Origin of the sequence: Deinococcus puniceus (genome assembly GCF_001644565.1) — a bacterium.
In the GTDB taxonomy this organism is placed as follows: Bacteria; Deinococcota; Deinococci; order Deinococcales; family Deinococcaceae; genus Deinococcus; species Deinococcus puniceus.
The window spans coordinates 1,339,253-1,395,572 of the sequence record NZ_CP011387.1 but is presented as its reverse complement, the minus strand read 5'-3'; the positions used below and the strand labels follow the sequence as shown (position 1 = coordinate 1,395,572).

Annotated in this window: 52 protein-coding genes (1 of these 52 only partly in view); 28 read left to right on the top strand and 24 right to left on the bottom strand. The window is 64.0% G+C overall.

Annotation, left to right across the window (positions count from 1 at the left end; genetic code table 11):
• Positions 1 to 70: 70 nt before the first annotated feature.
• Complete coding sequence (locus tag SU48_RS06370) at positions 71 to 2,260, top strand: S8 family serine peptidase (RefSeq protein ID WP_064014521.1); 2,190 nt, start codon at positions 71 to 73, stop codon at positions 2,258 to 2,260.
• Between the two features lie 98 nt (positions 2,261 to 2,358).
• On the opposite strand, the gene SU48_RS06365 is transcribed toward SU48_RS06370, so the two are convergent.
• Positions 2,359 to 3,363 carry an MDR family oxidoreductase gene (locus tag SU48_RS06365; protein WP_064014520.1) on the bottom strand — a complete coding sequence of 335 codons (1,005 nt, stop codon included), beginning with the start codon at positions 3,361 to 3,363 and terminating at the stop codon, positions 2,359 to 2,361.
• A gap of 214 nt (positions 3,364 to 3,577) precedes the next feature.
• Between SU48_RS06365 and SU48_RS06360 the strand changes: the two genes are divergently transcribed.
• On the top strand, positions 3,578 to 4,021 hold the full coding sequence (locus SU48_RS06360) for a transposase family protein (RefSeq protein ID WP_231881655.1): 444 nt from the start codon (positions 3,578 to 3,580) through the stop codon (positions 4,019 to 4,021).
• Positions 4,018 to 4,416, top strand: coding sequence for a transposase family protein (locus tag SU48_RS06355; protein WP_082869599.1), 399 nt, complete (start codon positions 4,018 to 4,020; stop codon positions 4,414 to 4,416). The genes SU48_RS06360 and SU48_RS06355 overlap by 4 nt, the downstream gene beginning before the upstream one ends.
• Before the next feature lie 87 nt (positions 4,417 to 4,503).
• On the opposite strand, the gene SU48_RS06350 is transcribed toward SU48_RS06355, so the two are convergent.
• Positions 4,504 to 5,655: an ATP-binding protein gene (locus SU48_RS06350; RefSeq protein WP_064014519.1), complete on the bottom strand. Its 1,152-nt coding sequence runs from the start codon at positions 5,653 to 5,655 to the stop codon at positions 4,504 to 4,506.
• A 197-nt stretch (positions 5,656 to 5,852) separates the two neighbouring features.
• Between SU48_RS06350 and SU48_RS06345 the strand changes: the two genes are divergently transcribed.
• Positions 5,853 to 6,425, top strand: coding sequence for a hypothetical protein (locus SU48_RS06345; RefSeq protein WP_231881702.1), 573 nt, complete (start codon positions 5,853 to 5,855; stop codon positions 6,423 to 6,425).
• 82 nt (positions 6,426 to 6,507) lie between these two features.
• Here the strand turns inward: SU48_RS06345 and SU48_RS06340 are convergent, their stop codons facing one another.
• Both SU48_RS06340 and SU48_RS06335 read right to left on the bottom strand, forming a co-directional pair.
• Positions 6,508 to 7,458, bottom strand: coding sequence for a ring-cleaving dioxygenase (locus tag SU48_RS06340; RefSeq protein WP_064014518.1), 951 nt, complete (start codon positions 7,456 to 7,458; stop codon positions 6,508 to 6,510).
• Between the two features lie 186 nt (positions 7,459 to 7,644).
• Complete coding sequence (locus tag SU48_RS06335; RefSeq protein ID WP_064014517.1) at positions 7,645 to 8,826, bottom strand: acetyl-CoA C-acyltransferase; 1,182 nt, start codon at positions 8,824 to 8,826, stop codon at positions 7,645 to 7,647.
• 319 nt (positions 8,827 to 9,145) lie between these two features.
• On the opposite strand from SU48_RS06335, the gene SU48_RS06330 reads away from it, so the two are divergent.
• The gene (locus SU48_RS06330; protein WP_064014516.1) at positions 9,146 to 10,501 is read left to right on the top strand and encodes a glycosyltransferase family 2 protein; all 1,356 of its coding nucleotides are present in this window, start codon (positions 9,146 to 9,148) and stop codon (positions 10,499 to 10,501) included.
• Between the two features lie 222 nt (positions 10,502 to 10,723).
• Here SU48_RS06330 and glgP read toward each other — a convergent pair whose 3' ends face one another.
• Positions 10,724 to 13,240: an alpha-glucan family phosphorylase gene (gene glgP, locus SU48_RS06325; RefSeq protein ID WP_064014515.1), complete on the bottom strand. Its 2,517-nt coding sequence runs from the start codon at positions 13,238 to 13,240 to the stop codon at positions 10,724 to 10,726.
• A 286-nt stretch (positions 13,241 to 13,526) separates the two neighbouring features.
• On the opposite strand from glgP, the gene SU48_RS06320 reads away from it, so the two are divergent.
• Positions 13,527 to 13,985 carry a hypothetical protein gene (locus tag SU48_RS06320; protein WP_064014514.1) on the top strand — a complete coding sequence of 153 codons (459 nt, stop codon included), beginning with the start codon at positions 13,527 to 13,529 and terminating at the stop codon, positions 13,983 to 13,985.
• Between the two features lie 127 nt (positions 13,986 to 14,112).
• On the opposite strand, the gene SU48_RS06315 is transcribed toward SU48_RS06320, so the two are convergent.
• The 6 genes from SU48_RS06315 to SU48_RS06290 form a co-directional block, all read right to left on the bottom strand.
• Positions 14,113 to 15,801, bottom strand: a complete 1,689-nt coding sequence (locus tag SU48_RS06315) for a bifunctional metallophosphatase/5'-nucleotidase (RefSeq protein WP_064014513.1) — start codon at positions 15,799 to 15,801, stop codon at positions 14,113 to 14,115.
• Between the two features lie 167 nt (positions 15,802 to 15,968).
• Positions 15,969 to 16,514 (bottom strand): endonuclease dU, encoded by a 546-nt coding sequence (locus tag SU48_RS06310; protein ID WP_064015886.1) that lies wholly within the window; start codon positions 16,512 to 16,514, stop codon positions 15,969 to 15,971.
• 32 nt (positions 16,515 to 16,546) lie between these two features.
• Positions 16,547 to 17,755 (bottom strand): trans-sulfuration enzyme family protein, encoded by a 1,209-nt coding sequence (locus SU48_RS06305; RefSeq protein ID WP_064014512.1) that lies wholly within the window; start codon positions 17,753 to 17,755, stop codon positions 16,547 to 16,549.
• A 191-nt stretch (positions 17,756 to 17,946) separates the two neighbouring features.
• On the bottom strand, positions 17,947 to 19,041 hold the full coding sequence (locus SU48_RS06300) for a M23 family metallopeptidase (RefSeq protein ID WP_064014511.1): 1,095 nt from the start codon (positions 19,039 to 19,041) through the stop codon (positions 17,947 to 17,949).
• 65 nt (positions 19,042 to 19,106) lie between these two features.
• A complete protein-coding gene (dtd, locus tag SU48_RS06295; RefSeq protein WP_064014510.1) occupies positions 19,107 to 19,574 on the bottom strand; it encodes a D-aminoacyl-tRNA deacylase in 468 nt (155 codons plus the stop codon).
• The gene (locus SU48_RS06290; RefSeq protein ID WP_064014509.1) at positions 19,574 to 19,885 is read right to left on the bottom strand and encodes a DUF1844 domain-containing protein; all 312 of its coding nucleotides are present in this window, start codon (positions 19,883 to 19,885) and stop codon (positions 19,574 to 19,576) included. The genes dtd and SU48_RS06290 overlap by 1 nt, the downstream gene beginning before the upstream one ends.
• 334 nt (positions 19,886 to 20,219) lie before the next feature.
• On the opposite strand from SU48_RS06290, the gene SU48_RS06285 reads away from it, so the two are divergent.
• From SU48_RS06285 to SU48_RS06260, 6 genes are all read left to right on the top strand, one after another.
• Positions 20,220 to 21,017: a MogA/MoaB family molybdenum cofactor biosynthesis protein gene (locus tag SU48_RS06285; RefSeq protein WP_231881700.1), complete on the top strand. Its 798-nt coding sequence runs from the start codon at positions 20,220 to 20,222 to the stop codon at positions 21,015 to 21,017.
• Positions 21,007 to 21,807 (top strand): hypothetical protein, encoded by an 801-nt coding sequence (locus SU48_RS06280; RefSeq protein WP_064014508.1) that lies wholly within the window; start codon positions 21,007 to 21,009, stop codon positions 21,805 to 21,807. Before SU48_RS06285 ends, SU48_RS06280 begins: the two co-directional genes overlap by 11 nt.
• Before the next feature lie 172 nt (positions 21,808 to 21,979).
• Entirely contained in the window at positions 21,980 to 23,074 is a 1,095-nt protein-coding gene (gene truD, locus SU48_RS06275) for a tRNA pseudouridine(13) synthase TruD (RefSeq protein ID WP_064014507.1), read from the top strand.
• Entirely contained in the window at positions 23,071 to 23,439 is a 369-nt protein-coding gene (locus tag SU48_RS06270) for a hypothetical protein (protein ID WP_064014506.1), read from the top strand. Before truD ends, SU48_RS06270 begins: the two co-directional genes overlap by 4 nt.
• On the top strand, positions 23,436 to 23,987 hold the full coding sequence (locus SU48_RS06265) for a DUF3293 domain-containing protein (protein ID WP_064014505.1): 552 nt from the start codon (positions 23,436 to 23,438) through the stop codon (positions 23,985 to 23,987). The genes SU48_RS06270 and SU48_RS06265 overlap by 4 nt, the downstream gene beginning before the upstream one ends.
• Before the next feature lie 61 nt (positions 23,988 to 24,048).
• Positions 24,049 to 25,881 carry an AlbA family DNA-binding domain-containing protein gene (locus SU48_RS06260; protein WP_064014504.1) on the top strand — a complete coding sequence of 611 codons (1,833 nt, stop codon included), beginning with the start codon at positions 24,049 to 24,051 and terminating at the stop codon, positions 25,879 to 25,881.
• An 8-nt stretch (positions 25,882 to 25,889) separates the two neighbouring features.
• On the opposite strand, the gene SU48_RS06255 is transcribed toward SU48_RS06260, so the two are convergent.
• On the bottom strand, positions 25,890 to 26,669 hold the full coding sequence (locus SU48_RS06255; RefSeq protein ID WP_064014503.1) for a methyltransferase domain-containing protein: 780 nt from the start codon (positions 26,667 to 26,669) through the stop codon (positions 25,890 to 25,892).
• 144 nt (positions 26,670 to 26,813) lie between these two features.
• Between SU48_RS06255 and SU48_RS06250 the strand changes: the two genes are divergently transcribed.
• The 8 genes from SU48_RS06250 (at position 26,814) to SU48_RS06215 (ending at position 34,024) form a co-directional block, all read left to right on the top strand.
• Entirely contained in the window at positions 26,814 to 27,746 is a 933-nt protein-coding gene (locus tag SU48_RS06250) for an HpcH/HpaI aldolase/citrate lyase family protein (protein ID WP_064014502.1), read from the top strand.
• A complete protein-coding gene (locus tag SU48_RS06245; RefSeq protein ID WP_064014501.1) occupies positions 27,739 to 28,212 on the top strand; it encodes a MaoC family dehydratase in 474 nt (157 codons plus the stop codon). Before SU48_RS06250 ends, SU48_RS06245 begins: the two co-directional genes overlap by 8 nt.
• Before the next feature lie 400 nt (positions 28,213 to 28,612).
• Complete coding sequence (locus SU48_RS06240) at positions 28,613 to 29,224, top strand: NADPH-dependent FMN reductase (protein WP_064014500.1); 612 nt, start codon at positions 28,613 to 28,615, stop codon at positions 29,222 to 29,224.
• Positions 29,221 to 29,991 carry an RluA family pseudouridine synthase gene (locus SU48_RS06235; RefSeq protein ID WP_064014499.1) on the top strand — a complete coding sequence of 257 codons (771 nt, stop codon included), beginning with the start codon at positions 29,221 to 29,223 and terminating at the stop codon, positions 29,989 to 29,991. The genes SU48_RS06240 and SU48_RS06235 overlap by 4 nt, the downstream gene beginning before the upstream one ends.
• 133 nt (positions 29,992 to 30,124) lie before the next feature.
• Positions 30,125 to 31,003, top strand: a complete 879-nt coding sequence (locus SU48_RS06230) for an alpha/beta fold hydrolase (protein WP_064014498.1) — start codon at positions 30,125 to 30,127, stop codon at positions 31,001 to 31,003.
• Between the two features lie 309 nt (positions 31,004 to 31,312).
• Positions 31,313 to 31,822 (top strand): SHOCT domain-containing protein, encoded by a 510-nt coding sequence (locus SU48_RS06225; protein WP_064014497.1) that lies wholly within the window; start codon positions 31,313 to 31,315, stop codon positions 31,820 to 31,822.
• A 209-nt stretch (positions 31,823 to 32,031) separates the two neighbouring features.
• Positions 32,032 to 32,709: a response regulator gene (locus SU48_RS06220; RefSeq protein WP_064014496.1), complete on the top strand. Its 678-nt coding sequence runs from the start codon at positions 32,032 to 32,034 to the stop codon at positions 32,707 to 32,709.
• A 7-nt stretch (positions 32,710 to 32,716) separates the two neighbouring features.
• The gene (locus SU48_RS06215) at positions 32,717 to 34,024 is read left to right on the top strand and encodes an ATP-binding protein (RefSeq protein ID WP_231881699.1); all 1,308 of its coding nucleotides are present in this window, start codon (positions 32,717 to 32,719) and stop codon (positions 34,022 to 34,024) included.
• Between the two features lie 10 nt (positions 34,025 to 34,034).
• Here SU48_RS06215 and SU48_RS06210 read toward each other — a convergent pair whose 3' ends face one another.
• Together SU48_RS06210 and SU48_RS06205 are read right to left on the bottom strand one after the other, a co-directional pair.
• A complete protein-coding gene (locus SU48_RS06210) occupies positions 34,035 to 35,618 on the bottom strand; it encodes an Rqc2 family fibronectin-binding protein (RefSeq protein ID WP_064014494.1) in 1,584 nt (527 codons plus the stop codon).
• Between the two features lie 311 nt (positions 35,619 to 35,929).
• Positions 35,930 to 38,524 carry a BamA/OMP85 family outer membrane protein gene (locus SU48_RS06205; RefSeq protein WP_064014493.1) on the bottom strand — a complete coding sequence of 865 codons (2,595 nt, stop codon included), beginning with the start codon at positions 38,522 to 38,524 and terminating at the stop codon, positions 35,930 to 35,932.
• Positions 38,525 to 38,814: 290 nt separating this feature from the next.
• Here SU48_RS06205 and SU48_RS06200 point away from each other — a divergent pair, with 290 nt between their 5' ends.
• The 3 genes from SU48_RS06200 (at position 38,815) to SU48_RS06190 (ending at position 41,681) form a co-directional block, all read left to right on the top strand.
• Positions 38,815 to 39,468, top strand: a complete 654-nt coding sequence (locus SU48_RS06200) for a YggS family pyridoxal phosphate-dependent enzyme (protein WP_064014492.1) — start codon at positions 38,815 to 38,817, stop codon at positions 39,466 to 39,468.
• Positions 39,469 to 39,499: 31 nt separating this feature from the next.
• A complete protein-coding gene (locus tag SU48_RS06195) occupies positions 39,500 to 40,276 on the top strand; it encodes a DivIVA domain-containing protein (protein ID WP_064014491.1) in 777 nt (258 codons plus the stop codon).
• A gap of 148 nt (positions 40,277 to 40,424) precedes the next feature.
• On the top strand, positions 40,425 to 41,681 hold the full coding sequence (locus SU48_RS06190) for a cytochrome P450 (RefSeq protein WP_082869694.1): 1,257 nt from the start codon (positions 40,425 to 40,427) through the stop codon (positions 41,679 to 41,681).
• Here SU48_RS06190 and SU48_RS06185 read toward each other — a convergent pair.
• The 3 genes from SU48_RS06185 to SU48_RS06175 form a co-directional block, all read right to left on the bottom strand.
• On the bottom strand, positions 41,641 to 42,369 hold the full coding sequence (locus SU48_RS06185) for a hypothetical protein (protein WP_064014490.1): 729 nt from the start codon (positions 42,367 to 42,369) through the stop codon (positions 41,641 to 41,643). The genes SU48_RS06190 and SU48_RS06185 overlap by 41 nt on opposite strands.
• Positions 42,366 to 43,151, bottom strand: coding sequence for an alpha/beta hydrolase (locus SU48_RS06180; protein WP_064014489.1), 786 nt, complete (start codon positions 43,149 to 43,151; stop codon positions 42,366 to 42,368). Before SU48_RS06180 ends, SU48_RS06185 begins: the two co-directional genes overlap by 4 nt.
• A gap of 121 nt (positions 43,152 to 43,272) precedes the next feature.
• On the bottom strand, positions 43,273 to 43,476 hold the full coding sequence (locus SU48_RS06175) for a helix-turn-helix domain-containing protein (protein ID WP_064014488.1): 204 nt from the start codon (positions 43,474 to 43,476) through the stop codon (positions 43,273 to 43,275).
• Between the two features lie 361 nt (positions 43,477 to 43,837).
• On the opposite strand from SU48_RS06175, the gene SU48_RS06170 reads away from it, so the two are divergent.
• A complete protein-coding gene (locus SU48_RS06170; protein WP_064014487.1) occupies positions 43,838 to 44,611 on the top strand; it encodes a DUF554 domain-containing protein in 774 nt (257 codons plus the stop codon).
• Between the two features lie 207 nt (positions 44,612 to 44,818).
• Here the strand turns inward: SU48_RS06170 and SU48_RS06165 are convergent, their stop codons facing one another.
• Positions 44,819 to 45,229: a hypothetical protein gene (locus tag SU48_RS06165; protein WP_064014486.1), complete on the bottom strand. Its 411-nt coding sequence runs from the start codon at positions 45,227 to 45,229 to the stop codon at positions 44,819 to 44,821.
• A 253-nt stretch (positions 45,230 to 45,482) separates the two neighbouring features.
• Here SU48_RS06165 and SU48_RS06160 point away from each other — a divergent pair, with 253 nt between their 5' ends.
• On the top strand, positions 45,483 to 46,757 hold the full coding sequence (locus SU48_RS06160; RefSeq protein ID WP_064014485.1) for a DUF4384 domain-containing protein: 1,275 nt from the start codon (positions 45,483 to 45,485) through the stop codon (positions 46,755 to 46,757).
• A gap of 412 nt (positions 46,758 to 47,169) precedes the next feature.
• Here SU48_RS06160 and nspC read toward each other — a convergent pair whose 3' ends face one another.
• The 4 genes from nspC to SU48_RS06140 form a co-directional block, all read right to left on the bottom strand.
• Complete coding sequence (gene nspC, locus SU48_RS06155) at positions 47,170 to 48,390, bottom strand: carboxynorspermidine decarboxylase (RefSeq protein ID WP_064014484.1); 1,221 nt, start codon at positions 48,388 to 48,390, stop codon at positions 47,170 to 47,172.
• An 81-nt stretch (positions 48,391 to 48,471) separates the two neighbouring features.
• On the bottom strand, positions 48,472 to 49,197 hold the full coding sequence (locus SU48_RS06150) for a 2-phosphosulfolactate phosphatase (protein WP_064014483.1): 726 nt from the start codon (positions 49,195 to 49,197) through the stop codon (positions 48,472 to 48,474).
• On the bottom strand, positions 49,194 to 49,886 hold the full coding sequence (gene rpe, locus SU48_RS06145) for a ribulose-phosphate 3-epimerase (protein ID WP_064014482.1): 693 nt from the start codon (positions 49,884 to 49,886) through the stop codon (positions 49,194 to 49,196). The genes SU48_RS06150 and rpe overlap by 4 nt, the downstream gene beginning before the upstream one ends.
• Before the next feature lie 126 nt (positions 49,887 to 50,012).
• Complete coding sequence (locus tag SU48_RS06140; protein ID WP_064014481.1) at positions 50,013 to 50,663, bottom strand: YbhB/YbcL family Raf kinase inhibitor-like protein; 651 nt, start codon at positions 50,661 to 50,663, stop codon at positions 50,013 to 50,015.
• A gap of 232 nt (positions 50,664 to 50,895) precedes the next feature.
• On the opposite strand from SU48_RS06140, the gene scpA reads away from it, so the two are divergent.
• From scpA to meaB, 3 genes are all read left to right on the top strand, one after another.
• A complete protein-coding gene (gene scpA, locus SU48_RS06135) occupies positions 50,896 to 53,061 on the top strand; it encodes a methylmalonyl-CoA mutase (RefSeq protein ID WP_064014480.1) in 2,166 nt (721 codons plus the stop codon).
• Between the two features lie 61 nt (positions 53,062 to 53,122).
• Positions 53,123 to 53,635 carry a hypothetical protein gene (locus SU48_RS06130; RefSeq protein WP_064014479.1) on the top strand — a complete coding sequence of 171 codons (513 nt, stop codon included), beginning with the start codon at positions 53,123 to 53,125 and terminating at the stop codon, positions 53,633 to 53,635.
• Positions 53,636 to 53,690: 55 nt separating this feature from the next.
• Positions 53,691 to 54,656: a methylmalonyl Co-A mutase-associated GTPase MeaB gene (gene meaB, locus SU48_RS06125; RefSeq protein WP_064014478.1), complete on the top strand. Its 966-nt coding sequence runs from the start codon at positions 53,691 to 53,693 to the stop codon at positions 54,654 to 54,656.
• Here the strand turns inward: meaB and SU48_RS06120 are convergent.
• Together SU48_RS06120 and SU48_RS06115 are read right to left on the bottom strand one after the other, a co-directional pair.
• Positions 54,619 to 55,569, bottom strand: coding sequence for an adenylyltransferase/cytidyltransferase family protein (locus SU48_RS06120; protein ID WP_064014477.1), 951 nt, complete (start codon positions 55,567 to 55,569; stop codon positions 54,619 to 54,621). The two genes, meaB and SU48_RS06120, sit on opposite strands and share 38 nt — an antisense overlap.
• Positions 55,566 to 56,320, bottom strand: the 3' portion of a protein-coding gene (locus SU48_RS06115; protein ID WP_064014476.1) for a nicotinate phosphoribosyltransferase. 688 nt of this gene lie beyond the right edge of the window; 755 of the gene's 1,443 nt are visible here — the last part of the coding sequence; its start codon lies off the right edge, out of view — the gene reads right to left on this strand; it ends in the stop codon at positions 55,566 to 55,568. Before SU48_RS06115 ends, SU48_RS06120 begins: the two co-directional genes overlap by 4 nt.

Genomic DNA, 56,320 nt, shown 5'->3' with positions numbered 1-56,320 from the left:
GGGACAAGGTGCAGGGATATGGTGCGAATTTGTCAGTCTGGCGTAACCCCGATGTGCGAATCTGGGGGCAATGAATCACTCTGCGCCTCTGCGTTTGCCTCTGGCTGCCCTGCTGACCCTGTCGCTGATGGCCTGCACGCCTGATCCGGCCCCGGTGGTGCCGCCTGTGGTGCCTCCGCCCGTGGTGATCGCGCCGCCCCAGCCGCCTGTCACTCCGGCTCCCGGCCCCAGCCGCCTCAGCAACCAGACCGTGAACCTCGGTACGGCGCTGTCGGGCACGGCCACGCAGAGCTTTAGCGGCACTTGGAATGTTCGGAACGTGCCCGATTGGCTGGCTGTCTCGGCAACGGCGGGCAGCGGAGACGTGAACCTGACGGTAACCGCAGACCGCGTGCAGATGGCGGCGCTGGCGGCCAATGTGCCCACCCTCAGCGGCGACCTGATCCTCAGCTGGGCGGCGGGTACGGCCAGCGGCACCGTGACTTGGCGGGTGACGGCAGACAACTACACCCTGACGGGCCGCGTGGTGGACGGCGCGGCGGCCCAAAGCCTGAGCGTCAGTGGAGCCGATCTTCAGGCCGGGGCCACAGCCGTAGAAAATCCAGCCGTCACAGAGGCGCGGGGCGTGATCGTGAAATACCGGGCCGCGACGGCCCACAACGCTGTGCTGGACGGCAAAACTCTGAATGCTCAGCCCCTCGGAGCGCAGCTGTCTACGGCCCAACTTCAGGGCTTGCAACGCTCTACCGACGTGCTGAACCAGTTGGGAATCTCGCCTGCCCAGCGCCGCAACTTGGGTGGCCGCGAAGTCCTGCTTCAGACCGAAAAGATTTCGCCTGCCCTCGCCGCACTGCGGGCCGACCCGAATGTGGAATACGCCGTGCCCAACGCCGTCTTGCGCCAACAGGCCACGCCCGTGATGCCCAGCGACCAATACGCGGGCCTTCAGTGGGCCTATCCGCTGATGGGCTACGGGGCCGTGTGGCGCGACATGGAAGGCGGCGCGTACACCCGGCCCGTGACGGTGGCGGTCATCGATTCCGGCGTGCGCTTCGACCATCCGGATTTGGCGGGGCAACTGTGGCAGCCGGGCGAAGGCGCGCTGGACGTGCTGAGCGACGCGGGCAACGGCGACGGCAACGGCGTGGACAGCGACCCGACCGACCCCAGCACGCCGGAGCGCGTCCAGAACCGGACAGTCGACAGCCACGGCACCCACGTGACCGGAATCATCGCTGCCCGCTGGGGTACGATTGCGCCGGTGGGCTGCCCCGCGTGCAGCACGAGCGGCGTGGTCGGTGCGTCGTATCTCGCGCCCATCAAGGTGCTGCCGATCCGGGCCATCGACGTGAACGGCGACATCACTTTGGCCGACGTGACCCTCTCGGTGCGCTATGCGGCGGGCCTGCGCGTGCCCGCCATCACCACCAATCCGCACCCGGCACAGGTCATCAACCTGAGTCTGGGCGGAGAAATCAGTGCTGACGACGCCGCGCCCATGTGTGACGCCATTGCCGAAGCCCGCACTGCCGGGGCGTTGGTGGTGGCCGCAGGCGGCAACGGCGGCAGCACCGTGCCTACCTATCCCGCCGCGTGTTCGGCAGCCGTTTCGGTGGCCAGCGTGTCGCTTTCGGGGGCCAGTGCGCCCACCCACGCGCCTTACAGCAGCGCCTACGACGCCGTGCAACTCAGTGCGCCCGGCGGCACCGATCCCAACAGCCCCACGGCGTTCAATGGCGGCACCTTCAACGGCGCGGCCTTCCCCGACATGATCTTGTCTACGGGTTGGGACTATGGGCGCAATCAGCCCGCCTACATGGCCGAAGTCGGTACGAGTCAGGCCGCGCCGCAAGTGGCTGCCTTGGCCGCCCTACTGCTCAGCAAAGGCGTGACCAGCACGCCTGCCGATACCCTGGCCCGCCTGAACGCCACCGCCACCGACCTTGGCGCGGCAGGACGCGACCCCAAGTTCGGCTTCGGCATGATCAATGCTGCCGCTGCCCTGAACGCGCCCGCGACCAGTAGCGGCGTGGGCCTGCGCCTGCAAGATTCGCTGGGCAACTCCTATCAGCCTGTGCTGGACAGCTTGGGCCGCTTTACCGCCCTGCTCCCCAACGGCACGTTCCGGGTGGTGGCAGGCCGCGACCTGAACAGCAACGGCGTGTACGGTGAAGTGGACGAAGCCAAGCAGGAACGCAGCGTGAACCTTGGCCCCAGCACGCCCAGCACCGACGTGGGGACGCTGACGGTGGGGAACTGAGATTTGGGCGGGCGAGTTTGTAGGGTGGGGAGTCGGTGAGCGCCAGTGAATGCCCTCGCCCTTCTCTTCGACCCTTAGACCGCCCGCAACTCAGACGCTTAGCCCCCGACCTCGATGACCACGCGCCCGCGCACCTGTCCGGCCAGAATCTGCTGGGCAAGCGCGGGCACGTCCTCTAGCGGGTGAATCTGGGTCATGGCCTGCAACTGTTCGGCGGGCAGGTCGCGGGCCAAGCGTTCCCACGCAGCCTGGCGGCGGTGCATGGGGCAAGTCACCGAATCTATTCCGATCAGCATGACGCCGCGCAAGATGAAGGGAAACACGCTGGTGGGAAGGTCGCTGCCGCCCGCCAAACCACAGGCCGCCACCGCGCCGTGCGTGCGGGTCGAGGCGATGGCTCCGGCCAAGGTTGCGCCGCCTACGCTGTCGATTACGCCCCCCCAGCGTTCCTTTTCCAGCGGGCGCTTCAGGGCAGGCAAGTCCTCGCGCCCAATAACGTTGGCGGCCCCCAAGCTCCGCAAATAGTCGGCCTCGGCGGGGCGGCCTGTGCTGGCCGTGACCGTGAATCCTGCGGCAGCCAAGAGTGCGACGGCCACGCTGCCCACGCCACCCGCCGCACCCGTGACCAATACCTCTCCCCTGTCCGGCGTTACGCAATGATCTTCGAGGGCCAGGACCGCCAGCATGGCCGTAAATCCCGCCGTGCCCACGCTCATGGCCCACTGCGGCGTGCTTGGGGGCGGCAAGGGCACCAGCCATTCGGAACGCACCCGCGCCAGCCCGGCATACCCGCCGTCGGTGCGCTCGCCTATGCCCCAGCCCGTCAGAATCACGGCGTCTCCCGGTTGCCACTGGCCCGATTCGCAGGAGATGACTTTGCCGACCAGATCGATGCCCGGCGTCATGGGATAACCGCGCAGCACGCCGGGTTTGCCGGAGACCGCCAGTCCGTCTTTGTAGTTCAGACTGGAATACTGCACCTGCACCAACGTGTCCCCTTCGGGCAGAGCCGACAGCGGCAGGTCTTGAAACTCGGCCCGAATGCCCGCCTCATCTTTCACCATCCGCAGGGCGCGGAAGAATTCATTTGTCTCTCCGGTCATAAATTTGCCCTCCTTGGGGTAGAGGGCCAGCCTAACGCGCCGCCGCCCCACACAGGCAGAACCGTGTGGAGAAGGTAAAACGGAGCCGAACTGGAGCCGTCCTCTCCCCCGCCGCCCAAAGCCTTAGAGCATTTGTCCGAAGTACAACGTCAGAAAAAAAGCTCCTGACGCTTTCATTAGACCTCTTGCGAAAGTGGTGGTCTAAACTGGCAGCGTGGAGCGAGACCGTCTGACACGCACGCTGAAGATGAATCGCAAGCAGTTTCGTCGACGCACCGGGGTTTACCCGGAAACCTTTGCCGAGATGGAAACGGTGCTTGCACAACGGGAAGAACGGAAAAAGAAATCTGGCCGCCCAGCCGCGCTCAGCGTGGCTGAACAACTCCTGATGACGCTGGAATTCTGGCGTGAGTACCGTACCTTCGCACACCTGGGTGACGACTGGGGCGTGCATGAAACCACCGTGCACCGCACGGTGGAACGCGTGGAAGCGGCCTTGATTGGCAGTGCGCGGTTCCAGATGCCCAGGAAACGCGTATTTCAGGAAGCGCAGCTCGTCTACAGCATCGTCGCCGTCGATGCTTCTGAAGTGCCGTGTGAACGGCCCAAAAAAAACAGCGCCGCTGGTACAGCGGCAAGAAAAAACGCCATACCCTGAAATTTCAGCTGCTGATCTGCACCGTGACTCAGCGCATTCTGGGCACCGCCACGAGCGCGGGGGCCGTTCATGACCTGAAACTGTTCCGTCAGTCGGGCGTGCGACTGCCCAACGATACCGCCCTGATCGGGGATGCCGGGTACCAGGGACTCTGGCGGAGCCACGGGCAGGCCATCACCACCCATAAGGCGACGCGTGCGTCGCCCCTATCCGCGGATCAGCGCCAAGAAAACCGCGTGCTCGCCTATACCCGGCAGGGCATTGAGCATGTCATTCGCCGGATGAAAATCTTTCGTGTCCTGAAGGGCATCTATCGCCATCGGCGGCGTCGGTTTGCCCTTCGAGTTCAGCTGATCGCTGCGCTCTGCAACCTGACCCGCGCACGTCCCGCCTGACTTTCGCAAGAGGTCTATTCTCCCAAATACTCGTTAAATCCACTCACTCTGTTCGGTCAACAGCAAACAACTCTTTTGACAAATGCTCTAATTCAGCAATTCCGCGAAATCCTCGTCGTCGCCGTCTTGGGCGAGGGGCAGCGTAAAGGTAAAGGTCGCGCCCTTGCCCCGCTCGGATTCCACGAAAATCGTGCCGCCGTGTTCCTCGATGGCCAGCTTGCAAAAGGCCAGCCCCATCCCGGTATCGAAGCGCCCGTGCAGCGTCAGGCGGCTTTGCTCGAAGGCGGCGAACAGGTTGGGAATATCGTCGGCGGGAATGCCCTCGCCATCGTCACGGATCAGGAATTGCACGTCTTCTTTGCCCTGCCGCACGATCATCGTGATCACGCCGCCCGTCGTGGTGTGCTTCATGGCGTTGCTGATCAGGTTCGCCATCACCCGGCGCAAGATTTCGGGGTCGGCACTCGCGGGACTGAGACCGGGTTCTACCTCTACCCGCACATGGCGGTCACGTAGGCCGCTGCCCACATCGCCGCGAGAGAGTTCGATCACTTCCAGAAACATCGGGCTGAACATCAGTTCGCGGCGCAGATTCATCTTTCCGGCCTGAATCTTGCGGACATCCAGCATATTCACGGCCAGATGCAGCAAATGCTGGGTTTCGTCTCGGGCCACCTTGATCAGGTCGCGGGAATCGTCGGGTACACGGGTATCGTCTTCCACGACTTCCAGCAGGCCCATCACGGCGGCAATAGGGTTTTTCAGGTCGTGTACCAGCATATGCACCAGCTGATCCCGAATCCGTTCCTCGTGTTCCCAAGTGTCCATGCGGCGCTGCAACTGCGCCACGCGCTCTTGGGTGTCGTGGTATTGCTGCGCCCGCCCCAGCATCGTCTTCACCTGCGTCGCAATCGCATCTACGGGCGTGGTATCGCTGATCAGGGCGTCGGCTCCGGCCACCAGCAGCGCCCCCAGCCCCTGCGTACCCACCGCCAGCCAGTGCGTGCCCGCCAATTCCGCCCGTTGCCGCAGCAGCGGAAGCACCTGCGCCAGCGGCACACCGGGCGTATCGGTGTACAGGAGCGCCACTTGCGGCGGCCTCACATGCGCTTCTCGCAGGAGCGTCTCTGCGTCGCTGATGTAAATGACCTCGGCAAAAGGCAATGCAGGAGCGAGAAGTGACGCACGGGAACGATCCCGCGAGACGACGAATACCACTGGAGAATCAACGGAAGCCATGCTTAGGCGCAAGTGTAGCGCGGCTTTCCCTGATGTGGCGCATGAGGAAAGACTTAAGAGGCACTAAATGACGGCTTGTTCACCCATCGGGCAACAAAAGTCAGGATTGCTCACATATCCGGGCCGTCCGGTCTAAATCTCAAGACACCTTAAGGCCACATCACGTCCACATCAGCTTGATGGGTGACAGTAAGCGTATGAAGAAATTGTTGTTGGGACTGGTCGGATTGAGCGCAGCGTTGGCGAGTTGCGGTGTTGGCGTCGCGCCCGATGGCAGTGGCGATGGCCGCGTTTCTCAACTCCGCACGGAATACCGTTTGGGAGCCAGTGGGCCATTCATCGGGTGCGACAATGTGGACAATGCAATTGGGAGTACGCAAGTTTCGGTTTACTTCTCAGTCAGCGGCGGCGTGCAGTCTGTCAATGTAGGACTCCGTGGAAATACCAGCAATGCCTATGACGGCAACTACAACTCAACCGTTTCTGGGAGCCAGCTGGCCTCACTGGGAGGCAACAGCTTCCGACTTACCTTTGACGCCAATCCGGCAACCGGGGGCTTCCTGCCTCAGGCCATCGTAGTAACGCCAGTACGTGACCGGGTCAAGATCGTGACTGCGACCAACAAATCCGGCAGCTTCTACGCGGCCCTGTCGGTCAATACGGGATCGGCAAACTACAGCTTCAACAGCCGCTTCATTACACCCGGTCAGGGCAATGTCGATGTGTACACCAACTGCACCGTTCAGAGCGTCACCAACGAAGACGTCTAAACTCATCAGTTAAAGTCAATACAACTAAAATAATTCAAAGAGGCCGCCCGAACGATTGGGGCGGCCTTCCCCTATTCCCGCTTCACCCGATAGGCTTCAAGCCAGCTTCGATCTGCGCCCGCCTAGGCTCCAAAAAGGGGGCCAGCACCAGCTTTTCTCCCAGTTTATCGGCGTCTTCGTCCACGCCAAAGCCGGGGCCATCGGTGGCAAGCTCGATCAGAATGCCCTGCGGCTCGCGGTAGTAGATGGACTGGAACCAATGGCGGTCTACTTCCCCGCTGGTGCGGAGGCCCAAGCTGCCTAATTTAGCGTTCCAGTCGTGGTATTGGTCATCGTGCACACGCAGGGCGATATGATGCACGCCGCCTGCACCGGGCCGCGCCGGGGCCAAATCAGGGCGAATCCGCACATGCAGTTCGGCGTGTGGGCCACCGTCCCCCATCTGGTACACATGCACGGTATGTTCGGCACTGGCCGGGTCGGGATACGTGCCAGCAGCGGTCAGACCGTAGGCGCGGGTCAGCACGCGGTCGGTGGGAAACAGGCTGGGCAAGGTCAGTTCGCTGGGGCCAAGGCCGGAAATCTGGTGGGCGGCGGGAATGACGCTGGCGGCCCACGTTTGCCCGCCGGGGCCACCTTCGATCAGGCTGAGGCGCTGGCCTTCTGGGTCGGCAAAATCGAGGCTGGCACGGCCTGCGCGTTGGCTGTGGGTTGTGTGTATGCCCTGCGCGGCGAGGTAATCGGCCCACCAGCTCAGGCTCCCTTCCGGCACACGCAAACTGGTTCTGGAAATAGAGCGGTTGCCGGGTTCTTCGGGCGGTACAGGCCATTCGAAAAAGGTCAGGTCGCTGCCGGGATTGCCCGCACCATCGGCAAAAAACAGGTGATAGGCGGTAGGGTCGTCTTGGTTCACGGTCTTTTTGACCATCCGCATCCCCAGCACGCCCACGTAAAAAGCGTGATTGGCGGGCGCGTCGGCGGTCACGGCGGTGACGTGGTGCATCCCGTGTGGGATGAGGGGAGATAGAGTCATAGGGAGAGTATAAACCGTTTGATGTTAAGCGATTGTGGTGGGGCGAAGGACAGTCCAAGGGTCTAGGGTCTAAGGAAAAGCGGTGGAGCTTTCTCCTTGAGGGGATTCACCCGCCAAGCCAGACGCAAACCACACAGAAAAAGGCGGAAAGCACTCAGCCTCCCGCCCTCCTCTCCACAAAACTCTTTACAGCACTTCGAACAGACCTGCTGCCCCCATGCCGCCGCCCACGCACATCGTCACCACCACATGCTTCGCGCCTCGGCGTTTGCCTTCTATCAGGGCGTGCCCGGTCAGGCGTGCGCCGCTCATGCCGTAGGGGTGGCCCACGCTGATGCTGCCGCCATCCACGTTATAAATTTCGGGGTCGATGCCCAGTTGATCGCGGCAGTAGATGCCCTGCACCGCGAATGCTTCGTTCAGTTCCCACAGGTCGATGTCGCCAATGTTGAGGCCATGACGCTTGAGCAACTTGGGCACGGCGAACACGGGGCCGATGCCCATTTCGTCGGGTTCGCACCCATGCACCGCAAAGCCCTTGAACAGTCCCAGCGGTTGCAGACCACGTTCGCGGGCAAGGTCGCCGCTCATGACCACGCAGGCCGACGCGCCGTCGCTGAGTTGCGAGGCATTGCCCGCCGTGATCACGCCGCCCTCGATGACGGGTTTGAGCTTGGCAAGTCCTTCCAAGTTGGTGTCAGGGCGGTTGCCCTCATCCTGCGCCACGGTCACCTCACGGTTGGAAATCTCGCCGGTGGCCTTGTCCTGCACCTTCATCGAGGCAGTCATGGGCACGATTTCGGCGTCGAATCGGCCTTCACGCTGGGCGGCGGCGGTGCGCTGCTGGCTCAGCAGGCCGTATTCATCCTGCGCCTCGCGGGAAATGCCGTAACGCTTGGCCACCACTTCGGCGGTTTGCAGCATGGGCATATAAATGTCGGGCTTGTGCTCTTTCAGCCACTCCCCGATCAGGCGGTATTTGTTGGCGTGCTCGTTTTGCGTCAGGCTGATGCTTTCCATGCCGCCTGCCACGTACACGTCGCCCTGCCCCGCCATAATGTGATTGGCCGCCAGCGCGATGGTTTGCAGCCCGCTGGAGCAAAAGCGGTTGACCGTGACGCCCGATACACCCACCGGAAAGCCGCTTCTCAGCACGATCTGGCGGGCGATGTTGCTTCCGGTTGCGCCTTCGGGGTTGCCCACTCCAAAAATCAGGTCTTCGATTTCGGCGGGGTCTATTCCGGCCCGCGCTACAGCGTGCGTAACCGCGTGTGCGCCGATGTCGGAACCGTGAGTGTCGTTGAGGTAGCCCCGGTAAGCTTTGCCGATGGGCGTGCGGGCCGTAGAAACAATGACGGCTTCTGGCATGGTCAGACTCCTTGAAGTGAGGTCGGGCAAGCTGCCCGTGAGGGGCGGGAAATGGATTTGGACTGAGTACATTCTAGAGGATCGGCAGACCGGACGTGAGGGCTTCTGCGTGACTCCCGTCTCTCCGGCCTGTGGTTCTGATCGGCTGACCAAGCCGTTGGGGGTCAAGACTTGCAGCCACTCCTCATACATAGGCGGTACAACACGTGCCCAAGCTGCTTGCAGGCCCACACCCCCGCTTATGCCCTAGTCATCTCCCGGCAAACTTGAGATAGTAGGCCGTGCCCGCGATGTCTTGCCTCGCCCGGAGTTTGCCCTGATGAATCCTCTGTATTTGATCGATATTGCTGGTCTGTTGCTGTTTTTGATGTACGCGGTTCACCAGACCGCCAGTGCGCTGCGGCCCCGGCCCAAGCCCCCTGTGGCAGAACGCGGCGTCACGCTGACCTTTCTGATTCCGGCCATGAATGAGGAGGCCGTGATTGCCGCCACCCTGCAAAACCTGCGTTCTACCGTGCCCGAAGCGCGGGTGGTGGTCATCGACGATGCCAGTGTCGACGCGACTGCCGCCATCGTGGAGCAGTACAGCCGAACCGACCCGATGATTGCGCTGCTGCGGCGGGTGGCTCCCGAAGCGCAGGAAAACAAGGGCCGCGCCCTGAACTGGGCCGTAGCGCGGCTATTGCAAGCGCCTTGGCTGACGGGCCAAGACCTGAGTCAGCATGTGTTGGTGGTATTAGACGCCGATGGCCGCGTCAGCAGCGATTTTGCTCCCCAAGTGCGCGGGGCTTTTCAGAATCCCGACGTGATGGCCGGGCAAGGCTGGATGCGCTTCCGGCCCGTAGAAGTCAAAGACGGCGGCGTGCGTGGGCTGATTTCCAAAATGCTGATTTTTCAGCAAGACTTGGAAACGTTCATCGTGGGCCATATTCAGCGGTTGCGGGCCAGTGGCGGCGTGGCCTCGCTGACGGGCAACGGCCAGTGCATGCGCCTCAGCTACCTCAGCCATCAGCTTGGGCAGGGCAACACCCCTTGGCCCGACGTGCTGCTGGAAGACTTTGGCAGCGTCATGGAAATCGTGTTGGACAACCCCCGGCACAGGGTGGCGCTGTTGCCCGCCCACATCATGCAGCAGGGCATTCTCGATCCCCGCGCCTTTATCAAACAGCGTGCCCGCTGGACGCAGGGCGCGTTGCAATGTCTGCCGTACCTCACACGCCTCTGGAAGTCGGGCGCGAGTCCGCTCACGCGGCTGGATTTCACCTACTTCATCCTGTCGCCTTGGCTGAATATCATCTTGATTCTGAGTATCGTCAGTCAAATTCTTCGCCGCGTCTTCGGCTGGCAAGGGCTGATGCTGCCCGACTGGATGGGCCTTCTCTTGACTGTCGTGCCGTTGATGATTCAACTGAACTGGGCCGTGCGCTTCCGCAACGAAAAGGGACTGTCGTGGTGGAGCCTGCCCTACGCGCTGGTCAGCCTGCCGGTGTACGGCGCGGCCCTGCTGTGTAGCCTGCCGCTGGCCTACTCCAACTACCTGCGCCGCCAAAATACCTGGTTTAAAGGCACGCGCTATGTGGAGCAGGAGCCGACGCCGCATATCAGCAGCAGGCCACACTACCCAGCCCCCCACACGTCAGAGCAGCCCCAGCGGAGCCTGAGTTCCGGCGACTGACGGCAGATTGGGAAATGCGGAAGGCGGGCCGGAGTAGATTCTCTGGCCCGCCTTGAGTTTGCTCTGAACGCATACATATGACTGATCTTTGGGACGCTGAGAAGCTATCAGACAAACTCTGCCTCAGAACATGTCCGGGGAACTATCCCTCCAGCGCATAGAAACCGGAGCGGCAGGCCACCTCGCCCACCGCTCCAGATTATTACTGCTCTAGCTGCTAGCTCAGGCCCATTTAATCAGGCCCAGCTCCAGTTCGTTGCTCAGGCCCGCGATTTCGGGCACCATCCGCACGCCGATGGAATACAGGCCGCTGTCTTTCAGGGGCACCTGCGCCGTGTAGGTGTTGTTCTGGTTGTAGGTCAGCGGCACGCGAATGCGGTGTTCGCCCCGCGACAGCACGGCCTCTACCTTCAGTTCTTCGGGGTGAATGCCTGCCGGGTTCACGTGGGCCGTGACGGTCACGGCTTGGCCGGGCTGCGCGGTGGTGGGCAGGTCGGCGTTGGCCGTGATCTGGGTGTAGGGCCACTGCTGGCGCACCCATGTTTTCCATCCGGCGATCTGGCGGGCGCTGGCGCTGTCGTCAGCGGCCACGGCCTCGCCGCGCACGCTGAGGGGAATGTAGTATTGGCGCACATAATCGATGACCTGACGCTGCATAGAAAAGCGCGGGCTACAGGTTTCGATGGCGCGGCGAACGGTGTGCGCCCAGGAGTCGGCTCCGGCCAGCGTGCCGTAATAGCGGGGCACGATGTCGTGTTCCAAGTGGCTGTACAGGCTGTAGGCGTCGGCGTCGTCTTGCAGGTTCAGGTCGGCGTATTCGCGCTCGTCACCGATGGGCCAACCGTTGGTGTTGTCGTAGCCTTCGCGCCACCACCCGTCCAGCACACTGAAATTGGGGCTGCCGTTGAAGCTGGCCTTCATGCCGCTGGTGCCCGATGCTTCCAGAGGGCGGCGTGGATTGTTGAGCCAGATGTCTACGCCCTGTACCAGATGGCGGGCCACGTTCATGTCGTAGTTTTCCAGAATCACGATCTTGCCCCGGAATTCGGGTTCCTGCGACATGCGGTAGATTTCCTGAATAAAGGCCTTGCCAGGGTTGTCGGCGGGGTGCGCCTTGCCCGCGAACACGAACTGCACGGGCCGCTCCGGGTTGTTGATGATGGCGTTCAGGCGTGCGCGGTCACGGAACAGCAGCGTGGCCCGCTTGTAGGTGGCAAAGCGGCGGGCAAAGCCGATGGTCAGGGCGTTTTCGGAGAGCAGGGTGTCGGTGGCAGCCACGTCTGCGGCACTCGCCCCGTTCCTCAGCATCTGCTCGCGCTGGCTGCTCCGCACAAAATCGATCATTTCGCGCTTCATGGTGCGCTGCACGTCGCTGAGCTGGCCGTCGCTGAGCTTGTCTACGGGCTTCCACATCTCCTCGTCTTCCAGACGCTCCGTCCAGTCGGCAGGCAGCACTGTGCTCAGCAGGTCGCGCATGGCCTGAGAGGTGAAGGTCAAGTTGTGCGCCCCGTTGGTCACGTGGCCGATGGGCACTTCTTCGGGGGTGGCTCCCTCGTACAGGAAGTTCCACATCTTGCGGCTGACCTCGCCGTGCAGTTCCGAGACCCCGTTGGCGGCGCGGGTCATGTTCAGGGCAAACACGGTCATAGAGAAACTGGGCACCCAGTGGCCGTCCCAGAACTGATCGTGGCGGGCCAAGCCGTACAGGTCATCGCGGGTGGCATTCAACAGTGCGGGCCACTTGCTGATGTATTTGTCCATCAGTTCGTAGGTAAAGGCGTCGTTTCCGGCAGGCACGGGCGTATGCGTGGTAAACAGCGTGCTGCTGGCCACCGTCTCTACGGCGCTGCGGAAATCTAGACCACTGGCCACGTACTCGCGCACGCGCTCCAGACCCATCAGTGCGGCGTGGCCCTCGTTCATGTGGTACACGCTGCCGGGGATATTCAGTACGCGCAGGGCGCGGATTCCGGCTACGCCCAGCAACACGTACTGCTGCACGCGCAGTTCCTGATTGCCGCCGTACAGGCGGGCCGTCAGCTTGCGGTCTTCTTCGCTGTTGTCGGGCACGTTGGCGTCCAGCAAAATCACGCGGATTCGGCCAATTTGCAGGTTCCAGAGGCGCACATGCACGTCACGGGTGCCGATTCGCACCTTCACGCGGGCCTGTGTGCCGTCACTGCCCAGCGCGGGCGTGATGGGCAGCGTGGTCAGGTCAAGCTCGTCGTAGGCTTCTTCCTGCCAGCCGTCCTTATTGAAGAGTTGCCGGAAATAGCCCTGATGAAACAGCATGCCCACCGCCGTAAAGGGCAGGCCCAGATCGGAGGCACTCTTGCAGTGGTCGCCCGCCAGCACGCCCAGACCGCCCGAATAGATCGGCAGCGACTCGTGGTAGGCGTACTCCATGCTGAAGTAGGCTACAGGCTTCAGGTTCGTGGCATTCTTGCTGGCCCACGTGTCTTTTTTGTTCATGTAGGCATCGAAGTCGGCCATGACCTGCGTGTAGCGGGCCACGTAGGCGGGGTCGGCAGCCACCGCCAGCAGGCGCTCCTGCGGCACTTCCAGCAGGGTACGCACCGGGTTGCGTTGGAAGCGTTCCCAAGTGGGGGCGTCCAGTTCGGAATACAGGGCCTGAGCGTGCGGCGTCCATGACCAGTACAGGTTATAGGCGAGTTCTGAAAGCCGTGCGATGGCCTCCGGCAGTTGAGGCAAGACGGTCACTTTCCCGATAACGTTCATACCTTCTGAGCTTACACCATTCCCGCCCCTGCACCTGTTTGGACAAAGCCCGTTTCAGACGCATAAAATAGCCGCTGTCCAGACATCTTGGGCTACGTGAGCGACTCAAACGGGTGTGAATATTGTCACACGGGCGCGGTGGACTGTTCAGGCGGCTGATCAATCCAGCCCAGTGGTGTGCCCAACTGTAGGGGCAGCTTGCCTCTGCCAACCGCGACGGCCCACTTTGCTACGCTGAACAGAATGCCGCGTTTTGTGACCACCAAAGGCCAGAGCAGGACGGCGCATGGCTCCTGATCCACAGGCCGCCCTGATGCAGGAGGGTGACCGCTTGGCGCAGCACTTGGCGCAGACGCTGCGAATTCAGAACGGCGATCAGGAACGGGTGCTACTGCTGGGGCGCAGCATTGCGGTGAACCTGATTCAGTCTCTCATTCCGACCATCGAGCAGATTACGCGCCATGCGGGAAAGCCGCTGCACGCCGTACTGACCACCGATGAACGGGGCCGGGCGATAGTGCAGACCGTGACCCCCGACGGCGAAATCCGCGCCCGCTTGCCCGCCGAAGACCTCTTGGAAGACTTGCTGTACACGCGGGGCCGCCTGCATCCGGTGGTGCAGGCCCACCTGCAAGACGCCCTGACGGGGAGCGAGCATCACGCCACCCGCGCCCTTGCCGACGCCCTAAGGAGCAAAGTGGTGTTGGAGGCGCTTCGGCGCACCTTGACCCGGCTGATGCGGTGAGTGGAGCGGTCCAAGGGTCTAGGAGCTAGAGTCTAAAGGCAGATCGAGGGCGATGCCGTTGGCCCGGTTCTAACATGCCAAAAAGGGGGCGGAGGCCTAAGCCCCCGCCCCTTTCAACAAATAAAGCTCAGTTCAGGCGCGTAATACGGCCCACTGCCGGAGCGCTGATGGTGCTGCTCTGGAGGTAGGTGCGGAAGGCGTCGATGTCGAGGTCGCCGCCGATCAGGTCTTTGCCCTGACGGAAGGTGGTAAAGCCGTCGCCGCCATCGGCGAGGAAGTTGTTGACGGCGATGCGGTAGTTGGCGGCGGGGTCGATCGGCGTGCCGTTCAGCACCAACGCACTGACTTTTTCGCCCTTGGGCTTGCTGTTGTCCCACGTGTAGGTGAAGCCTTGGCTGACCTGCAAAATCCGGTTCTGTCCGGCGGCGGGGTTGTCGAACTGCTGCTCCAGCACGGCCTTAAGTTGCGCGCCCGTGAGGGTCAGCACCGACAGGATGTTGCCGAAGGGCTGCACCGTGAAGGCGTCGCCGTAGGTCACTTTCTTGTCGGGGTTGGGGACGTTCACAGGCAGGTCGGCGCGGATGCCGCCGGGGTTCATCAGAGCCAAGACGGCCCCGCCCTTGTCGGCGGCGCGGGTGGCGGCCAGTTGCGAATCGGCAATGACGTTACCCAGTGCGCTCTCTCCGGCGGTGTTCTGGACGCGCGTAATCTGCTCCACGCCCAAGGTGCCCACCGGCTGCTGCGCCAGCGGATCGGTCAGGGTCTTGGCCTTCTGCACGATGGCAGTCATGGCGGCGTCTTTGGGGGTGGTGGCGGCGTTGACCACCACGTTGCTGGATTTCAGGGCCAGCACTTTATTGGCACGGGTGTCGATGGTCAGGTCGAGGCGCTGCAGCAGGTGGCCGTAAGCGTCGCCCTGAATGACCGTGCGGTTGACACCGTCGGGGCCGGGAACGAGGCAGTTGTAACCCCGGTGGGTGTGTCCCGTCATGACGGCGGAAATCGAGGAATCCAGCTTCTTGGCAATGTCCACGATGGGGCCGGTCAGGGTCTTGCAGTCCACGATATCGAAGGCGTCGGGGCTGGCTCCGCCCTGATGAACAAGGGCGATGATGGCGTCGGCCCCAGCGCGCTTGATGGCCGGAATCGCGGCGTTGATGGACGCCACTTCATCTTCGAAACGCAGGCCCGCCACGCCTGCCGGAGTGACCACCGTGGGGGTTTCTTTGAGGACTGCGCCCACGAAGGCGATCTTCGCGCCGCCCACCGTGATCATCTTGTAGGCGGGCAATACGGTTTTGCCGGTCTTTTCGTCCACCACGTTGGCGGCGATGTACGTAAAGTTCGCGCCCGCGAAGGTGTTGTTGTATTTGCAGGCTTTGGCCGCGTCGTTGCTGTTGCAGCCGCCCTTCTGGTAGCGCTGCAATTCGGCGAAGCCGTAGTCGAACTCGTGGTTGCCCACCACGTTCACGGCCATGCCCAGTTTGTTCAGGGCGTCGATGGAAGGCTCGTCGCGCAGCAGGCCGCTGATGAGGGGGCTGGCTCCGGTCATGTCGCCCACACCCACGAATACGGTGTTGGGATTGGCCTTGCGGGCCTCGGTCAGCACGCCGCCGATGGACTCGATGCCGCCTGCCTGCACGGTCAGCGTCTTGGTGCGGTCAGCAGGGTCAGGTACACGGAAGCTGGTGGGCAAGATATTGCCGTGAAAGTCGTTCACGCCAATGATGGTCACACTGGTTTGGGCCGGGCCGGACAGCAAGGAACAGCTGCTCAGGGTGAGGGCTGCGCCGATCAACATCAGGTTCGTTTTCATTCGCTGCCCAGAATACCCCGTTTTGGGTCAGTGGGCGGTCAGGTTTCGGGAGCGTCCAGCCTCTCCGAACCCCGCAGCGGCCTTTCTCGGATAACCGGAACACTGAGGAGGCCTGCTCCTTGATCGGGTTGACCGCCAAAGCTTGCGGGGCCGAGTCTGAATCTCTACTACACCCGCTGCCCACCGCTGCTGCCCCGTGTCACGCCGCCCGCGATCAGGTGGGCGGCCCGCAAGGGTTCGGGAATGCAGCCTGTAAAGGTCAGTGCGCCCAGCGCGGCTTCGGCTTCCGGCAAGCTCAGGCCCACACGCTGCACCTGCACGCCCCGGCAAGGTTCCATCGGGCCGAGGGCGTCTATCAGCCGCCATTTGCGTGCGCCCCCCGGCACTTGGGTCAGCAGGGCGGCGCGAATGCGGGTCAAATCGGGCGGTTTGCGGGCCACGATCAGCACGGGCAACCCGGTGGCGGCGTGCAGGGCGGGTGCGTCTACCACGTTAAATCCGGCCAGTGCCACGCCTTGCAGCAAGATCAGGTGCAGATGTTCCGCAGCGCCGCTGACCGCCACCAACCGCGCCAGTTCGGAGGTGCTGTTGCGTCCATCGCGCCGCACCTGCCCACTGACTACCGCGTGCAAGTCACGGCGAGCGAACACCGTGCCGAACACGGCCACGTTTCCCCGGTGGCTCCGTTCAAAGGGAGCATCATCGAAGCCGATGGCGTGCGAGAACTGCCTTATGCCTGCGTCTCCTATGTCTGGCCCCCGTCCAGCGCGAATTCTAGGTCGCCCAACAAATCCCCGATGTCTTCTATGCCGATGCTCAGGCGCAGCAGATTGGGCGTAATCCCGAGGCGGCGGCGTTCGGGTTCGGGCAGGGCGCGGTGCGAGGTGCCCCAAGGCCAAGACAGGGTGGTGATCACGTCGGCCAAGCTGGGGGCCAGCGGAATCCGGCCCGCCAGCGAACGCACGAAGGCCGGGGCGTCGTCTATGTCGGCGCTGAGCATGCCGCCGAAGCCATCGGGGTACAAATCCATAGCCAAGTGAAACTGGGGGTGATCCGATAGGCCGGGATGATATACGGCCCGCACACGGGGATGATTGACCAGCACGTCGGCCACCGCCTGCGCGTTGCCGCTGTGGGCACGCATCCGCAGGCCCAAGGTTTTCAGGCCTTGCAGCGTCATCCACGCATCGAAGGCGCTCATGCTGCCGCCGTAGCGCAGCAACCGGGTGCGGGCGGCGGCCACCAAGTCGGCACGGCCACACACCACCCCGCCCATCGCGTTGCTGTGCCCACTCAGGTATTTGCTGACGCTGTGCGTGATCAGGTCTGCGCCGTGCTGGGCGGGCCGGAACACGGCGGGGCTGGCAAAGGTGTTGTCGACGCTGAGGAGTGCGCCGCGTGCGTGTGCGAGGCGTGCCAGTGCGGGCACATCAGGCACGGTCATCAGGGGATTGGTCAGGCTTTCTACGTGCAGCAGGCGTGTTTCGGGCCGGAAGGCGGCTTCCACTTCCTCCAGATTGCAGGCGTCCACGAACGAAACGGCAATGCCGAGGCGCGGGAATTCTTCGGCCAGCAGCGCGTAAGTAACGCCGTACACGCGAGAATCGGTGATCACATGGTCGCCCGTTTTCAGCACACCCAAGAATGCCGAGCTGATGGCCGCCATGCCGCTGGCCGCCACCAAGGCCGCTTCGGTGCCTTCCAGCATTGCCAAAGCCCGCTCCAGCGTGGCTCCGTTGGGCGTGCCGTTGCGGTAGTAGAACGCGCTGGGCTGTGCGCCGCTCATGGACGCTTCCAGCGCCTCTAGGTCGGGGTAGGCGTACACGGTGGACTGGTAGATGGGTTCCACCAGCGCCGTACTTCCGTTGGGCTGCGCCACCTCTCCCGCTCGGGCGGCCAGCGTGGTGGTGTCGTAGGTGGGATGCGGAGCTGGCGGCTGGGCGGGGTCGGTCATGGCAGTGAGGATAGGGGATTGTGGTGGGTGGATCGTAGAACGCGGGAAAAGCGCGTGCGGACATGGGGGCTGTCGGTTGTGGGGTGTGGGGAAACCCTAGAGTTCATTTCACATCGCCACGATCTACGATCCACGCGCTGTTGACCTTCCCACTGACTACTACCCACTCACCACTGACGGCGCGAAGTGCCCTATCTGGGCCACAGCCGGTTCATCCACCCCGACGGATTGGTCGCCTCGCCGCGCACCCGGACTTCAAGGTGTAGGTGCGGCCCGGCGCTAAGGCCTGTGGTTCCCACTTCGCCAATTTTCTGGCCTCGTGTGACTTTCTGGCCGACTTTTGCCAGCACCCGACTCTGGTGAAAGTACATGCTGACTACGCCCGCCCCGTGATCGATGACCACCAGACCACCCCGCACCGGATACTTTCCGGCCACGACGACTGTGCCGTCATTGACGGCCAGAATAGGAGTGCCGGTGGGAGCCGGGAAATCGGTGCCGTAATGGTAGGCCACCGGGCCGCCCGCCTTGTAGGTGCGCGGCTGCCCAAAGCCCGAACTCGTGCCGCGCGCCGCTGCCAAGGCCGGAGCGAAAGGCCGTGACCAGACTTGCGGCGTGCGCCGGGCATACGCCTTTTCTACGGCGGCTTCCTCTGCGGCGCGGGCGGGGTCTTGCAGCTTGTTGGTCACGCTGCCCGGCAAGTTCAGGTGCTGAATCGGCTGATCCAGAGCCGTGACCGGAATCTGCCCGCGCACGAGGTCGCCGCCTACGCTGACCTCATAGACCACAGGTGTGGTTTTGCCCAGCACCACGCGCCCCGGCACCACGAATTCACCCGCCGCCCCCACAGGTTTCAGCACCTCGGCAGGACGGCGCACATCTTCACCGAGTTCGCTGGGAAAGCGCACGGTGGCCTGCCCCGCCCGCGCCCCACTCAGCCGCAGCGTAAAGCCTTCGCCCATTTTCAGGTTGGCTGGAACCCGCACCGTGACCCCTTGCAGGCTGGATGTTCCGGTGCTGGGCACGGTGGGCGCAGGCGTGATCTGGGCAGGCGTGACGACTGCGGGCGCACTGGCCGCACTGCCCGGCAGCATCAGCACTTGCCCGACTTCCAGCGTGGTTCCGCTCAGGCGGTTTACGCGGGTCAGTTCGGCCACTGTGGTGGTGTTGGCGCGGGCCACCGAATACAGCGTATCGCCCGCTTTCACGGTGTAGGAGGCGGCCCCGGCAGCGCCGAGCAGCAGCAGGGAAACGAGGAGGGCGCGGCGAAACACACGGCGGGTCATGCCTGCATGTTAGGGGGCGAGGGTGAGTGCGGTGTGGAAAATGTGAGAGCCGTCAGAACCGGCGATCAACTCAGCCAATCTGCCGTATCCAGAATCAGGGTCACCGGGCCGTCGTTGGTCAGGTCAAGCACCATGTGCGCCCCGAAGACGCCCTCCTGCACGTCTACGCCGCAGCTGCGCAGAGCCGCGTTGAACTCGGCGTAGAGGGTGCGGGCGTGGTCAGGCGCGGCGGCCCCACTGAAGCCCGGACGGTTGCCCCGGCGTGTGTCGGCGTACAGCGTGAATTGACTGATACTCAGGACTGAACCCCCTCCACTGGGGCCGCCCGCATCGGCCAACGCCAGATTCATCTTGCCCGCCGCGTCGTTGAAGACCCGGAGTTTCACGATTTTCTGGGCCAACGCCGCCGCCGTAGCCGCCGTATCGCCGGGGGCCACGCCCAGCAGCACCATGAATCCGGCCCCGATGGCCCCCGTGATCTGGCCGTCTACCGTGCAGGTCGCCCGCGTGACCCGTTGCAGAACGGCCCGCATCAGTTCCCGCTATTCGGGCCGCCGAACATCGGCAATTCGGTGGGCGGCGCGGGTTGCTCATCCAATCGGGCGCGCAGGCTGCCAATCGCTCCAGTCAGCAGGTCTGCTTCGGTGAAATCCAGATTGCCACGGGTTTTTTCGGCCAGCATAGTCAGCAGTTTCAGGCTGCGTTCGGCGGTCTGTCGGGCGCGGCTCTGGTCAAGCAGGCCGTCGCGGGCGGCGCTGGCTGTGGCCGCATTCAGGTCGCCCAGCGCGGCTTCGGCGGTGGCCTGCAAGGTATTCACGAGACCGACAAATTCGGGGTGAGGCATAGCGGGCAGTGTAGAGCATGGGGGAAAGTGGGTTTTGGTCTGGAAGGTGGGTGGGGAGGGCCAGTAGAGCCGCGTGCGAACCCCTCCGTTGCTTTGCAACGCCCCCCTTAGAGGGGAGGACAAGTGCTGTTGCGCTCACCTCTCCTACGGAGCTTTGCAAGTCAAGGGGGGCTGGCTGCGGACTGGCACAGCTGCGGAGCAGAGCAGACTGGGGGGTTCACCTTCCAGCGCGAACTGCCCACCCCACCTCCCTCTCCCGACTAGGCAAAAAGACTGAACCAAGCGTAAGCCTGTGCCTGTGCGGGCGGGCGGGGCGAGAAGTATCGTAGGAGGTATGCCGGATACGAGCCGCCCTCCCACTTCTTCCTCGCTGACCGGATCGGCTGCCGACGTGTCCTCCAGTGAGGAGTCAACGCCGTTGGGAACGGTATCTATCGCCCCGGTGTCCATTGCCACGGTGTCTGTTGCCAAAACCGCCCACCACGTCGCGGCGGCGTCTGCGCCTGTGCGGGTGGCCCTCCTGATCATCAGCGATACGCGCACGCCCGACACCGACACCAGCGGTCAATACCTGCTGGCCGAGTTGCAGGCGCAGGGGCATCAGGTCACGTCGTACCGGATCGTGAAAGACGACGCCGTGGAAATCCGCGCCGCATTGGTGGCCTTTGTGCGCGAGGCAACCATCGTCATCAGCAGTGGCGGCACGGGCATCACCGGGCGCGACGTGACCATTCCGGTGGTGGAGTCGCTGATTACCAAGCCTATTCCGGGCTTCGGGGAACTGTTCCGGATGCTGTCTTATGCACAGGTGGGCGGCGCGGCCATGCTGTCGCGGGCGGTGGCGGGCCTGTGCCGGGGCGCGGTTATCTTCGCCCTGCCCGGCAGCCTGAACGCCGTGACCACCGCTTGGGAGGGCCTGCTGAAATCCGAACTCTCGCACCTCGCCTTCGAAGTGACGCGGCACGGGCAACCGGGCGTGGCCGATCTGGGCGGGGCGAGGCCTGCGGGCAATCTTTTCTCCCCTCCGGCGGCCACTCCCGCTGGAACCCTGAACAATCTGACGGGCAAACCCGCTGCGGCCAAAGCGCCCGAACTGGGCAGACACAAACCGGGGAGCGGCAATGGCAGCTGAATGGGGCGGATTTTTGACGGGCCTGACGCCTATTACGCGGGTATCCGGGGCGTTTGCGGTCATGATCGGGGTGCTGGCCGCCTACTGGCTGCTGCGGGTGGGACGAGAAGCACGGCTGGGCTGGGTGCCCCGCGTAGCGTGGTGGAGCGTGCCGGGGCTGGCGCTGCTGCTGTACGCGCCTGTGCTGGACGTACCCGCGCTGTTCGGCATAGGCGCGGCCCTGCTGCTGATTGCCGAATTCTGGCCCGGCGCGTTTGCCCCGGCCCGCCAGAAACCCAGCCCGGCTTGGCCGCTGGTGGGCGTGGCCCTCGGCGCGGTACTGACGGTGGGCGTCGTGCGTGCTGCGCCGGATGTGAGCAGCGTGGTGGTGGGCACGGCCCTGATCTTGCTGCTGCTGGGCACAGGCGGCCTGCTGGCTTCCGTTCTGTATCCGGTGGCCACGCGGCTTCCCGGCTTCGGCGTACGCTGGCAAACCGCGCAGTCGCCCGAACTGCCTGACCTGACCGTGACCCTCACCGAACACGGCGCACAGCTGAGAAACGTGTCGCGCCGCACGCTGAATCTGGCCGGATGGTCGCCCGCCAGCGTCAACGGATGGCTGCGCCTGCGCGACGAAACCGGGCAGCCCCTGAATACGCTGCGGGCAGGCCAGACCGCCTTCCTGCCGCTGGACGGGCAAGAGTCGGGGGTGCGGGTCTGGTATGTGGCGGGCAGCACCCCGGCCACACCCCTGCTGTTCCGCGCCGACTGGACCCCTAGGGTGCATGCCAATTACAGGGTGCTGAACTGAGGGTGTGGGCAGGGGGCGAATGGTGCAACCGAACCACCCGCATCAGGCCATCAAGCTCCGCCGTACAAAGCGTGCCAACCGGGATTTCTCACAGGGTGGCCCCCAGAATTCCCGGCCACTGCCCCCACCGTTCTCATAACTGCACGCGGGGTGGCGCGTATGGTGGCGTATCGTGAGTTTGGTGTTTGACTGGTCGGCGCTCGCTGCTTCTACGGCAGGGCAAGGCACGGGGGGGACGCTCCGCCGCGTGCCAGAGGACTTCCGTGTTGATGAAGTCCCCGCTTATCTGCCTTCGGGCGAGGGCGAGCATCTGTTTGTGAGGCTGGAAAAAACGGGCCACACCACCTCTCACATGCTGCGTGAGTTGACGGCCCATCTGGGCGTGCGTGACCGAGATGTGGGCGTGGCCGGACTTAAAGACCGCCACGCCGTGACCTCGCAGTGGATCAGCCTGCCGGGAAAAGTGGAGCGGCGGCTGGAATCGTTTGCGATGGACGGCGTGCGGGTGCTGGAAACGGCGCGGCACGGCAATAAACTGGCGATGGGCCATCTCCATGGCAACCGATTTGTGGTGCGGGTACGGGACGCAGTGGGCACGGCAGCCGAGGCCGAAGCCACGCTGAATCAGTTGGCGCGGGTAGGCGTGCCCAATTATTTTGGCCCGCAACGCTTTGGGCTGGGCGGCCTGAACGCGGAAGAAGGCTTATTGGTGCTGCGCGGTGAGTCCAAGATCAAAGACCCCCGCGTGCGCCGTTTTCTGACCACCAGCGTGCAGAGCATGGTCTTCAACCGTTTTCTGAGTTTGCGGTTGGAGCGTGGGCTGTTTGCGGCCCTGATCGCGGGCGATATGGCTAAAAAGCATGACACGGGCGGCGTGTTCTTGGTGGAAGACGCCGACGCCGAGAGGGGCCGTGCCGAGGCAGGCGAAGTGAGCGCCACCGGAACCCTGTTCGGCAAAAAAGTGAAACCGCTGACGCTCGCCGCCGGGGAATTGGAAGCCGAAGCCTTGGCCGCCTTCGCCCTCACGCCCGACGTGTTCGCCTCGCGCCGGGGAGACCGCCGCCTCACACGGATTTTTCTGCAAGAACCCCAACTGACTCCCGAAGATGACGGCTTCACGGTGTCGTTCACACTTCCCAAAGGCAGTTTTGCCACCAGTGTGCTGCGCGAAATGATGAAGGTGGACATCGATACGTCCGAGTTGCCTGAAGACACTCCGGACGAAGCGGGTTTAGAAAGTGGCCCGGCGCACGAGGGAGACGCATGAAACTTGCCCTGTGGATGTGGATGGTGTTGCTCGGCTCCGCGCTGGCCCTGCAACTGCCCAACGCCACCCTCGGCCTGCGCCCCTCGTTTGCTGGGGCAGTACTGGAAGGCCGGATCAACTCGGCCCGCGCTGATGAACTGCTGGGCGTGTGGAGCGGCGCAGGCCGGGGCCGACTGCTGAAATGCACCCCGCGCTGCATGGTTGTGACCACCATTCCGGTCAGCGGCACGGTCATCATGAACGCCGATTCTGCCTACCGGGTGGCCCTCGGCGGCTCCTTCAAGCCGGGGCAGAAACTCATTTTGGTACTCAAGTTCCGTGACCAAAAGATTCTGAATGTGAATGCCACCGTCGCGCGGCCATGAGCGAAAAATTCCGGCCCATCAAGTTCTTGGCCCCCGAACCAGATCAGGCGCTCAGGGCAGCTTTTTTGGGTACCACCTACGGCCCGGTCTGGCACAGGTTTCACCTCGGCACCGAGCTACAGCGCCGCCCCGAAGATGAGCCTTCGGAGGAGTTGGGGCCAGAGTGGGCCATCGGTCTGCGGTCTTGGGTCATCGTGACGGCGTGGAATCCGCGTGGGCAGCCTCAATCACAAGTGGACAACGCCGACGCCCACCAACGCTTGCTGGCCCGCGTGAGCCGCGCTGGGTTGGTGCCCACGTTGGCCCTGAACGGCGACGGCCAGTGGCGCGAAACGGCCCTGATCTTGCCGGGAGCCAGCCTGCGCGACGGCATCCGTCTGGGCCGCGAATTTGCTCAGGCGGCGGTGCTGTACGGCGTGGGCAGGCGCGTGGCGTTGGTGTGGCTGACTGTAGACCGCAGAAAAGTAGACCGGGGCGGCGTGGATAGGCGGAGTGGGGAACGCTGCCGGGTGGAGAGGTACTGGGTGCAGGACGTGAAGCAGGTCTGAACAGCCAGTGTCCTTAGCGTCGGCCTCAACCCTGCCCCGCCGCCGCGTATACTCTGCGTTTGTGACTGCCAACAGCGGGGCCGAGCAAGCCCAACATGCCATTTCTCCGCTTGGAGTGCTGCCCCCGCCGGGGCCGTCTTGCGTGCATCTGCCGCTGAATGTGACGCCGCAGGAGTTGGCGCGGTATGCGGTGGGCCTCGCCAATGCGCGGGGCGGCACGCTGCTGGTGGGCGTGGACGCGCTGAGTGGCGGAGAATCCGTTCGGGATGCGGGCGAACTGCACCCCCTGATGGTCACGCACGCGATTTTTGAACTGTCGGGCGGGCGGCTGACGGTGAACGTGCAGCATCACCGCTTGCCGGGTGGGGCGCGGGTGCTGGCCGTGTTCGTGCCGCAAGCGCCGTATGTGCTGGCCGCGCCCGATGGGGCCGTGATCGCGTGGGACGGCGCACATCTGGTGCCCGTGACCCCTGCCGAAGCCGAACCGGTGGCCGATCAGGATTACACCGCCACCGTGCCGCCCGATGCCAGCCTTGCAGACCTTGACCCGGCAGAAGTGGCCCGCCTGCGGGGGCTGGGACGGCGGGGCAGCGCCTCCAACCTGCCCGATCTGGACTTTTTGCAGGAGCTGGGTTTGCTGATTCCCAGCGGTGGAGCGCTGCGGCCCACGCTGGCCGGAATCCTGTTGGCAGGCACTCCGGCAGCGCTGCGGGCGCACATGCCGCAGGCCGAGGTGTGCTTTTACCATCACGCCACCACCGACGTCGAATTTCAGTTTCGGGAAGATTTGTTGCGGCCCATTCCATCTCTGCTGACCCGGCTGGCCGAGCTGATTCAGGCCCGCAACCGCTTTACGCCCGTGCAGGTGGGCTTGTTCCGAATAGAAGTGTGGGATCAGGACGAATCGGTGTACCGCGAGGCGCTGCTGAACGCCCTGACCCACCGCGACTACACCCTGCGCGACGCCGTGCATGTGCATCATTACCCAGACCGACTGGAGATCATGAATCCGGGCGGGCTGCCGGGGGGCATTACACCGGGCAATATCTTGCGACATCAGCCCAAGCGCCGCAATCCGCTGTTGGCCGAGGTCTTGGCGAAACTGGGCCTGGTGGAGCGGGCGGGCGTGGGCGTGGACAAGATGTACGGCCTGATGCTGCGGCACGGCAAAGAGCCGCCAGAGTTCACGACCTACCCCGATTCGGTCACGTTGGCGCTGCACTCACCGGGTTTCGACGCCGATTTTGTACGTTTTGTGGCCCGCAAGCAAGAAGACATGCAAACCCTGTCGCTGGATATGCTGATCGTGCTGAGCCTGCTGGCCCGCGAAGGCGAGGCGACCCGCGCCACACTGGCCCGCGCCCTGCAACTGGCCGAAGACCGCACGCCGAGGCTGCTGCGCGGCATGGAAGAACACACCCTGATCGAGCGGGCGGGCGTGGGGCGCGGCATCGCGTATACCCTGAGTGCCGAGGTGCGGGCGGCGCTGGGGAAGGCTGTGCTGGTTCAAACTGCACCCGGTAGAGAAGTCACCCAGCCTGAAGTGGCAACGGTTGAACCTCAAGTTGGGCAAGATGAGGCCTTGGCTGAGGCTCCAGCCCTACCTGTTCAACCACCAGAACGAGAAGGCCAGCCTCTCCCCCATTCTCCCGCTGCCACACGCCCACCCCGCGTACCCAAACCCGCCCAGACCGACGGCCCTTCCGCTGCCGAAGTGCGGGCCGTGGCCCTCGCGTTGGCCCGCGAACAGGGCAGCGTGCGAAATGCGGAACTCCGTGCTGCCTGCGCCCTGACGCCGCAGCAATCTTGGCGGGTGCTGCGGCGCTTGGTGCAAGACGGCCTCCTGCTGAAGCGCGGCGTGGGCAAGCGGGACGCGGCTTACGTGCTGGCCTGAAGTCAGGGTTAACCCGAACGCTGCGCCACCACGAAGACCCGCCGGAAGGGGAAAGGCGTGCCGTACTGCTGAGCCGGATAAGCCCGCGCCAGTTCCGCCCCGTATTCTGCCAAAAATTCAGCACTGTCAGCATCATCAAGCTGCGCCAGCACAGGCCGCAGCGCCGTTCCTTTCACCCATTCCAACACCGCGTTTCCGCCCTCTGTTGTGGGAAGGAGATGCAAATAGGTGGTCTCCCACGCATTGACCGAGAAGCCGAGCGGGGCCAGAAGCGCGGCGTATTCGGCAGGGCCAAACGCGCCCAAGGTGGCCTTGTCGCGGGATTCGGCCTGAAGCTTTGCCCAGCGCGGACGGGTCACTACTTCGGCCAGTAGGGTATGACTGGGCGCGTCGAAATTGCCCGGCACCTGAAAGGCGAACACACCGCCCGCCGCCACGAATCCGGCCAGACGCGGAATGAGTTGGGCGTGACCGTCCACCCATTGCAAGGCCGCGTTGCTGATCAGCAAATCCAGCGGCGCGGCGGGCTGCCACTGGCGCAAGTCGGCCTGCCGAAAGGTCAGATTCGAGCGAGCGTAAGCAGCGCCCTTGCTGAGCATTTCCGCGCTGCTGTCGAGGCCCAGCACGTCTGCTCCCGGCCAGCGTTCGGCCAAAGCAGCGGTCAGGTGGCCCGTACCGCAGCCCAAGTCGGCCACCGTGTTTGGCTGCCCCTGCACCTGTGCCAGCAGGTCAAAAAAGGGCCGATCCCGCTCCTGCTGAAACTGAAGGTATTGCTGCGGATTCCACATGGCCTGAGCTTAGGATTCTGGGCGAGAAGGCATGTGTACTACGCTGGAGACAACACAAGTCTGACCGCTGCCAGTTATCTTGCGCCGTAAACTATCCACCATGCTCAACTCAACGAACGTTTGTTCTTCTGTCGTGGAAATCCCATGAATCCGGCGCTGACCCGCCCCCGCAGCGTGCTGTTCGCGCCCGGCAACCGCGCCGATCTCATGGCGAAACTGCCCCGCAGCACCCCCGACGCCGTAGTGCTTGATCTTGAAGACGCCGTACCCAACACACCGGAAGCCAAGGCCGAGGCCCGGATTATCACGCGGGATGCGGCGCGGGAGTTGGTGGCGGCCCACCCCAAGCTGAATGTGTTCGTGCGGATCAACGCGCCCCACTCGCCTTATTTTGCCGATGACCTGCACGCTCTGACGCCCGAACTGGCAGGCGTGGTGGTGCCCAAACTGGAATCGGGAGCCGATACTCTGGCGGTGGCGGCGGCATTGGCGGGGCGCGGGCTGAGCTTGCCCATCATGGCGGGGCTGGAAACCGCTTTGGGCGTGTGGCACGCGCACGACATCATGGCCGTGCCTGCGGTGGCGTGGGCCTACTTCGGGGCGGAGGACTACACCACCGACTTAGGCGGCACGCGGCTGTCGGAGCCGTCTGGAACGCCCAATTTGGGAGTGCCTAATTTGGAAGTCTTGTATGCCCGCTCACGGGTGGCGCTGGCGGCACGGGTGGCAGGCGTTCCGGCGCTGGACATCGTGGTGACGCGCCTGAACGACGACGCGGCCTTTCTGGTGGACGCCGCGCAGGGCAGAGCATTGGGCTACGCGGGCAAACTGTGCATTCATCCGGCGCAAGTGGCCTTATCTCACAGCACTTTTGGCCCCACCCCAGCCGACACTGCCCGCGCCCGCCGCCTGCTGGACGCCGCCCACGCCGCTGCCGAAGCTGGACGGGGCGTCATAACCTTCGAGGGCCAGATGATCGACGAACCGATGCTGGCTAAAGCGAGGGCTTTAATCGCACAGGCCGACGCTGAGTCTGCGCAAGCGGAAGTTGGGGCAGAATCAGGCCACCATGAATGAAGACCTGAACCGTCCTCAAGGCCGATATTTCGAGGAACTGACCCCCGGCACCCTGATTCGGCACCGCGTCACGCGCACCATTACCGAGGCCGACAACGTGTTTTTTACGACGATGACGATGAATCCGCAGCCGCTCCACTTGGATCACGAGTACGCGGCGGGCACGGAATTCGGGCGGCCCCTCGTCAACAGCCTGCTGACGCTGAGCCTGCTGGTGGGCCTGAGCGTGCATGAGCTGACGCTGGGCACTTTGGTTGCCAATCTGGGCCTGACCGACGTGGTGTTTCCGCGTCCGGTGTTTCACGGAGACACCATCCACGCCGAGTCAGAGGTTCTGGAAGCCCGCGCCAGTGGCAGCCGCCCCGACGCCGGAATCGTGACGGTAGAACACCGGGCCATGAACCAGCGGGGCGAAGTGGTGGCGCGGTGCAAACGGACGGCGTTGATGCAGCGGAAGGGCGTTTGAGGGTTTAGGCCTACGAAGCTCAGCGACGTGTAAGGGCGTCTAAGGGTCTAGGGTCTGAGGGTCTCAGGAAGGGCAAAGGCAATCGCTGGCGCTCATTCACCCCCTCAGCTTCGCAGCTCTGCGAGTCCCCAGACCTCCCCCCTCTCCTGCGGAGCTGTACCAGCCAAAGCGGAGGGAGCCAAACCAAGCTCTTTTGTCTTGCCCTTCGCCCTCGCCCCTTGTGGGACTTGTAAAGCTCGAAGAGAGGGGCGCTACGCCAGTAGCGGGGTGAGGGGGACACCCAGTAACCGTCCCCGCCCCAACACCTTAGACCCTCGACCCTTAGACACAGCACCCGTAGACCCGCCCCCGCCACCCCAACCAACACGCCCGGACGCCGCCCCCTGCTACCCTGCCTCTAATGTCCGTCCCGTCTTTCCCCCCTTCCCGCCCGCTGAACTTCACGCTGATTTCCACCAGCCTTGACCCCGACAGCCGCAGTGCTTGGATGATCGGGCTGGCGGCGGCACAGCTTTGGCAGCAAGGCCACGCCGTCACGCAGCTCGATTTGCGCGAAACGCCCCTGCCGATGTTCGACAATGCCAGTAGTTACACGCATCCCAACGCGGCGCTGTATCACGCGGCCATTGCGGGGGCCGATGGCGTGCTGCTGGGCGTTCCCGTGTACAACTGGGGGATTGGGGCGGGGGCCAAATCATTGGTAGAGCTGACGGGCAGCACCGACGAAGCGCGTGGGCTGCACGGCGCGTGGTTCGACAAGCCCGTTACGTTTCTGGTGTCGGGCGGGCTGGCACACGGCTACCTCAGTCACGGCGCGTTTGCCTTTGGCCTGATGGTGGACTTCAAATGCGTGGTGAACCCGCATTTCGTGTATGCCACCGGCGCGGAGTGGGCCGCAGATGGCGCTCCCGGCGAATGGCTGGCAACGCGGCTGGCCCGCACGGTAGACCGGGCCGTGGATTTGTCGGCACGCTTAGCAGACCGTCCATACAAGAGCGTCTGGGAAGTATGACCGCGCCCCTGCTCACCTCCACCGAAAAGCCCCGCATCGTCGTCGAGCATCCTGATTTTTATGTGATTCACAAGCCCGCGCTGTGGCTGACGCATGCGGTGCGGGCGCGGGTAGAAGTGCCCGATGTGCTGACCTATATGCAGGCGGCCACTGGTGAAAGCATGCTCGCGCCGCCGCACCGCCTTGACCGCGAAACCAGCGGGGCGCAACTGCTGACCCGGGATACCGACGCTGCCCGCAAATTTTTTACGCTGTTCAAAACGCATCTGGTGGGCAAAACCTACCTTGCCATCGTACACGGCACGCCCGATTGGGAACGGCGAACGTTGGACGCCCCGCTGGGCGAACTGGGGCTGGGAGGCCGAAATAAAATCGTGATTCGGCAGGGGGTGATCCCCGACGGACGGCCCGCCATCACCGATTTCCGGGTGGTGGGGCAGCGCGGCGGCCACAGCCTGATCGAAGCCTATCCGCGTTCGGGGCGACTGCACCAGATCCGGGCGCACCTGTCCCATCTGGGCCTGCCGATGGTGGGCGACAAAATCTATGGCCGCGATCCAGACGCCTTTTTGGAGTTTATGGAAACCGGTCAAACGCCAGAGCTGACGGCACGGCTAGGGCTGGCCCGACAAGCCTTGCACGCAGCCCGCATCGCCTTTCCGTGGGATGGAGCGCAGTTCAGCGCCGACGTCCCGCTGGCCGCCGCCTTGCAGGCCTACTGGAATGGGCTGCCCAACTCCGGCTCTAAATCATTTGACATCGAATAACCCTCTGGACAGCTTGACCTTCACTTGAGGAGGTGTGAAGCGGGCATTGGGTGGGGCAACAGGCTTCCTTGAACCTCGGCAATAGGCGTGGGGAGCAGTTCTAGAGTGCGTCCATACCAACGGAGGTACTCCTATGAACCGGAAGATCAAAACCATGCTCGCGTTAACGACTGCCCTTGCCATTGCTGCCCCCGCCGGAGCGCAGACGATTCCTGACCGGGGAACCGTGAACGTAAATGGGGCAAAAGTGTTTTACAAAGCCACCGGGAGCGGCCAACCTCTGATCCTGATTCACGGCTACCCCCTCAGCGGCGAACTGTTCAAGAACAACCGCGCTGCTCTGGCTCAAAACTTCCGCGTGATTACGGTAGACCTGCCCGGATTCGGCGGCAGCACCACTCCCAGCCGAACCGCCAGCATCGAGAATTACGCCACCACCATGCTGGCTTTTATGGACGCCGTGAAGATAGACAAAGCGATTGTGGGCGGCATGAGCATGGGCGGCATGACGCTGCTGCAAATGTACAAACAGGCCCCCGAACGCTTCAAGGGCCTGATTTTTATTGACACCACCGCCGACGCCGCCGCACCCGCCGAGGCTGGCAACTGGCGCGGCACCGCCCAGCAAGCCGAAATGATGGGCGTGTCCAGCCTCGTGCCTGCCCTGCTGCCCCGCATGCTGACGGGCAAGAGCCGCATGGAAATGCCCAATCAGGTGGAATTCCTGAGCAACTTGGTCAAGCAGGCCAGCCTAAACGGAGCCATCGGTGGGGCCAATGCACTGGCCGCCCGCCCCGACGCCAACCCCATTTTGCCCACCATCGGCGTGCCCACACTGCTGGTGTTTGGCGTAGAAGACAACGTGACACCTATAGAGCTGGCGATGAAGATGCAAAAAGGCATCGTGGGCAGCAAGCTGGTGCTGATTCCCGGTGCAGGGCACGCCGCCACCTTTGAGAAGGCCGCTGCCGCCTCTGCCGCGATGCTGGACTGGGCCAAGACCATTCGCTAAAAGAGTTGTGCTGGAAGGGCTGGGGTGCTGAGGCGCTCTGGCTCTTTTTTGGTTGAGGTTGCGTGTAAACCCCCCCCCGTTGCTGGCGCAACGCCCCCCCTTAGAGGGGAGGACTAAAGCTATTGCGCTCCCCTTTAAGGGGGGCTGGCCCGCAGGGACTGGGGGGTTTACACGCAGCCCCAATTCACACCGCATTCACATTCGCTCCGCCTGCCGTTCACGCGCTCAGCCGTACCTTCTATGTACGCAAGGGGATAGGCCCCACGCACCGCACAGAAGGACGCGCACAGGCGCACAGGAGCAACCCACATGGACGTCATCATCAACAACGCTACGCCCGCACAAATCACCGCACAGCCCGCCCAGACCTACGCCCCCATTCAAGGCGTGCCTTACGGCTACGGCCCCCAGTTTGCCCCCTACCGAGACCACGATGGCCCCGGCTTCGGCTTCTTCGCCTTGCTGGGCCTCGGCATCTTCTTGTTTGCCAAAGCCCGCCGCAAGCGCCAGATGTGGCGGCACCGCATGGGCAGAAACGGGATGGGCATGGGTGGCCCGCAGGCCCTAGCCGGAGCGGGCGCAGACTGGGGCAAGCCCGACATGGACAAGTCCGAAATGGCCGACGAATGGCGCGAGAACTTCCGGCGCGGCAAGCAGAAGTTTTTCAGCGACGGCGCACTGAGTATTGCCCGCGAACGCTACGCCAAGGGCGAAATCAACGCCGACGAGTACCAGCAGCTCACCAAAACCCTGATGGGCGACGGCGGCGCGGCAGACAAAGGGGCCGATTCTAAGGCCGATGCAGATAAGCTGATCTGAGGACGACGGGCGGGGCAAGGAGACGGAGCGCAACAGGTCTAAGGGGCGAGGGTCTAAGGGTCTAAGAACCCAAAGGCCCTTGGCCCCTCTAGGCTGAGGGGATTCAATGAGCCCCAGCGATTGCCCTTGCCCTTCTTAGACCCTTGACGCTTAGACCCTTAGACCGCCCCCAAGTACACTGCCTTCACACGCCGCAAAGGAGCCGCCCCATGTCGAGCACCATATTGATCGTCGAAGATGAAGTGCGGCTGGCCGACATTTTGGAGGAATACTTGCGGCGGGAGGGCTTTCATACCGAACGGGCAGCGACGGGGCCGCGTGCGCTGGAACTGTGGCGTTCGGCGCGGCCTGCCCTCATGCTGCTTGACCTGATGCTGCCGGGCATGGACGGCCTAGAAGTGGCGCGGCGGGTGCGGGCCGAGTCAAACTTACCTATCATCATGCTCACGGCGCGGGACGAGGAAGTAGACCGACTGGTGGGGCTGGGTATCGGCGCAGACGACTACGTGGTCAAACCGTACAGCCCGCGTGAAGTGGTGGCGCGGGTGCGGGCCGTGCTGCGGCGGGCCGGGGGCGGCGTGGACGCGCCTACACTGCTGCACGCTGGCCCCCTCAGTGTAGACACGGCGGCCTTTGAAGTCCGGTTGGACGGCACGCCGCTGGAAGTCACGGTGGCCGAAGTGCGCTTGCTGGCAGCGTTGGCGCGGGAACCGGGCGTGGTCAGGTCTCGCACGGAACTGTTGGCGGCGCTGGGCGGCTTAGACCGGGGCACCGACGAGCGGGCCGTAGATGCCCACGTGAAGAATCTGCGGCGCAAGCTTGGGGAACGCGAACACTTGCTGGACACCGTGCGCGGCGTGGGCTACCGCCTGAAATCGGAAGGGTAGGCGGAGCATGAGGCGTGAGGAACAGCAGACCACACAGCAACGCGGGCCGGATGGGTTACAGATGCAGCGCCACCCGGTTCGGATGCGCCCACGCGACTGGGACAAACAGAAGGCCAAAAAACGCCGACGCAATAAAAGCGGACTCCGCGCCCGACTCACCCGCAGTTTTGCGATGGTGGCGGTGCTGGCTGTCATGCTGACCACCTTTGCCACCGTAGACGCGGCCTTCAAGGTCATCGCCAAGCTGAATCCGGAACTGGGCCTGATGTCGGCAGATCAGGGCGGCGATCCCATCGGGTTCGAGTGGTCTTGGCCCGAAGTTGACCCGGCCACCGCCACAACTGGCCTGGCCGATGCAGAGGCTTCCACGCTGGCCCAGCGGCGGGAACTCGTTCGCGAGGCATCCGCCGAAATCACGCGGAGTGCCGTCAGGTCTGCGTTTTTAAGTGCGCTGCTGGCGGTGATCGTGGCGGCCCTCGTTACGCGGCAATTGACCCGGCCACTGGGGAGGCTGGTGGTGGGCGCACAGCGGCTTCAAGCAGGAGAGCGCGACTTGCAATTGCCCGTGCCGCGCCGCCAAGACGAACTGCGTGACCTGACGGCGGCGTTTAATGACTTGACCACCAGCCTTGCCCGCCAAGAAGCATGGCGGCGCGGCCTGATTGCCGACGTGGCCCACGATCTCCGCACCCCGTTGGCTGTGTTGCGCTCTGAAATAGAAGCCATGCAGGACGGCGTGCAGCCCACCGACGCCGCCGCCCTGACCCGGTTGCACAGCGAAGTCTTGTTGCTGGCCCGGCTGGTAACCGACCTGCGCCTGCTGTCTCTGGCCGAAAGCGGGGCGCTGAGCCTGAAACCCGCACCGCTGGACGGGGGCCACATGCTGCACGCGCTGGCCGATGCTTACGCCACCCGTGCGGCGGGCGCGGGCATAGCGCTGGAGGTGGTGGCCCCGCGCCCTGCCCCGCTGCTGGCCGATCCTGACCGCCTGACCCAGACCCTCCGCAACATTCTGGACAACGCCCTGCGGTACGCCGCGCCCGGCGCAGTCACCCTCAGCGCCGTGCAGGACGGGCCACACACCCGCCTGACCATCCGCGATCATGGCCCCGGCTTTCGCCCCGATGACCTGTCGCGGGCCTTCGAACGTTTTTACCGGGCCGATGCCAGCCGCACCCGCGATCCGCAGGGCCGCGCCAGCAGCGGCTTGGGCCTTGCCATCGCCCGCGCCCTCACCGAAGCACAAGGGGGGCAGATCGAGGCACGCAATCATCCGGGGGGAGGCGCGGAGTTTACATTGACTTTTCCGACGTGACGGGTTTGACCTACCCCCCTTCCGGCATCGTCCCTTCCACCCACACCGTCTTCTGATCGGTGTAATGCACCTGTCCGGCGGGCGCACCTTTGGGCCGCCACACGTACTTGATGCGGGTGTAATCCACCGCTACATTGCCGCCGCCACGTGCTTTGCTGTGTGCGGCGGCGAGGCGGGCGGCATACAGAATGTCGGGCAAATCCAGTTCGCGCCCGCCACTTCTGACCAACACATGGCTGCCGGGGTAGCCCTGCACATGAAACCAGAAATCCATGCTGCGGCCCAGGCGGTGCGTCAGGGCGGCGTTTTCTTTGTTGTTGCGGCCAATCAGGACTTCCAGGCCGCTGGGGGTGGTGTAGCGCGAACCGTAGGGGCTGCGTTCGGGTTTTTCGCTTTGCAGGGTGGCGCTCAGGGCTTCCAACTCTTCCAGCGACGCGCCGTCCAATTGGGCCACCCGCTCCTGTGCGGCTTCAAGCTCGGCCCGCAATACGGGTTCGCGTTCGGCCAAGCGTTCGTACACATCCTCGCGGCGGCGGGCGCGGGTGTAGCGTTTTTCGGCGTTTTGCACGGCACTCAGTTGGGGTTCAAGGGCCACTGGAACCTCACCGCTGCCATCAAAAGCGGGCAGCAGGGCGCTGGCGGTACCTACTGGCACGGTATGGGCATAAGCCATCAGCAGGTCGGCCTCGGTGCGGTCTTGGGCGGCCACCTCCAGCCCAGCTTCAGCGCGGGTCACGTCGGCCAGTTGATGGGTCAGCAGGGTCACGCGCTTGTCCAGCGGTTCGCGCAACACCTTGCGAAGGGCCGCTGCCTTGTCGCTGCGTGCCGCCTCGCGTGCGCCGTCCTGCATCACGCCCTCGCTGACGGTAGGATCGGCCACGATAGAGGCCAGCGCTGCCAACGCTCCTGCCAACCCCTGTTCACCGGGAGCCTGATTCAGCGGCAAGTCGGCGCGGCGGGCCAGTTCTGCACCCAACAGCAGGCCCAAGCCGTCTATCTTGTCTCGCCATTTGCCGATGGGCACAGCGACTAAACTCGCGGCATCTTCGGGCGACAGGGCACGCGGATCAAGTTTTTGGTACGGAGGCGGCGGCGTATACGTGCCCCCAGTCCGTACCGTGCGGAAGCGGTTGCGGCTGTTGGTGATCTCGCGGGCGGCCAGCACGATCCGGCCCTCAAACGGCTGTCTCACTTGGGTCTGTCCCTCTTCTGGCATGGCGTCCAGCACCAGCAGGTTGGCATTGCGGCCCGTGACTTCAAAGAGCAGGCGGCTGGGCACCTGATCGACAAAGCCCGATTCGCCCGAAAAATGCAGCACCAGCACGCGGTCTAGTTTCAGTTGCTCTGCGCCCAACAAGTCGCCACGCACACGGTTCGCCAAAAAGCGCTGAAAGCCGTTGCGGGGATCGCCGCGCAAGCGTTCTTTGCTGATGAATACCACTGGCTGCGGCGGGCGATACGACAGCACCAGATTGCCCACACCTTCCAATAGGAGGGCCGCCGTCGTTTCGTCGGGAAAGGCCCAGCCCAGCGTCCTCAACGGCAAGTTGGGCGCAAGCTCACGCAGCACCCGCGCCAGCATCAGCCCTTCCATTGGGGGCACCTCCAGCGGTACGGCAGGCAAAAAAAGACCGGGGAAAGAATCATGGGGGCCATGCTAGCGCCCAGCACGCGGGGAACCTATCGGCAAAGAGGCTGAGTGGGGAAGCGGTGGGGAGGCATGAAAAGAGGCACAAGCCGGAGCCTGTGCCTGATGGAATTGGCGTTGGAAGGTGAACCCCCCCGTTGCTGTGCAACGCCCCCCCTTGAGGGGAGGACTAAAAGCTATTGCACTCCCCTCAAGGGGGGCTGCCTGCGAACTGGTACAGCTCCGCAGGAGAGCAGACTGGGGGGGGGGGTTGCCGTTTAGAAGAAGTTCCCGATGCGGAAGTAGAACTGGCCTCTGTTGTTCTGGGGGCTGTAACCGTAATCGAAGCGGAGGTTGGCGAGGCGTGCGCCGTTGAACCCTAGGTTGACCTGCACACCCGCGCCGATGCCGTACTTCAGGCTGAAGGGTTCGCTCGAATTCCAAGCGTCGCCCGCGTCGGCAAACAGCACGCCGTAGACGCCCTCGGTCACGGCGGTATTCAGGTTGAAATCGTAACGGTACTCGGTGCTGGCCGTGAAGTAGTTGGCCCCGAACTCCGAGCTGTCGGCAATGCCGCGAATCTGCTTAGAGGCAATCGGGGTGCTGCCGCCACCCACCGAAAAGCCTGTGCCTGCCGGAGTATTGCCAAAAATCGTGCCTGCGTTGGCCCGGACAGCCACCACCGAGCGGGCCGCCGTGTTGCCGTTGCCCTTGTCTATGGTGCCGCCCACGCCGAAGTAGGTGCTGGCCCCGGTTTCCACGTCTGTCCAGTTCACCGGATTGTCGCCGGAACGCCCAAAGGAGTAGGCGGGGTCTAGGTTGGCCCGCACGCCGCTGCTGGGGAATTCGGGGTTGTTGGTGGTGTCGTAGCGCAGGCCTAGGTTCACGCGGGTGGTCAGGTTGGTGGGCGTCAGCAGGGCCTTGGCGGCGTCGTCGGAATAGGTGCTGGCCTCGCTACTTTGCAGCGGCTCTAGGAAGTAGGTGCGGTAGTTCAGGCCCACGCCCGCGCTGATGCCCAAGTTGCGGGTGATGCTGCGGCCCGCCGAGACGCTGAAGCCCGTGGTACGCACGGTGTAGTCACGCAGCGTATCGCCGCTGGTCAGGGCGGTATTCGCCTTGTCGACGAGGGTATTGTTGCCCGCCACACTGGTGCCCACGTTGGCCGAAACACTGGTGCGGTTGGTACGGAAGTCGGCGAAGTCCAGATCGAGCCAGGGGATGGTGTACGACAGGTTGCCGATCAGGTTTTGTCCGGCTTGGTTTTGCTGCGCGCCCACAGTGGCGCTGAAGTTGTGGCCCAGTCCGAACACGTTGGGGTTGCTGTACCCGCCCTCGCCCGCCAGACCCGACACCGTGTCGTAGGCGAGGCCGAGGTTCACCGGGATGCCCGCACTCGCTTCGGCCAGAGTCAGCACATAAGTGATGTTCTCGGGCGTTTGGGGGTCGCTGGTGGCCGATTCGCCCACGATGGTCACGTAGCCCAGACGGCTGATGCTGCCCAGTGCGGTGCGAATTTCCGGCAGAGAGAAAGGACGGTTCACGGCGGGCAGTTCGCGCAGGATCACGCGGTCTTGGGTGCGCTTGTTGCCCTGCCACTTCAGTTCGTAGCCCACGATTTTCACTTCGCGGGTATTGAAGGTCAGGGTGCCGTTTTCGAAGGTCACGGCGTCGCGGGTACTGATTTCGTAGCCTGCCTTGCGGTAGGCGTCGCGCAGGGCCAAGAAATCCTGCTGGGCCAGTTGCGGGCTGTACACGTCGCCCACTTTGGTGCTGATGGCCGCCTGAAGCGTGGCGGTAGGCACCAGCGTATTGCCCGCGAACGCGATGGCTTTCACGGGGCCACTGGCGATATCGGCAGCGCCGAACAGTACGGTCACGCGGGAAGGGTCGGCGGGATCAGGTTGCAGGCCGAAGCCTACCGGCTTGCCCGTTTGGTTAGACAGGGTACGCACATCGGCCTGAATGCCCGCCAGCGTCAGGGGCTGGCCCACTCGGGACTGAAGCGTCACTTTCGGGTCGCCCAGATCGCTGAGGTCAAGAGCGGAAATGCGGCCTTCCAGAGCGCGAATCTTCAGCACGCCGTTCTCTAGGCTGCTGCCCTGCACGTCCGCGCCTGCTTGCAGGTATCCGGCGTCGTCGTAGGCCTGCTGAAGCTGCTGAATGGCCGCAAAGTAGGCGGCAGGCGTAAAGCGCTTGGCGTCGAACAGGGGCTTGAAGATAGCGGTGACGGTGGCGGCGGGCAGCAGCGACACGTTTTCCACTTCCACACGGGTGATCGGCGCGGTTTCGTCCACGACAAAGGTCAGGGCCACCGTGTTGTCGGCGTTCACCTTCTGGGTCACGCTGATGCTGGGCGCAAAGGGGTAGCCTTCGCTGCTGTAGTTCTGCGCCAGCGCTTCCTTGGCCTGATCGATGCGTTGAGAGTTCAGCGTTGCGCCGGGGGCCACGTTCAGCAGGTCGGCCACGCTGGCCTTGAAGCCGTCGGCGGGCAGGAAGGTCAGGCCGGTGGTTTCCACAGTAGAGATGGTGGGGTTGGGCGTCACGGTAATGGAGAGCGTGTCGCGCCCGCCCACGGTGCGGAGTTCGGCCACCGCAGACTTGAAATAGCCGCTGGCAACCACTTCTTGCTCTACCTGACGCAGATTGACGCTGGACAGGGCCGCGCCGGGCTGCACGGTCAGGGTGGCCCGCAGGAAGTTGGCGAGCAGTTCGGTGGTGCCCGCTACCGTGATGTCCTGCACGGTTCCGGCCCGTTGGGTGGGTGCAGTTGGGGCGGGGGTTTGGCTCGGTGTGGCGGGCGCTTGTTGGGCCTGCGCCAGTGCCGGAGCAGCCAGCAGCAGTGTGGTCACGGCAAGGGTCATGGGGTGTCGCATTCTTCTCCTAGTGTCGCACAGGCCCGCTAGAGTCCGCCCCGAACAATGAGAATCCTCTGAACAGATCGTTCAGAACATCTCTCGTTGCCGTGGGGCATCGGCCTGACGACGCACTGAGCTACACCTTCCCGGTTGCGGCCCTGAGAAGCGTGAAGATTCCTTGACGGGAAGATCAGAGAAGCGGGGCAACTGCACCCGCCGGGACGAAGCAGGCTTGAGCGGGCGGCCCGAACAGGCCAGAATACGCGTGTGAAACAAATGAAGTTGAAGTTCACCCGGTCAGGAAGGGCATGAGCGTTCCAGAAGTGCTGGCCCATCTGCGGGCGCTGGAGGCCGAAACCGGACGGCAACCGGGCAGCGTGCGCCTCGTGGCCGTGACCAAAGGGCAGCCGCCGGAAGCTATTCGGGAGCGGGTGCTGGCTTACGGCGAACACGCGCTGGGAGAGGGCCGCGCTCAGGAACTCCGCGACAAGGCGGCGCTGATGACCGGGCCAGAGATAGAGTGGCCCAGAATTGAATGGCACTTCATCGGCACGTTGCAGCGCAACAAAATCAAGTACCTGAAACCCGTGACGCTGGTACACGGCATAGAGGAAGTCTGGCAGGCCGAGGCCATCGCGCAGGCGGCGCAGGGCTGGGGCCGCGCTCCCGATCTGCTGCTGCAACTTCATAATGGAGAGGAACAGAAACACGGTGTCAGGCCGGAGCAATTGCGCGACGTTTACCATCAGGTGATGCACACTGGACTGAAGGTACGCGGCCTGATGGTGATGGCCCCGGACGACGCCGACGAGGGGGCCACCCTGCGGCTGTTTGAAGACACGGCCCGCCGCGCCCATGACCTTGGCCTGCCGGAACTCAGCATGGGCATGAGCAGCGATTATCCGTTGGCCGTGCGGGCCGGAGCCACATTGGTTCGGGTGGGCAGGCGGTTATTTCTATGACAGGTTTACTCTCTATGATGAGGCTACACCTATGAAACTTTCACCCCTCGATATCCGTCACCATGAGTTTCCGGGCAAATTCGGGGGCTATGACCGCCCCAGCGTGCGTCAGTTCCTGACCGATGTGGCCGAGGAATTAGAAGAATTGTTGCAGGAACGTCAGGCCATGCAGGAGCGCACGCAGGAGCTGGAACGGCGCATAGAAGAGATGAAGACCCAAGAAGACGAGATTCGCCGGACGCTGGTGGCCGCCGAACGCATGGGCCATGACCTGCGCGAGACGGCGGCCCGTGAAAGCGAGGTGATCTTGGCGCAGGCCAACGTATTCCGCGACGCCATTCACAACGACGCGCAGGCCCGCAGCACCGAACTGGAAGCTGCCCACCAGAGCCGCATCAGTGCGCTGGAACTGGCCTTCCGGGGGCGCTTTGCCGATTTGGAGAGGGAACAGCATCAACTGATCTTGGAGCGCGAGCGGGCACAGGCCGAACGAATGGCCGATCTGGAACGCATCTTCTCGGATCGGCACAGCGACCTGACGGCGCGGCTGGCGAGCGCCCGGCAGGAATACGCCCAGTTTCTCAGCGGCTACCGCGCCCTCGTGTCGTCTTTTGGAGAACTTTCGGCCCGCCACATCCTGCCCGAAGAATCGGCCCCGCTGGAGCGCCCGACACTGCCCACGACGCCGCTGCCGACCATCGAACCCGGCCTGCCCGAACTGCCTGCCGCACCGGAAGCGCGGGGGCCGGACGTGCAAGGGCCAGACGCACAGGTGCCGCCGCGCATAGAGGAGCAGCAGTTTCTGTAAGGGGCGGGGAAGGGCGTCTTGGTGTCGAAGGTCTAAGAAAGCAATTGCTGGCGCTCAGTCATGCCCTGTGTTGGCGCATAGGGAGGCTGCGGCACAAAGACCCAGCAAACACCCCCCCATATACCTCACACCCGCTACCCTGACACCCATGCCCCTGCCCACATTGGCGCTCCCGCTCACCGACGCCGGATTCGTGCGCGACCCGTACCCCCTGCTGGCCGAGGTGCGCGAGCAGACGCCCGCCTTCCGTGACCCGCACCTGAACCGCGTGTTCCTGACCCGGCACGCCGACATTTCGGCGGTGCTGAGGGACAAACGCTTTGGCCGCAGCGTGCTGCACCGCTATTCCCGTGACGAGTTGGGCTGGCCCCTGCCCGACCCCAAGCAGGCCCATTTTGACGCCTTCAACAGCAACCATATGCTGGACAGCGAGGGCGAAAAACACGCCCGCCTGCGTTCGTTGGTGGGGATGGCTTTTACTCCCCGGCGTGTGGAAAGCCTGACGGGGCGCATAGAAACGCTGCTGGCCGCGCAACTGGAAGGACTGCGGGAAGGCGGGGCGTTCGATCTGGTGTCGGCCTACGCGGAGCCGCTGCCCGTGACCGTGATCGCCGAACTGTTGGGCGTGCCGGAAGCGGAGCGCGGCGGCCTGCGCCCTTGGTCTGCGGCCATCGTGCGGCTGTACGAACCCACCCACACGCCGGAAGATCAGGCGGGGGCAGAGCGGGCCGTGCTGGAATTCGGGGCTTTGCTACGCGATCTGGCTGCCCAGCGCCGCCGCGAACCGCAGGACGATCTGATTACCGCGCTGGTGCAGGCCGAACAAGACGGTGACCGCCTGACCGAGCAAGAACTGATCGACACCTGCATTTTGCTGCTGAACGCGGGCCATGAGGCCAGTGTGAACGGCCTCTCGGCGGGGGTGCTGGCGCTGCTCAGAGACCAAGAAGCGGGCGGCAGCCTCTGGCAAACGCTGGTGCAGGCCGCCCCACACGTGGAAAGCCTCCCCCTCTTCCGGCGGGCCATAGAAGAACTGTTGCGCTATGACACACCGCTGCCCCTGTTCGAGCGGTTTGCGCTGGAAGACACCGTACTGCACGGCGAATCTCTGAAAGCGGGCGACAAGGTGGCGCTGCTGTACGCCAGCGGCAACCGCGACCCCCGGCGCTTCGACGCCCCCGACAGCCTGAACCTGAACCGCGACCCGAATCCGCACCTGACCTTCGGGCTGGGCAGCCACTATTGTCTGGGTGCGCCGCTGGCCCGGCTGGAACTGGCCCTGAGCCTGCGTGCCCTATGCCGCGCCTTGCCGGGGCTGCGTCTGGCCGATGCTGCCGCGCCCGCCGAGTATGTGGGGGGCTTCGTTATTCGCGGGCTAGCGCGGCTGGACGTGGTGGCAGACTAAACGGCAAAAGCCAGCGCTCGTCTAATTCACCTGCTGAGGCTTCAGCGTAAGCCCCCTCTGGTTGCCCCAACGCCAAGAGCGCCACCACACGGGCCGGACTGCGCGGCGCAGCGCGGGCGAGGGCTTTCTCGGCGGTGCGGCGGGCTTTTTCGGCTCCCCCCACGGCGGCCTGTACGTGCGCCAACACCGCCAGCAAATGCGCGTCGGCGGCCTCGCCTGCCATCTCCGCCACCTTCAAACCTTCGGCCAATGTTCTCAGGGCGGCGCGGGGATCGGTGGGCAGCAGGAGTTCTCCCAGCAACGTCGCGGCGGCGACAAGTGCGGCGGCATCACCCTCCGCACGGGCCAGAGCGCGGGCATGGGTGGCCTGTGCCCTAGCTTGGCCCACAGCATCAGCCTGATTTTCCAGCGCCAGCAACCGGGCCAGAAGCAGGGCCACACGGGGCGAATCAGGCAGCGGGGAGAGGGTTTCACGGGCCGCTTCGGTGTGACCCAATCGCAGCAGGGCCGCCGCACGGGTCAGAGAATCTGCGGCCCACTGCGCCGCCAGACTGGGCCGCCCCACATGCAGCGCCAATGCCGCGCAGGCTTGGGCTTCGGCTGGGGCGGGCTGGAAACCGGACAACAGGGCCAAGGCCGCCGCGTCATCACCCACATTCACCGCTGCTTGCAGTGCGGCCAGCGTCACGCCTCTCCCCCATTGGCACAAGTCCAAAAAGCATCCAGCACGGCGGGAAGGTGGGAGGCCCAAGTGTTTTCGTGGTGAATCCCACCGGGTAGAATACTGAGTGTCGCCTGTGCCCCCGCTCCCACCAACGCTGCGTGCAGGGCGCGAGTTTCGGCCACCTGCGCCGCGCTGCCCTCCTGCACCCGGCCCTCCTGATCGCCTGTGCTGACGGCGTAGTGCTGCTCCGAATGCAAGGAAATCGCGGCGACATCACGCAATACGGCGCGGTCTGCCCACCACATGCTGGGCGACAGCACCCCCAGAAAGCCGAAGGTGTGCGGCTGCTGCATGCCGCCGTACAGCGCCAGCAATCCGCCGAGGCTGCTGCCGATCAGGGCCGTACCTGCCGCGTCGGTTCGGGTATCGTAGCGGGATTCGATCAGGGGTTTGAGGGTGTGGGTCAGGCGGGCTAACGTGGCCGCACCGTCTCCGCCGCCGTGTTCCGGGTCTGGCTGCATGGTGTATTCGGCAATCCGGTCTGCGCCGTGTGGAACGGCCACCAACACCAGTCGCTTGCCCTGCGCGGCCAACGCCGAGGCCGCCTCCACTCCTTTCCAAGACCCCGGCCAGCCCCGCTCCGGTACGTCTTCGTCTCGCAAGAACACGTTTTGGCCGTCCAGCAAATAGGCGACGGGCAACCGCTCGGACGGCTGGAAGTCAGGCGGCGTCCAGATCAGGGCGTGATCGAACCCGCCCGCACCAACAGGCAGGGGCAGCACTTCGGGCAGAGGAAGGGGCGACATCGTCGGGCCAGAATAGCCGCGCAGATGGACGCCGCCCCTCAATAGAGTTTTTTGGAACGTTCGGCTACAAATTCAAGGCGCAGGTTAGACGGCCCCTACGCCTCGGTCACCACTGAACCTGTTAGGCGCTCAGGGCCAGATCCAGTCCCAAGAACCGCCACAGGGCGCGGCGCGACACCCGCAGGCCGCTCGGATGTTCCAGCGCCACCAATCGTCCGTCCCGAATCCAGCGGCGCACGGTGCGCTCGTGGGTACTCGTAAAGTCGGCCACTTCACTGATCTTCAGGAGCTTGGGCAGGTTCTCGAACTGGTCAGAGAGAGTCAAGGTACGCCTCCAAAAAGCAGGCGGGGCCACTCAGAGGCAGCCCCGCACAACGATGTATGAATTTGAATTCCTGCACGCCTACTTCACCGGAGTCGGCAGCCTCGTTTATCAGGCCCGCCGCGCCGCCCGCGCTCCAACCGCTCCCCTTTATGGGTGCAGTGGGCTTAGGCCCAAGCCAACGAACAGGAATCCGTTTCAACTTGCGGGAACTTTACCACAGGCCATGTCAGGGTCGCGTCAATGTTCAGCGAATTTAAAGGGGCCACCTGATGGGGGCATGGGCGGGGGCCAGCTCAGGCCCTCAGAGGCGTGCTGGAAGTGCCCGGCGACGTCCCGGCCAAATGCTCTACAGTGCAGCCGAATGTCTCTCTTTTCTCAACTGTCCGGCACTTTTATCAACGTGGGCGCGGTGCTGCTGGGCACGCTGCTGGGGCTGCTGCTGGGGGGCCGCTTGCCAGAACGCACCCAGCGCACGCTGCTGCAAACGCTGAGCTTGGTCACGCTGTTTATTGCGCTGGACATGGCGGGCAGCCTGAACCGGGTCACGGGCGGGGCCGTGCCGGGCGTCATTCTGGCGCTGGTCAGCTTGGCGGTGGGCGTGGTTGTGGGCGAAGCACTGGGCATAGAAGAGCGGCTGGCGCAGTTGGGAGACACTCTCAAGCGCAGATTCAAGGGCGGCGGGCGCTTTACCGAAGGCTTCGTGGCGGCCAGTCTGCTGTTTTGCATCGGCCCGATGACGGTGGTGGGCGGCCTTCAAAACGGCTTGACGGGCGACAACTCCACGTATGTCCTTAAAAGCACGCTGGACGGCATCGCGGCCTTGGCCTTGGCGGGCGCTTACGGCATCGGCGTCGGCTTTTCGGCCATCACGGTGCTGCTGCTTCAGGGCGGCCTAAGCCTTGCGGCGGGCGGATTTGCCGCCGGACTGCTGGGCGGGGCCAGTCCAGAGATTTTGAAAACCAACCCCTACGTGCTGCTGATTACGGGCGCGGGCGGCTTGATGATCGCAGGTATTTCTTGGAACCTGATGCTGGCCGGGCTGGGTTGGGAAGACCGCCGCGTGCGTGTGGGCAGCATGTTGCCCGCCCTGCTGATCGCGCCGCTGGTGCTGTGGCTGGCAACTCGGCTGGGATAAGAGTTGGGGTGAAGGTGGTGGGGGTCAGGGGGCGGAAAAGCGTCTTAGAGTCTAGGGTCTAAGCAACAGCGTTCGGTACGTTGGGCGCTGGGCAGAGTAATCCCTCATGGCTTGGCAACGCCCCCATCAGAGGGGAGGACAACTACGCTCCTACGTTCCCATTTGAGGGAGATGTCTGACGTGAACCGACCCTGTGGCAATACTGAATTACCGCGCCGCGCTGACTTCCCCCTTCCACCATCCCCTGACCCACACCCGAAAACCGCTGTATTTGCTTCCTAAACTCTGGCGCACTTTGCGGTCTTTCTCGGCAGACAAGCGGGCAATCTTGGCATTCAGGGCAGTGGCTTCGTCTCGCCCGAAGACTCGGCGGCCAGCTTGGGCTGCTTGTGCCTCGCTGCGGGCTAGGCGGCGAAGTTCGGCGATTTGGGCGGGGGTCAGGCGCAGTTCACTGATCAGGCGTTGCCCATCGGCACGGCCAGAGGGCAGCGCGAATAGCCGCGTGAGGACGGCGCTGCTGGGCCAAGGATCAGCGGGGCGGGTCGCGGCGGCCTGCGCGTGGGCGGGCGTGCCGAGGCCAAGGGCGGCCACAGCCAGCCAGAGATGCAAACGGTTCATGGCAGCAGCCTAACCGCACTTGATGTTGAGCTTCTACAGCGCAGATGTGCAGACCGTCACGTTTGCATCAGGCCCGTCTCATGCGGCGGCCACATGGGGCGATTGGCCTTGAGATCACATTCATAGGCGGCTGGCACACCGTTTAGGGTCGCCGAAGGTCAGTGCTTCGTCAGGTTCACGCCCTACCTTGCCCACACCAGAAGGCCAACCCCAGCGCCCATTCATTCCGCCCACTCATTTCGGAGGTTCCCCCATGAACACCAAAACCATGACCATGATGACCCTACTGCTCGGCCTCGGCGCGGCCACCATTGCCAGTGCCAGCCCCGCCAAAATCAGCGCCCAGAGCATCATCGTGAATCCGGTAGAAACGAAACTGGATGTCCAGGTCTGGGTGAATAAGGACGCCAGCGGCAACCAGAACCCGGTGTACCGCAAGGGTGAAAAAGTCAGCGTGGGCATCAAGACCAACGGCGACGCCTACGTGTACCTGTTCAACGTGAACGCTAACGGTCAAATCGACCTGTTTTTCCCCAACAATTACGAAGAAAGCAACTTCGTACAGGCAGGCGTGACGCGGGTGTTTCCCGCACAGGCCGCCAAATACACCCTGACAGTGGCTGGCCCCAACGGACAAGACCGCCTGTTGGCCCTCGCCAGCAAAAAAGAACTGAATTTGGACGACATTGCCCGCTTCGTAGGCGACGAGGGCTTTGCACAGGTGCGCGTACAGGGGCAGGAAAACTTGGCCCGTGCGCTGAGCATCGTGGTCAATCCGCTGCCCGCCGATGCGTGGGTCACGGACGTTGCGACCTTCCGCGTGGGTGCAGGCGGGCAAGGCGGCAACGGACAAACGGGCGGCACAGGCAACACGGGCGGCGCAACCGGAACCGTAACGGTCACGCCCGGCACTCCTGCTCAGCCCAACCCACAACCCACACCACAACCTCAGCCCACCGCCCAAATTCAGCCCGGACAAAAGCAGGACGGCTCCTTCGATCAGGCGATGGTCGAAGCCTATGACCGCCTCAAGGGCAGCGAGTCTTTGGGCGACGCGACCACCTACGCCGGAGCTTGGGGTGACGGTTTGTGGCAAAAATTCAACGGTGTAGGCGCATACGGAGACGCCGTTTTGCTGCACGCCAACGGCAGCAGCCGCTCCTACGCAGTGCATGGCCGCATTCTGGATCGCTACTTGGCCCTCGCCACCGCCGAAAACGGCGCGACTCGCCCGCCCACGCGCCTCGGCTGGGCGGCAGGCGACGAAAAAGTCATTCCCCGCAATCCCTACGGCACCAACGGCCTGTACGGATTCTTCCAAAACGGCGCACTGTACAGCACCGAAAAATACGGCACCTTCTGGCTGGTGGGCAACGTCCTGAAAACCTATCAGGGCCTCGGCGGCAGCGGCTCGTTCCTCGGCTTTCCCACCCGTGACCAGTACCTCATCGGCGGCGCGTGGGCAGCAGATTTCGAAGGCGGCACGATCCGCACGGTCAACGGTGTGGTGAAGGTCTACCGCAAATAAGGCATTTCGGGCTGAAGGCTGTGCAACTTGCCCGTTGGCCCGACTGACAAGAGAAGGAACCTCCCCCCTGCACTCTCCCGGAACCGGGCAGGACTGATTGCCAATGCCCCACACTCGGCGTCCCCTGTTCGGTCACCCTTCTCCCGTTTTTCCGGTAGCTCCGAACCGCCGGAACGGGTCTGAATGACGGCGCTGGCGCGGGCTGAACACCCCGCCTCGGCACAGGCTCTCCGCCCCTCATAAGCAGTAGAACAGCACCCGCGTTGAGATCAGAAGACGCGCCCGCACCGGAAGTGGTGTCGGGCGCTTTTCTGTGGGATGGCCCGTTGAGATCGGGGCGTCTAAGGGTCTAGGGTCAAAGGGTCTGAGGTAGGGCGAAAGCTTTATACCCGTGCGGCCAATTACTGCCGCTTCAGCTCAGTTTCGCCTTGAATTCTTCGTAGCCAAACGTCTTGACCACTTCGTAGCGCCCGCCTTCCCGCAAAATGCCGATGTCGGGGTGCTTGACGCCGTTGAAGAATGACGTTTTGACCATCGTGTAGTGAATCATATCGTCGAAGACCACGCGGTCACCCACCTTCAGCGCGTATGGGAAGGCGTATTCCCCGATCACGTCGCCCGCTAAGCAAGTCGTGCCGCCGATGATGTATTCCTGCCCCAGACCATCAGCAGTGGCGTGGCCGGGATCGCCTGCACCCAGAATGCGGGGGCGGTAGGGCATTTCCAACACATCGGGCATATGGGCGCTGACCGAAATATCGAGCAGGGCGGCCTGTTTCACGTTCTGTACCACGTCCAGCACGCTGCTGACCAGCCAACCCGTTTGCCAGCCAAAGGCGCTGCCGGGTTCCAAGATCACGTGCAGCCCGTAGCGTTCGCGGAAGGAGCGGATCACGCGGATGAGGCGGGGGATGTCATAGCCTTCGCGGGTCATCAGGTGGCCGCCGCCAAAGTTGACCCATTTCATGCGCGGCAGGAATTCGCCAAATTTTTCCTCGAAGGCTTCCAGCGTGCGCTCTAGCGTGCCAGAGTCGTTTTCGCAGAGGCTATGAAAATGCAGGCCGTCTACACCGTCCAGCAGGTCTTCGCGGAACTCGCGGCGGGTGACGCCTAAGCGGGAAAAGGGGCCAGCCGGGTTGTACAAATCGGTTTCGACTTCGCCGTATTCGTGGTTGACGCGGATGCCCACATGCACCACCTGTCCGGCGGCGCGGGCGGCCTGCACCTGCGGCCTGTAGCGCTCCCACTGCGAAAAGGAATTGAACACCAGATGATCGGCCAGCGCCAAAATCTGGGGAAATTCGCTGTCGCTGTAGGCGGGCGCGTAGACATGCACCTCGCCCTTCATTTCCTCGGACGCCAACCGCGCTTCGTTCAGGCTGCTGGCGGTGGCTCCGGTAATGCCGTATTCGCGCAGCATGGGGAAAGCACTCCACATAGAAAAGCCCTTGAAGGCCACGATGATCTGAGCGCCGCTTTCTTGCTGCACCCGCGAAATCAGGGTCAGGTTGCGCCGCAGCCGCGATTCGTCCAGCACGAAGGCGGGGCTGGGAATGGCCGCCCAGTCCACAGAGTCTACGGGCGTCACGTCAGGCAGGGCAAAGGGCAGGGAGAGGGAATCTGGGGCCGTCATGGGGAACAGGGTAGCGGGTCTGGGGGCGGGGAAGGGTCAGCAGGCCCTCAGTCCTCTTTAGCTCGACACAAGGTTCAACGTTCAGCCCGCCACGAACCGCAGCGCACCAGCCACGTCGCTGCTGTCGGCCAATGTAGGCACCAGCGTACTGGTACTGAGTTGCGCGGCGTAGCGCACGTCTTCGCCTAAGCCGAGGCTGGCGAGCCGCGCTCCGTGTCCGGCACTGCCTAAAGCCTCGATAGGGTTTCCGGCGTTGCGGCGCATGGTCAGAGCGATGCGTGCGCCGTCGTCAATGGTGAATTCGCCCATAGCCAGCAGATATTCGGCCAGTACACCCGCCGCGTACACGTCTTCTAGGCTCACGCGCTCATCGGTTCCGGCGCACACCAGCGCAATTTCCTCGGTGGCAATGGCGCGGGCGCGGCGGGCAGCAGCGTGGGCATTGGTCAGGGCGGCCAGCAAGATGTGCTTGCCCGTTTGGGCGGCGGTGTGGGCGGCTCCGGTGCCGTTGGTGGTGTTCATGACCACCGTTTTGCCCGTAAAGTTCTGCGCCGCTGCTTCTACGGGGCTGTTGCCGAAATCGAAGCCGGGAATAGGCAAGCCGCCGCGTTCGCCGCCCAGCAGCAGGCCAGACTCTGCATTGTCGGAACGCAAATTCAGGGCCACTTCGGGAGAGGAGGTGAGCAGCAAGGCATCCGCGCCGCGCTCCAAATAAGCGACGGCAGTGGTGGTGGCCCGCAGCACGTCGATGACCAGCACCACATCGGGGTAATTGCCGTGTGGCAACAGGTCTACGCGCAGCCTCATACGAGCGCCGCCCGCAGGCGTTCTAGGCCCGCCGCGCCGCCGTCTGACCCAAACACAGCGCTTCCGGCCACCAGCACGGTTGCGCCCGCATCGGCCAGAGCGCGGGCATTGGCCGGGGTCACGCCGCCGTCCACTTCTATTTCGGCGTCGCTGCCCAGTTCATCCAGCCAACGGCGCAAGGTTCGCACCCTCTCTAGGCTGGCTGGAAGGAACTTCTGACCGCCGAAGCCGGGATTCACGCTCATGACCAACACCAGATCCACGTCGGCCAGTACGGGGCGCACAGCCTCCAGCGGCGTGCCGGGGTTGAGGGTCACGCCCGCCCGCTTGCCCAACTCGCGGATAGATTGCAGGGTGCGGTGAATGTGCTGGGTGGCCTCCACATGCACCGTAATTCCGTCGGCCCCCGCTTCGGCAAAGTCGCGCAGATAGCGTTCAGGACGCTCGATCATCAGGTGGACATCCATAAACAGCGGGCTGGCACGCCGTGCCGCCGCCAAAATAGGCAGGCCGAAGCTGATGTTGGGCACGAACGCGCCGTCCATCACGTCCACATGGGCATAATCGGCCCCGGCAATGGCCGACAGTTCCTCTCCCAGCCGCGCAAAATCGCAGGAGAGGATGCTGGGGGCCAGCTTCACAGGACGAGAACCGGAATCAGGAGCGGCAGGTTGGGCGGGAACACTCACGCCGCCTAGTCTAACATTCCTCACGTTGTTGGGGAACAGAACAGCCAGTCTGAATTAGATTCGGGCAGAATATCAGGCTATCAGGCGGCCCCTCCCAACGCCGGAAGGGGCCGAAGTCAAGTCTGTTTAGCGGCTGTAAAAAGCAGTGAGACTCGTCTTGGCCAGCGTAATCCCGTTCAGGTTGAAGCCGAGGAAAGCGGGGCTGGCGGTGGCGGGCACATCCAGCGTTTTGCTGAGGGCGTACAGCGTGAACACGTAACGGTGGGGCTTGTCGCCTACAGGCGGGCAGGCTCCCACGAAGCCGGGTGCGCCGCCGTCGTGATTCAGTTGCAAGGCTCCGGCAGGCAGCGTGCCGCCCGTGTTGCCCGCGCCCGCCGCGAGTCCGGTGGCGGTGGCCGGAATGTTGTACACGCTCCAGTGCCAAAAGCCGCTGCCCGTCGGCGCGTCGGGGTCATATTTGGTCAGCACGAGGCTCTGGGTTCCGGCAGGCACACCCGTCCAGTTCAGGGCGGGGCTGGTGTTGGGGCCAGTGCAGCCAAAGCCGTTGGCGACATGCTCGCCGGGGTACACGCCTCCGTTGGTAAACGTTGGGCTGGTCAGGGTGAGGCCGTTAGAGACGGAGGTGGGACTGGGTTGAGCAACCGTGAGGCGCTGCAAACTGTTCAGACCCGCATTCACATCAGTCACGGGCACGGGCGTGCCCACCATGGAGGGAGCGCAACTGGCAAGAGTGAGGGAAACGGTGGCGAGGGCAGCGAAACGCAGAGCATTGAACATAGGAAAACCTCCGAAGTGGGCAGTCAGCCGCGCGATTCATCCTGCTTACGAACGCGAGCGCCAGACTGAATCATCTGCCATTAACCGGTGCAGCGTGGGCAACAGCCTGATGAAATCCCACAATGTGAATGCTTGAACAATGAAGAGGGCAGCTTCTCCCCTGTTCCGCGCCCCAACCCAAACGCCCGTTAGGTTTTGCGTGGCATCATGTCGGCATACGGAGGCATCCACCATGACCACCCCCACTGACATCACCGCCGACCTGAGCGCGTGGAAGGCGATGGCCCGCAAGGATTTGCGCGGCGCTGACCCGGAGACGCTGAACCGCACCACCGCCGAAGGCTTGGTTCTTAAACCGATGTATACGCGGGCCGACTTGCCGCCGCAGGCCGACACTTTGCCCGGACTGCCGCCCTACACGCGTGGCCCCCGCGCCACCATGTACGCCCAGCGCCCGTGGACGATTCGGCAATACGCGGGCTTTTCAACCGCCGAGGAATCCAACGCCTTTTACCGCCGCAACCTCGCTGCCGGGCAAAAAGGCCTGAGCGTGGCCTTCGACTTGGCGACCCACCGGGGCTACGACTCCGACCACCCGCGCGTGGTGGGCGACGTGGGCAAGGCGGGCGTGGCCATCGACAGCGTGGAAGACATGAAGATTTTGTTCGACGGCATTCCGCTGAATGAAATGTCGGTCAGCATGACCATGAACGGGGCCGTGTTGCCTGTGCTGGCCGCCTATATCGTGGCGGGCGAGGAACAAGGCGTGCCGCGTGCCCAGTTGTCGGGCACCATTCAGAACGACATTCTCAAAGAATTTATGGTGCGGAATACCTACATTTATCCGCCCACGCCCTCCATGCGAATCGTGGCCGATATCATCGCATTTACGGCCCGCGAGATGCCCAAATTCAACTCTATTTCCATCAGTGGCTACCACTTGCAGGAAGCCGGGGCAAATGCCGCGCTGGAACTGGCCTACACGCTGGCCGATGGGCTGGAATACGTGCGGGCGGCCCTAGCAAAAGGGCTGGACGTGGACGAATTTGCGCCGCGCCTGAGCTTCTTTTTTGCGATTGGCATGAATTTTTATGTGGAGGTGGCGAAGCTGCGGGCCGCCCGCCTGCTCTGGGATGAAATTATGGCCGGATTTGCGCCCAACAACCCCATGAGCCGCGCCCTGCGAACCCACTGCCAGACCAGCGGCTGGAGCCTCAGCGAGCAAGACCCGTACAACAACGTGGTTCGCACGACGATAGAGGCGATGGCGGCGGTATTTGGCGGCACCCAGAGCCTTCACACCAATGCCTTTGATGAAGCGATTGGCCTGCCCACCGACTTCAGCGCCCGCATTGCCCGCAATACGCAACTGGTCTTGCAGGAAGAAACGGGCATTCCAGACGTGGTTGACCCTTGGGGCGGGAGTTACCTGATGGAGCGTCTGACGGTGGACTTGGCCGACAAAGCGCGGGAACTGATGCGCGAGGTGGAGGAACTGGGCGGCATGGCGAAGGCCATCGAATCGGGCGTGCCTAAGCTGAGAATTGAGGAGTCGGCGGCCCGCAAACAGGCGCGCATAGACCGGGGCGAGGACGTGATCGTGGGCGTGAACAAGTACCGCCCCAGCGAACCCACCCCGGTAGACGTGCTGAACATAGACAACGCTGCCGTGCGCCTGTCTCAGATTGCGCGGCTGGAGCGCGTGCGGGCAGAGCGAGACACCGGGAAAGTTCAGGCCGCGCTGGACGCACTAGAAGACGCCGCACGAACAGGAGAGGGCAACTTGCTGGCCCTGAGTGTGGCCGCCATGCAGGCCCGCGCCACCGTAGGCGAGGTCAGTGACGCACTGGAGCGGGTCTGGGGCCGTCACGCCGCCGAGGTTCGTACCCTGTCGGGCGTGTACGCACAGGGCTACTCCGGAGATGAGGGTTTTGCCGCCCTACAAGCCGAAATCGAAGCCTTTGCCGAAGCCGAAGGCCGCCGCCCCCGCATGCTGGTGGTCAAAATGGGGCAGGACGGCCATGACCGGGGCGCGAAGGTGATCGCCACGGGCTTTGCCGACTTGGGCTTTGACGTAGACGTCGGCCCGCTGTTTCAGACGCCGGAAGAAGCCGCGCGGCAAGCGATTGAAAACGACGTGCATGTGGTGGGCGTCAGTTCTCAGGCGGCGGGCCACCTGACGCTCATTCCGCACCTGATCGCCGCACTGAAGGCCGAGGGCGCGGGCGAGATTCAGGTCATCGCGGGCGGCGTGATTCCCCAGCAGGATTACGCGGCGCTGCGGGCGGCGGGCGTGGCAGGTATCTTCGGCCCCGGCACCCCCATTCTGACCAGTGCGCGGGAAGTCTTGCGCCTGATTCGGGACGCGGAAAGTGGGGCTGAGGGTGCCTCCCCCTGAGCTAAACCCCCCCTCAGCCATCTTCAGCCTTTCCCTCACCCCGGCGGGATACAACCGGAGCATGACCCGCCCCCATGCCCTCACGTTCACGGCTTGCCTGTTGGTCTGTTCGGGGCTGGCCCAGACCACACGCCCACCCACCACCCAACAGGCGGCCCAGAACGCGGCGCGGGTGGCGGTGGCGCGCGAAACGGCGCAGGTGCGGAGCCTTCAGCGGAGCGGCGGCCTCAAAGCGGTGAAGGTGACCGGAAGCTGCGCCGGACGCGACAATATCCCGTTGCTGAAAGTCTGGGCGGACGCCAAAGGGACGCCGAGGCTGGTGCAGTACCAGCGCCTGTTTCCCGACAATGCCCGGAGTTTTACCGGCTACTACGACGCGGCTGGGCGGCTGCGGTATGCCAAAGCCAGCGCCTCCGGGTTTATCGGCCTGCTGTACAACGTGACCACCGAATACGACGCGGCGGGCCGTCAGGTGGCCGAATCCGGCACGCGCCGCCCCGGTTGGGGTCAGGATGTGCGGCGGATGCCGGGGCTGAATCCCGATTTGTTGAAACGGGGAATTTGCACGAGGTAAGTGCCGCCTTTCCGCGCTGATTCCAGCCGTCCCACACGCTCTATACTCTGTCCCTATGCCGCCCGCCGCACACCCCCTCACCGCGCCCTTGCTGGCCGGAAACCGCCGGGCGCTGGCGCAGGCGATTACGCTGGCCGAAAGCACCCGGCCTGACCATGAGGCGCAGGCGCAACAGCTTTTGGCCGAAGTGGGTGGACAGCGAAAACAGACCGTGCGCGTGGGCCTGACCGGGGTTCCGGGCGTGGGCAAAAGCACGTTTATAGAGGCGCTGGGCGTGCAATTGGCCGATGCAGGCCACAGAGTCGCGGTGCTGGCCGTAGACCCCAGCAGCGCGCGAACAGGCGGCAGCATCATGGGCGACAAGACCCGGATGCCGCGCCTGACGGTGCATCCCAATGCTTTTATTCGGCCCAGTCCGAGTGGCGGCACACTGGGCGGGGTGGCGCGGCGCACGCGGGAAGCCCTGCTGCTGTGCGAGGCGGCAGGTTACGGCGTGGTGTTGGTAGAAACCGTGGGCGTGGGCCAATCCGAGACCCAGGTGGCCGCTATGACCGACCTGTTCGTGCTGTTGACGCTGCACGGCGCGGGCGACGAATTACAGGGAATCAAGCGCGGCATTATGGAACTGGCCGACGTATGCGTGGTGAACAAGGCCGACACCGACCCAGCCGCCGCCAACCGCGCCCAGTCGGAATTGACGGCGGCCCTGAGTCTGCTGACGCCGCACAGCGCCGTGTGGCACCCCCGTGTACTGCAAGTTTCATCGGTGTCTGGGGCAGGCGTGGACAGCGTGTGGGAAGCGGTGCAGGCGTATACAGCTACGGTGGATCTTCCCGCCAAGCGCCGCACCCAGACCGCCGCGTGGTTTGACGACCTGCTGCGCGAAGTGGCGTGGCGCAACTTTTTGCAGCAGACAGATGCGGCAGCGTTGGCACGGTTGCGGGCCGAAGTCTTGGGCGGAACGCTGACGCCTGTGCAGGGTGTCAGTAGGCTGCGGCCTCCAGAAAGCGGCCCAGAATAACGTGGTGATCCTCAAAAAAGCGGCGGGGGCGGGCCAAAGCGGTGGTCAAGAGAACCGGGCGCGAGGCGGCGTAGCGGGGTTCGGGCGGCGGATCGGCCCGGTAGACGTGGGCAGTAGTGTGCGCCACCAGTGACCGGGCCGGGTGGTCGAACACGGTGTCGGCCACGGCCCCTGGCTGCACCCCCGGCGCAAGCACCCGCCCCGGCAACTCCCACAAGCCCCGTCCAATCGCCTGTGTGCGGGTCTGAAGCCAGATGTGCTGGGCGGTCAGGCGCACCCAGCGTTCCTCCTGCAAGTGCGCCCCGGCTGGCAGGGCCGCCTGAAGTCGCCGGACGGCGTGCCATTCGGCCTGCAACCGGGCAAAAGCGGGGGTCAGAGCAAACTGTGTCAAGAAAGCCCGCACCGATTCGGGAAGACCGGGGGGCAGAGGCAAGCCCTCAAACAGCGCGGCGCGAGTATCGGTGGCGTTCAGGCCCGGCGCTTCGGGCACAGGCAGACGCGACCAACCGGGAAACCAGCGCAGATAAGCGGTGCTGGCATCCTTTTCGAAGCCGACCAACGCCACCGCCTGAGCCGGGCCGAACACCTGCGCGGCCTGCCAGCGCACATCGGCGGCCCAGCGGTTTGCATCAAAGTGGTCTGACAAAGCGCGGAACCTGACCTGACGAACATCGGCTCCCGCTTCCTGGAGGGCGGCGCGCAACATCCGGGCGCGTTCGGGAGCGCTGAAGGGGTTGCGGATGCTGCGCGCCAGATTGGCGCTGCCCACCAACACCAGCACTCGCGGCGCTCGCCCCAGAGCCTGAATGATGGTGGCGACATGTGCGGCGTGCGGCGGCTGAAACCGGCCCACGAAGACGGCGGGCACTCCTGCATTTACCTTGCTGATGACACGCGGGCCACCGGGACTCATTGGCCCAGATGACCGCGCAGGCCTTCCGCGACCTGATCCCGCAGGGCCGCCACATCGCCCCCCAGGCTGACGCGGTAGGTGTGTGGATTCAGCGGGCGGCGCGTGCCCGCAGGCAGACAGGCCAGTTCGGCCTTGGCCCGCGCCTGCACGTCCCGCAATGACTCGGGGGCAGAGGTGCGCTGGCCGCCCTGCATGACCACCTCGCGGGCGTTGGCCCACTGCATGCTGGCTTCCAGCACCGTTGACCGCAGTGGATTGGTAGGATCGCTGACCCGCTGCCCCGCCTGCGGCCTGTCTCCAAGTGTCAGGACATCCAGCATGAGGGTGCCCGCCTCATCGGTGGCCCGCCAGACGTGCTTCGATCCCGGCAGACTGGACTTGGCCGGATCGCCCGTCAGCTTCATTTTGGGAACGCCTTGCAGCGCCGCCAGTTTGAATACGCCGCCCAGCGCGCCGCCGCCTGTGCCGCCCGCCGTCGTCAGTTGCGTGCCCACGCCGTACACATCGATTCGGCCCCCCTCGGCAATGACTCCAGCGATCACCGATTCCGACAGATCGTTGCTGGCGACAATCTGCACCCCTCCAAACCCTGCCTCATCCAGCGCCGCCCGAATATGGCGCGACAAATACGCCAGATCGCCGCTGTCCAGCCGCACGCCGCGCAACTCATGGCCCTGTTCGCGCAGTTCACGGGCCACAGTCAGGGCGTTGGGCAGGCCACTCCGCAGGGTATCCACCGTATCGAGCAGCA

Bases quoted from the DNA above. Each gene is read 5' to 3' on its own strand.
- SU48_RS06370 (WP_064014521.1), top strand. From the start codon at position 71: ATGAATCACTCTGCGCCTCTGCGTTTGCCTCTGGCTGCCCTGCTGACC.
- SU48_RS06365 (WP_064014520.1), bottom strand. From the start codon at position 3,363: ATGACCGGAGAGACAAATGAATTCTTCCGCGCCCTGCGGATGGTGAAA.
- SU48_RS06350 (WP_064014519.1), bottom strand. From the start codon at position 5,655: ATGGCTTCCGTTGATTCTCCAGTGGTATTCGTCGTCTCGCGGGATCGT.
- SU48_RS06345 (WP_231881702.1), top strand. From the start codon at position 5,853: ATGAAGAAATTGTTGTTGGGACTGGTCGGATTGAGCGCAGCGTTGGCG.
- SU48_RS06340 (WP_064014518.1), bottom strand. From the start codon at position 7,458: ATGACTCTATCTCCCCTCATCCCACACGGGATGCACCACGTCACCGCC.
- SU48_RS06335 (WP_064014517.1), bottom strand. From the start codon at position 8,826: ATGCCAGAAGCCGTCATTGTTTCTACGGCCCGCACGCCCATCGGCAAA.
- SU48_RS06330 (WP_064014516.1), top strand. From the start codon at position 9,146: ATGAATCCTCTGTATTTGATCGATATTGCTGGTCTGTTGCTGTTTTTG.
- glgP (WP_064014515.1), bottom strand. From the start codon at position 13,240: ATGAACGTTATCGGGAAAGTGACCGTCTTGCCTCAACTGCCGGAGGCC.
- SU48_RS06320 (WP_064014514.1), top strand. From the start codon at position 13,527: ATGGCTCCTGATCCACAGGCCGCCCTGATGCAGGAGGGTGACCGCTTG.
- SU48_RS06315 (WP_064014513.1), bottom strand. From the start codon at position 15,801: ATGAAAACGAACCTGATGTTGATCGGCGCAGCCCTCACCCTGAGCAGC.
- SU48_RS06305 (WP_064014512.1), bottom strand. From the start codon at position 17,755: ATGACCGACCCCGCCCAGCCGCCAGCTCCGCATCCCACCTACGACACC.
- SU48_RS06300 (WP_064014511.1), bottom strand. From the start codon at position 19,041: ATGACCCGCCGTGTGTTTCGCCGCGCCCTCCTCGTTTCCCTGCTGCTG.
- dtd (WP_064014510.1), bottom strand. From the start codon at position 19,574: ATGCGGGCCGTTCTGCAACGGGTCACGCGGGCGACCTGCACGGTAGAC.
- SU48_RS06290 (WP_064014509.1), bottom strand. From the start codon at position 19,885: ATGCCTCACCCCGAATTTGTCGGTCTCGTGAATACCTTGCAGGCCACC.
- SU48_RS06285 (WP_231881700.1), top strand. From the start codon at position 20,220: ATGCCGGATACGAGCCGCCCTCCCACTTCTTCCTCGCTGACCGGATCG.
- SU48_RS06280 (WP_064014508.1), top strand. From the start codon at position 21,007: ATGGCAGCTGAATGGGGCGGATTTTTGACGGGCCTGACGCCTATTACG.
- SU48_RS06270 (WP_064014506.1), top strand. From the start codon at position 23,071: ATGAAACTTGCCCTGTGGATGTGGATGGTGTTGCTCGGCTCCGCGCTG.
- SU48_RS06265 (WP_064014505.1), top strand. From the start codon at position 23,436: ATGAGCGAAAAATTCCGGCCCATCAAGTTCTTGGCCCCCGAACCAGAT.
- SU48_RS06255 (WP_064014503.1), bottom strand. From the start codon at position 26,669: ATGTGGAATCCGCAGCAATACCTTCAGTTTCAGCAGGAGCGGGATCGG.
- SU48_RS06250 (WP_064014502.1), top strand. From the start codon at position 26,814: ATGAATCCGGCGCTGACCCGCCCCCGCAGCGTGCTGTTCGCGCCCGGC.
- SU48_RS06245 (WP_064014501.1), top strand. From the start codon at position 27,739: ATGAATGAAGACCTGAACCGTCCTCAAGGCCGATATTTCGAGGAACTG.
- SU48_RS06240 (WP_064014500.1), top strand. From the start codon at position 28,613: ATGTCCGTCCCGTCTTTCCCCCCTTCCCGCCCGCTGAACTTCACGCTG.
- SU48_RS06235 (WP_064014499.1), top strand. From the start codon at position 29,221: ATGACCGCGCCCCTGCTCACCTCCACCGAAAAGCCCCGCATCGTCGTC.
- SU48_RS06230 (WP_064014498.1), top strand. From the start codon at position 30,125: ATGAACCGGAAGATCAAAACCATGCTCGCGTTAACGACTGCCCTTGCC.
- SU48_RS06225 (WP_064014497.1), top strand. From the start codon at position 31,313: ATGGACGTCATCATCAACAACGCTACGCCCGCACAAATCACCGCACAG.
- SU48_RS06220 (WP_064014496.1), top strand. From the start codon at position 32,032: ATGTCGAGCACCATATTGATCGTCGAAGATGAAGTGCGGCTGGCCGAC.
- SU48_RS06215 (WP_231881699.1), top strand. From the start codon at position 32,717: ATGAGGCGTGAGGAACAGCAGACCACACAGCAACGCGGGCCGGATGGG.
- SU48_RS06210 (WP_064014494.1), bottom strand. From the start codon at position 35,618: ATGGAAGGGCTGATGCTGGCGCGGGTGCTGCGTGAGCTTGCGCCCAAC.
- SU48_RS06205 (WP_064014493.1), bottom strand. From the start codon at position 38,524: ATGCGACACCCCATGACCCTTGCCGTGACCACACTGCTGCTGGCTGCT.
- SU48_RS06200 (WP_064014492.1), top strand. From the start codon at position 38,815: ATGAGCGTTCCAGAAGTGCTGGCCCATCTGCGGGCGCTGGAGGCCGAA.
- SU48_RS06195 (WP_064014491.1), top strand. From the start codon at position 39,500: ATGAAACTTTCACCCCTCGATATCCGTCACCATGAGTTTCCGGGCAAA.
- SU48_RS06190 (WP_082869694.1), top strand. From the start codon at position 40,425: ATGCCCCTGCCCACATTGGCGCTCCCGCTCACCGACGCCGGATTCGTG.
- SU48_RS06180 (WP_064014489.1), bottom strand. From the start codon at position 43,151: ATGTCGCCCCTTCCTCTGCCCGAAGTGCTGCCCCTGCCTGTTGGTGCG.
- SU48_RS06170 (WP_064014487.1), top strand. From the start codon at position 43,838: ATGTCTCTCTTTTCTCAACTGTCCGGCACTTTTATCAACGTGGGCGCG.
- SU48_RS06165 (WP_064014486.1), bottom strand. From the start codon at position 45,229: ATGAACCGTTTGCATCTCTGGCTGGCTGTGGCCGCCCTTGGCCTCGGC.
- SU48_RS06160 (WP_064014485.1), top strand. From the start codon at position 45,483: ATGAACACCAAAACCATGACCATGATGACCCTACTGCTCGGCCTCGGC.
- nspC (WP_064014484.1), bottom strand. From the start codon at position 48,390: ATGACGGCCCCAGATTCCCTCTCCCTGCCCTTTGCCCTGCCTGACGTG.
- SU48_RS06150 (WP_064014483.1), bottom strand. From the start codon at position 49,197: ATGAGGCTGCGCGTAGACCTGTTGCCACACGGCAATTACCCCGATGTG.
- SU48_RS06140 (WP_064014481.1), bottom strand. From the start codon at position 50,663: ATGTTCAATGCTCTGCGTTTCGCTGCCCTCGCCACCGTTTCCCTCACT.
- scpA (WP_064014480.1), top strand. From the start codon at position 50,896: ATGACCACCCCCACTGACATCACCGCCGACCTGAGCGCGTGGAAGGCG.
- SU48_RS06130 (WP_064014479.1), top strand. From the start codon at position 53,123: ATGACCCGCCCCCATGCCCTCACGTTCACGGCTTGCCTGTTGGTCTGT.
- meaB (WP_064014478.1), top strand. From the start codon at position 53,691: ATGCCGCCCGCCGCACACCCCCTCACCGCGCCCTTGCTGGCCGGAAAC.
- SU48_RS06120 (WP_064014477.1), bottom strand. From the start codon at position 55,569: ATGAGTCCCGGTGGCCCGCGTGTCATCAGCAAGGTAAATGCAGGAGTG.